Raw genomic sequence first — 57671 nt, 5'->3', positions numbered from 1 at the left:
TTCATCGACAGGCTCAACGGGTCGAGGTTGCTGGAGCCGACGGTGCTCCAGTCTTCGTCCACCAGCGCGACTTTGCCGTGCAGCGGACGGTCGCAGTATTCGTAGATTTTCACCCCGGACTTGAGCAGGTAATCGTAGGTCATGCGCGCAGCGAGCTTGGCCATCAGGACGTCCGGCTGCCCTTGCAGGATCAGGCGCACGTCAACGCCACGGCGAGCCGCGTTGCGGATGTCGCGCAGCAAACGATAGCCAGGGAAAAAGTAGGCGTTGGCAATTACCACGCGACGTTTTGCCGTGCGCAACACCTCGCGGTAAACCTCTTCGATGTCGTTGCGGTGATCACCGTTGTCGCGGTGTACCAGGCGCACCTGACCATCGTGATCGCTGACCGCCAGTTCCGAGCGGCGCTGCCTGCGGCGTTGCCACCAGTACTTGGCGTGCACCGGTCGGCCGCATTGCAGCAGGGCAAAATGGTGAATGTCCGCCACCGCCGGGCCTTGAACTTCCACAGAATAATCCTGCTTGGCTTCAGGACCGAAATCGGCCAGATGGTCAGCGGAAAAATTGATTCCTCCGATGAAGGCAATGGTCCCGTCCACCACCACGATCTTGCGGTGCAGGCGGCGGAACCAATTGGTGCGGATGCCCAGGCGCTTGGGGGCCGGGTCGAACATTTGCAGATGCACGCCAGCGCTGCTCAGGGCAGTGAGATACCCAGTGCTCAGTTCGCCACAACCAAATCCGTCCAGGCTGGCGGTGACACGTACGCCCCGTTGCGCCGCGTCGATGAGCACCTCCTTCAGCTCATCGCCGACCTTGTCTTCAAAGACAATGAAGGTTTCCAGAAGGATTTCGGTTTTCGCCTGGCGCATGGCCTCGAACACCCGGGGGAAATAGGCTTCGCCGTTTTCCAGCAACTCGACGCGGTTATTGCCTTGCCAGCGGTATTCGACATCGACCATTGCGGGCTGGCTAATGGGGGGCGCGGCAATCGGCTGCACAGTGGTTTTTTCCATCGGTGAAATACTCATAGCTCTATCTCCACCGACAAGGGGGCGTGGTCGGAAAGGTGTGACCAGGGGCGAGTGGTGAGCACTTGCGGGTGGCTGGCCTTGAGGTTGCGCACGTAGATGCGATCCAGGCGCAGGGCCGGCAGGCGTGCCGGAAAACTGCGCGCCGGTTTGCCGTGATGCTGGGCGAACACTTCGCGCAGACCACAGGGTTTGAGCAGGGCATCGGCGCGCTGGCGCCAATCGTTGAAATCGCCGGCGACAATCACGGGTGCATCACCTGGCAGTTGCGCCAAACGCTGGGCGAGCAATTTGAGTTGTTCATTGCGGTGGGATTCACGCAGGCCCAGGTGCACGCAAATCGCGTGTACCTCCGGACCTTCACCGGGCAGGCGCAGGGTGCAATGCAGGATGCCGCGATTCTCGTGGCCGCTGATGGACACGTCGAGGTTGTCATGGCGAACGATCTGGAATTTCGACAACAGCGCGTTGCCGTGATCGCCCGCCGGATAAACCGCATTGCGTCCGTAGGCAAACTGCGGCCACAGCGTGTCGGCAAGGAACTCATATTGCGGCATCGCCGGCCAATTGCTGTAGCGTTTGGGATGCTGTTCGTGAGTGCCGTGAACCTCCTGCAAAAACACCACATCGGCGGCTACACTGCGCACCGCTTCGCGCAACTCCGGCAGAATGAACCTGCGATTGAGTGCGGTGAAACCCTTGTGCGTATTGACCGTCAGCACCGTAAACCGGTGCACGCTGGTGTTGACGCTTTCTTGTTCGTCCGTCACGCCGATTGGCTCGGAAATGCTCATGGCAGCACCCCTTCGGCGGCAGGTTCCCCGGGAGCGGTGAGCAGGTGTTTGTTGAGATCGAAACGTTCCAGCAGGCGGCGTGCGTCGTAGGGCGCGTGAACCTTGATGTCATTGTCGAAGTAGCAAAACACTTCGCGGGACTTACGTGCCTTGGGCTTCTGTCTGGGCGCGATCAGATGCGGATCCTCCGGTTGCCGACCGAGATGCCAGGCATCGATCCGGTCCCCCCAGCGCTTGAGCGCCTGCGCGGTATAGCCGCTGGCGTACAGTTCTTCGGCACCGTGCAGGCGCAGGTAGACGAAGTCGCTGGTAATGTCTTCGCGGTAAGGCCACTTACCGGCGGTGTCGGCGATCACCAACGCGGCGTTATAGCGCTTGAGCAGGCGAACGAAGGCCGGGTCGATGAAGCTTTCGTGACGAATTTCCACCGCGTGGCGCAGCGGCTTTTTTCCATGGGCCTTCAAACTGGCCGGGCCGTGCAGGTGCGAGTCGTGCTCGTGGGCGAGGGCGGCTGCTTGCTGGGTATCGTGGGGAAGCTGATCGAGAAAGGTTTCGAACAGTTCGGCATCGAATTTGAAGTTGGGCGGAAATTGCCAGAGGATCGGCCCGAGCTTTTCCTTGAGCTCCAGAACCCCGGAGGCGAAGAAATTGGCCAGGGGCTTGTGGATGTCCCGCAAACGCTTGATGTGGGTAATGAAACGCGGGGCTTTAACGCTGAAGATGAAGTTCAGTGGGGTTTCGGCGTACCACTGGGCGTACCGGTCAGGCCGTTGCAGGGCGTAGAACGATCCATTGATTTCGATGCTGTTGACCGCCCGCGACGCGAACTGCAGTTCACGTTTCTGGGGCAAACCCTTTGGGTAGAAATCGCCCCTCCAGGGCGTGTAGCGCCAACCTGAAATTCCGATGTGAATCGCCGCCATGTCGCCTCCCGTCTGAATGCCCCCGATCTTTTGATGACTGCGGGCAAGCGGCGAAAGTTTCGACGGAACTACCGACGGTGCATTTCTTTAAATTGACCGGTAGGAGCGAGGCTTGCCCGCTAAGGCGTCATAACATTGAACATCAATGTCGCCAGATCCGGCGCCTTCGTGGGTAAGCCTCGCTCCTGCAAGGGGATATCAGTGACTGGGGACGACCCGGGTCGAGCTTTCGGCATACACCGGCCCAAGGCGATCCAGGCGGCCGCTCCACGCCGTCAATGCCAGGGCCACCAGCACCACCAGTCCACCGATCCATGCGGTATGGATCAAGCCCATGTGTGCAACGATCAAACCGCCACCCCAGGCGCCGCCGGCGATGCCGAGGTTGAACGCGGCGATGTTCAGGCCCGATGCGACGTCCACCGCATGGGGGGTGTGATGTTCGGCCTGTCGCACCACGTACACCTGCAAACCCGGCACATTCCCGAAAGCCACGGCGCCCCAGACCAGTACGGTCGCCAGCGCCAACCAGGGATTGCCAGCGGTAAATGTCAGGATGAACAGTACTGCGGCGAGCAAGGCGAAGATGATTTTCAAGGCGCTGATCGGGCCGCGTTTGTCGGCCAGTTTACCGCCCCAGATGTTGCCGACCGCCACCGAGATGCCATACACCAGCAATACCAGGCTGACGGTGCTGGCACTGAAACCTGCGATGTCCTGAAGAATCGGTGCCAGGAACGTGAAGGCAATGAACGAACCGCCGTAACCGACCGCCGTCATCGCGTACACCAACAACAGGCGCGGTTGCTTGAGCACCTGCAATTGCTGCAACAATGAAGCCGGTTTGCTGTGGGCAATGTTTTTCGGCACAAAGAGCAGGCTGCCAATGAACGCGATCACGCCCAGGGCCGAGACGGCGAGAAAGGTTTCACGCCAGCCGAAATGTTGGCCGATGAACGTACCCAGCGGCACGCCGGTGACCAGGGCCACGGTCAGGCCGGTGAACATGATGGCAATGGCGCTGGCGGCTTTTTCCTTGGGCACTAGACTGGTCGCGATGGTCGAACCGATCGAGAAAAACACCCCGTGCGCCAGACCGGTTACGATCCGTGCCAGTATCAGCGACTCGTAACCCGGCGCTTTCCAAGCCAGCAGATTGCCAAGGGTAAACAGTACCATCAGCGACAACAGCAACAATTTGCGCGGGACTTTGCCGGTCAGGGCAGTCAGCACCGGGGCGCCCACGGCGACGCCCAGCGCATACAGGCTGACCAGCAGGCCGGCCGACGGCAGGCTGACGCCGAGGTCGGCGCCGATGGTAGGTAGCAGGCCAACGATGACGAACTCGGTCGTCCCGATGGCGAAGGCGCTGAGGGTCAGCGCGAGCAAGGCAATAGGCATGACTGCAACTCCGGTGGGTTGATTTGATGGAGCGCAGTGTCGGGGTTTGGGTTGTGCGGAAAAATACAGGGATGAGCATTTGATATTTGTCTTCAACGCAAAGATCGCCGAGCCGATGGGGGCCAGCGCCGAACTAGTCCGTCATTTGTCGATCAGTTCCTTACAGTCTTATCCAAAGGAGCGGATGCCTTGATCAAGCTCAAGACCGCGATGTTACTGGGGGCGTTGCTGTTTGTGGGCAGCGAGGAACTGGAGGCGGCGGCCGTTGCGGGTCTGCCCGCAAGTGCCACTGCAGCGACACCGCCGGCCCACCCTCAACCGCTGGTTCAGGGCGGCTTGCTGGGCGCCATCAGTTCCAGCATCGACGAGGTGCAGACCAGGCTCGACCTCAATGAAAACCTGGTCGACGCCTGGCGTCTGCGCGCCGATCGCGCCGCGGACGAGGTCGATCAGCTGGTCAATCATCCATCCGCTCGTTCGAGCTGGAGCGTGACTGGGGATTTCCTGTTGCTGACCTTGGTCTGGGCCGCAGTTTTTGGCTCATTCTGGTTGCTCGGCAAATGGTCGGCGCAACGCCTGTGTGAACATCGGTTACTGCTCAGCCGTGAGCGTGGACAAGCGTTGCTGGGCTACGTGCTGCCCTACGGCATCGCCGCGCTGGTGAGCCTGCCGCTGACCATTTATGCCAGTCAGTTTCTACCAGTGTCGGCGGGGCGGGCGCTGGCGTTGTGCTTTGCCTATGCCACCAGTAGCGGCGTGTTCGCCGCGTCGTTGGTGATGTCACTGGTGGTGCTGTTCAACACCGGTCACAAACGTCGCGCAGTACAGATCATTCGCCAGCACAGTCCGCGTCCGCTGTTCGGGATCGGTTTTCTCGTCGCACTGAGTGACGCGCTGACCAGTCCGCAGATCGCTCATCAGTTGGGCAATAATCTCACCAGCAGCATCGCAGTGTTTACCGGTCTGGCGGCTTCGATTTCCTTTGGTCTGCTAGTGGTCCGCATGCGTCGACCGGTCGCTCAGCTGATTCGCATCCTGCCGCTGGCCCAACGCCGCAAACAGCCGGCGTTACGTGAAACCCTGCGGATTTTTTCCGGGCTCTGGTATTGGCCGATTCTGTTGATGGTGCTGGTTTCGATCATCAACCTGATCAGCGTCAGTGCAGACAATCAGCAGGTCCTGCGCAGTGCACTGTTCACTACGATACTGCTGATTGCCACGGTGTTCCTGAGTACCACGCTGCATCACCTTTTCAAGTCGCGCAGTGAAACGGACGTGCGCCGCAGCAGTGCCTACAAACAGCGTTTTCTGAGCCTTTCCCACGCCTTGCTGCGCATCGCCATGGCCATCGTCTTCATCGATATTCTCGGGCGCATCTGGGGCGTATCGCTGTTCGATTTTGCGGTGAGCAATGCGGTCGGTCGGGCGATCAGTGATTCGCTGAGCCATATCGGCCTGATCTTCCTGATCACCTGGATGGTGTGGGTGGTGCTCGATACGGCGATCCAGGAAGCGCTGAAACCACCGGCCAATAAGCGCTCTGCACGCCAGCCCAGTACTCGGATAAAAACCATCCTGCCTTTGCTGCGCAACGCGATCAAAATCATTCTGGTGGTGATCTGCGCGATCACCACCATGGCCAACCTGGGGATCAACGTCGCGCCGTTCCTGGCCGGTGCCGGGGTGATCGGCCTGGCCATCGGTTTCGGTTCCCAGCAACTGGTGCAGGATGTGATCACCGGATTGTTCATCATCATTGAAGACACACTGTCCATCGGCGACTGGGTGGTACTCGATTCCGGCCACGCCGGCACGGTCGAAGGTTTGACCATCCGCACCTTGCGCTTGCGCGATGGCAAGGGGTTCGTGCACTCGGTGCCGTTCGGCCAGATCAAGGCAGTGACCAACCAATCGCGGCAATTTGCCTACGCGTTCTTCTCGGTGCAGTTCACCTACGACACCGATGTCGACAAGGCCATTGAACTGATTCGCGAGGCCGGGCATTCCATCAGCGATGACCCGTTCCTCAGGTACAACCTGCAAGGGCCACTGGACGTATTTGGTGTCGACAAAATGGACCTCAACGGCGTGGTGCTGACGGCGCAGTTCCGCACCGTGTCGGGCGGTCAGTACGCGGTGAGTCGAGCGTTCAACCAGCGTTTGAAAAAACTTGTGGATAACAGCCCATGGGTACACTTCGCGCAGACTTATCCACAGCAGGTTATGTTGCCCAAGCGCCGGCAGGAGGATGAGGAGATATCGGATCAGGTTCGGATTCCATAACTGCGCCCCAACAAATCTTTTGTGGCGAGGGAGCTTGCTCCCGCTGGGCTGCGCAGCAGTCAATGATCGTTCCCACGCTCCGTGTGGGAATGCCTCACCGGACGCTCCGCGTCCGCTTCCGGGACGCAGAGCGTCCTTGGCTGGGTTCCCACGCGGAGCATGGGAACGATCAGCGTCTTATCAGTTTATTGCGAACCTCTGCACCCGCCTGCTGATCCAGCTCCCGCCAAAAAACCTGCTTGCCGGCAATCTCCGCAGCCACCGGCAATCCATCCCGATACACCAGCCGATTACTTGCCAGCGCCGGCACTTTCGCCCCTGGCAGCAGCGTGCCGGCAAGGTTCAGCGGATCGACCCCGCACACCGCGATCAAGCTGCCGTCATGGGGCCGGCGGCGCACCTCGCGCAACAGAGGAATCGCCTCGGGCAGCGCAAATTGCTCGCCCGCCAGGCCACTGACAAAGCGTCCGCCGCGAATCTCACCGCGTGCTTCCAGGCGATGGAAAGTGCGCAACAATTCCCGCCAGCTCGGCAACCAATCCGCTTCCCGTTCGAGCAACCGCCAGAACACTACGCCGTAGCGACGCAACAAGGTCATGGCGATGTGTTCCAGCGTGTCGGCGGGTGTTGGCGCCGGGCGCAGGTTATCCACAACCGCGGCGCCGGCACCCCGCCTGAGCAACGCCCAGCGCCCGGCGTCGTCCATGCCCCCGACGAAGGCCCCGCGGCCGCGTCGGCTGCTGCGGCTCTGCCGCTTGCTGGCCGGGGTGATCAATGCGCGCAGACCGGCAAAGCTGTCGGCGTTTACCAGTCCGGCGCCTACCAATTCCTGCAAGGCAATTTCCAGTTCCGCGCGCAGCAAGTGCGCTTCATGAGTCAGCTCATCAAAAAACAGTGCGCCGTGCTGGCTGAGGGCGGCGTGAACCTTTTGCGTTTTCGGCGACAGTTCGTCAATCGGTGTCTGTTCGGCCAATTCGCTCCAGAGCCCGACCCGGTTGCGTGGCAATAACACAATCGGTGTGCTGCGCAGGGCGGCGCTGGCGTTTTTGTTGTGCGCGGTGAGACGAGTCCACACCAGTTTGCCGCTGCGGCACAGTTCATCGAGCCAGGTCGGCGAATAGTCCTTGATGCGCGCCGGGAGGAGGTCGCTGTCCCAGGCTGAAGCGGCGGCGGGGTAGCCTTCGAATTGCGCGGCGATTGCCGGCAATACCGCATTGCCCTGACCTTGGGTAGCGCTGGACAGATGCTGCCAGTCGAACAGAAACCGCATGAAGTCCTGCAACGCCACCGGTTCGATTTCCCGGCGCAGACGCTTGACCGTGTAGCGGTGAATCCTCGCGAGCAGATGCCGTTCGCACCATTCGTCTTCGGCGCCACCCGGGGTAAAACGGCCACGCAGTACGTAGCCTTCGCGCTCCAGTTGCGCCAAGGCCTGCGTGACTCGATCAGGCGGTAAACCGAGCGGTTCGGCAATCGCCTCCAGCGGCACCGGGCCAAAAGCGCTAAGCCGCGCACGAAGCACTTCCAGCAGGGCGGCATCCGCTTCCCAGGGTTCATCAAAGCCCGGCAACGCTTGCAGGACCGGCCAGCATTCGGCCTGTGGATAAATCGCCCGCAGGCAAGTGAGGCGTTCCCGCGCCAGCCACAGAGACTGATTGATTTGGCAGGCGCGGCCGCTGTCGGCCAGGGTTCTCAGCCAGTCGAGCCAATTCGGATTGGCCCGGGCCTCGGTGTCGGTGATGCACGCCAGGCTCATCAGCGCCTCGTGCATTTCATCGACGTTCCCGGGGGCTGGCCAGGCTTCATCGCCCACAGCGGCAATCGCCTCGACGTCAAGTGCGCCGAGGTCGTCGGTGGATTGCGGATCGCTCCAGCGGCGGTTGAGCACCGCTTGCGTGCGTCGTTCCTCCAGCGGTGCATCGTCGAGAAAGGTGTAGGGGCGGGCGCTGAGGATTTCTGCGGCCAGCGGCGAGGGTGCCGGCAAGTCGCGGCTGATCAGGCGAACGTCGCCGTGCTCCATGCGCCGCAGCAAGGCCAGCCAGCCTTCACTGTCCATGGCTTCGTGCAGGCAGTCGTCGAGGGTTTGTTCCACCAGCGGATGGTCGGGAATGTCCCGCTCGCCAGCGAGGTTTTCCACGCAGGCGATCTGGTCGGGAAACACGCTGGCGATCAAGTCTTCGCTTTTCATCCGCTGAATCTGTGGCGCGACTTTACGCCCGCCGCTGAAGCGCGGCAGGCCCAGGGCAACCCCGGCATTCCAGCGCCAGCGCACGCCGAACAGCGGCGCGTCGAGCACCGCTTGAATCAGGATGTGCTCGGCGCTGTTGCTGTGCAGGTAACGCCAGACGTCGTCCAGTTCAAAGCTGTGGCTGGTGGACAGCGACAATACGATGGCGTCTTCGCTGGCGGCGGCCTGCAATTCGAAGTTGAAGGTGCGACAGAAACGCTTGCGCAGGGCCAGGCCCCAGGCGCGGTTGATGCGACTGCCGAATGGGCTGTGGATGATCAGTTGCGTGCCGCCGGACTCGTCGAAAAAACGCTCCATCAACAGCGTATCCTGCGACGGCAGGGCGCCGAGGGTCTGGCGCGCCCGGGCCAGGTATTCCACCAGTTGTTCGGCGCTGGCCAGGTTCAGGCCGAGGGTGTTCGTCAGCCACTCGATCGCGGGTTGCAACTGGCCCGGCGTAGCGCCCAGCAACCCATCGAGGTGCGCCTGCAAACGGGCCACCGCCATCGATAATTCGGCGCTGCGTGCTGGCGCTTCGCCGAGCCAGAACGGAATGGTCGGCGGCTGGCCCTGGGCATCTTCGACCCGCACCTTGCCGGTTTCCACGCGCAGGATTCGATAAGACGTATTGCCCAACTGGAAGACATCCCCGGCGATGCTTTCCACTGCAAAGTCTTCGTTGACGCTGCCGATGTTCAGCCCTTGAGGTTCGAGCAACACGCTGTAGTCGGCATTGTCCGGAATGGTCCCGCCGCTGGTCACCGCCGTCAGTTTCGCCCCCCGGCGCCCTCGCAGGCTGCGGGTCACGGCGTCGCGGTGCAGGTAAGCGCTGCGGATGCCCTGGCGTCCGTTGTAGCCTTCGGCAAGCATCCGCAGCAGCGCCTGATAGTGTTTTTCGTCGAGATCGGCATAGGGCGAGGCGCGGCGCAGCAGGTCCAGCAACGCTTGTTCCTGCCATTCCTGGCAACTGACTTCGGCAATGATCTGCTGCGCCAGAACGTCCAGCGGTGCCACGGGGATCAGCAAGGTATCGAGCTCGCCCCGGCGAACGCAGTCGAGCAGCGCGGCGCACTCGATCAAGTCGTCGCGGGTGGTGGCGAACAAGCGGCCCTTGGGCGTGCCACCAACCTGGTGTCCGGAGCGGCCAACCCTTTGCAGAAAGCCGGAGATCGACCGCGGCGAGGCGATCTGGCACACCAGGTCGACATCGCCGATGTCGATACCCAGTTCCAGCGATGCCGTGGCGATCAATACTTGCAAGTCGCCGCGCTTGAGCCGCTGCTCGGCGTCGAGACGGAATTCCTTGGCCAGGCTGCCGTGGTGGGCGGCCACGGCCTCCTTGCCCAGGCGTTCGCTCAGGTGTCGGCTCAAGCGTTCGGCCAGGCGCCGGGTGTTGACGAAAATCAGCGTGGTGCGGTGATCCCGGGCGAGGGCGGCGAGGCGATCATAGACCAGTTCCCAGACATCATTGGCCATCACCGCCGACAACGGCACGGGCGGCACTTCGATATCCAGGTCCCGTGGGCGGGCGTGGCCGATGTCGATGATTTCACAAGGGCGGTCGCGGCCCACCAGAAAGCGCGAAACCGCGTCGATGGGTTTCTGCGTGGCTGACAGGCCGATGCGCACCAGCGGTTCGGCGCACAGCGCCTGCAAGCGTTCCAGGCTCAAGGCCAGGTGACTGCCGCGTTTGCTGGCGGCGATGGCGTGGATTTCGTCGACGATCACCGTGCGCGTGGTGCCGAGCATTTGCCGGCCGGAATCGGAGCCGAGCAACACATAGAGCGATTCCGGCGTGGTCACCAGGATATGCGGCGCGGTTTTGCGCATCGCCGAGCGGTCTTTTTGCGGAGTATCGCCGGTGCGTACGGCGGTGCTGATCGAAAGTTCCGGCAGGCCCATCAGGCGCAACTGTTCGGTGATGCCGGCGAGCGGGTTTTGCAGGTTGATGCGAATGTCGTTCGACAGCGCCTTGAGCGGTGAGACGTAGACCACCAGGGTTTGATCCGGCAGGCCTTCAGGATTGTCCAGGCCCCGGTGCACCAGATCGTCGATGACCGCGAGGAATGCGGTGAGGGTTTTGCCCGAGCCCGTGGGCGCCGCGATCAACGTCGAGCGGCGCTGGCGAATCAACGGCCACGCCCGGGCCTGAGCGGCGGTGACCGCAGCAAAGGTGTGACTGAACCAGGCGCTGACGGCGGGGTGGAAGCCGTTCAGTGCACTGTCTGCGGGGATGGGCAGGTTCATGTACGGATTTATGCGGGCGGGAAGGGGAAGATGCAAGTACCGCTCAAGACCTTTGCCGCCCTTTAGGGCCCCATCGCGGGCAAGCCCGCTCCCACAGGGATCTTCTGTGAACGCAAAATTTGTGAACAACAGATAACATTGTGGGAGCGGGCTTGCCCGCGATGGGGCCCGCAGCAGCACCGCCAATCCCGGACATCTACACTTTACGGATGACGGTTGCGCACTAAACCCGCAAAATGCAACGATTCCGGCAACCATCAATGGCATCGCCCGCGGGCGTTGTCCATTCAGCCATTGTTTTTACCAGACTGGGCCTGCTGACTTTATGCGAATGCGCCTTATGTTACTGGGCGGCGGAAATGCCCTTGGGCAGGCGCTGATTCGCCTCGGTGCAGAGGAAGACATCGGTTTCCTCGCCCCCCGCCCGCCGCAAGACGGCTGGGATGCCGCGAGCCTGACGCAACTGCTCGACGACACCCGTCCGGACGCGTTGATCAACCTCGCCTATTACTTCGACTGGTTCCAGGCGGAGGCGGTCAGCGAACAACGTCTGGCCGGGCAAGAGCGCGCAGTCGAACGCCTGGCCGAACTGTGCCAGCACCACAACATCGTGCTGCTGCAGCCTTCGAGCTATCGCGTGTTCGATGGCTCCCGCGCCACCGCCTACAGCGAAAAAGACGAACCGGTGCCGCTGGGCCTGCGTGGTCAGGCGTTGTGGCGAATCGAGCAGAGCGTTCGCGCTACCTGCCCGCAGCACGTGCTGCTGCGCTTCGGCTGGCTGCTCGATGACAGCCCTGACGGCAGCCTCGGCCGTTTCCTCGAGCGGGCCGAGCAGCCGGATGAATTGCTGCTGGCCGACGACCGTCGGGGTAATCCGACGCCGGTTGACGACGCCGCCCGGGTGATCATTTCGGTGCTCAAGCAACTCGACTGCGCAGCGCCGTTGTGGGGGACTTACCACTACGCCGGGCATGAGGCGACCACGCCGCTGGCGCTGGGGCAGGCGATCCTCACCGAAGCGCGGGCGTTGCATCCGCTGGCCCTCGAAGCACCGACCGCCCAGGCCCATGCCGCGCGGCCGGACGCCGCCGAAGAACCGCAACATGCGGTGCTGGCCTGCAAGAAAATTCTGCACACCTTCGGCATCAAGCCACGCGCCTGGCGTGCGGCACTTCCCGGACTACTGGACAGGTTCTATCGCCATGGCTGACGGCCCCGTTTTAATCACCGGCGGCGCCGGTTTCATTGGCTCGCACCTGACCGATGCCTTGCTCGCCAAGGGCTATTCGGTGCGCATCCTCGATGACTTGTCGACGGGCAAGCGCAGCAATCTGCCATTGGATAATCCGAAGGTCGAACTGATTGTCGGCGACGTCGCCGATGCCGCGCTGGTGGCACGGACCATGGCCGGTTGCAGCGCCGTGGCGCACCTGGCGGCAGTGGCATCGGTGCAGGCTTCGGTGGACGATCCGGTGAAGACCCACCAAAGCAATTTCATCGGTTCGCTGAATGTCTGCGAAGCCATGCGCCAGTCCGCGGTCAAACGGGTTGTGTTTGCCTCCAGTGCGGCGGTGTACGGCAACAACGGCGAAGGTGAGTCGATCGATGAAGACACAGCAAAATCACCGTTGACGCCCTACGCGTCAGACAAACTGGCGAGCGAGCACTACTTCGATTTCTACCGGCGCGAGCATGGTCTTGAACCGGTGATCTTTCGTTTCTTCAACATCTTCGGTCCGCGTCAGGATCCGTCCTCGCCGTACTCCGGTGTGATCAGCATTTTCAGCGAGCGCGCGCAGAAAGGCCTGCCGATCACCGTGTTTGGCGACGGCGAGCAGACCCGGGATTTTCTCTACGTCGAGGACCTGGTGAAGTTGCTGGTGCAAGCCATCGAAAAGCCTCAGGTTGAGCTCGGTGCGGTCAACGTTGGCTGGAATCAGGCGACCAGTCTCAAGCAATTGCTGACCGCACTTGAAAGCGTGGTCGGCGAGTTGCCTGCCGTGAGTTACGCCCCGGCACGTTCCGGTGACATCCGCCATTCACGGGCGAACAATCGGCAATTGCTGGAACGTTTCAAAGCCCCCGCGCAAACGCCGTTGAGCGTTGGCCTGGCGCGGCTGCTGGGGCAATAGAAAAAGGCGCCTGTCAAAGCGCCTTTTGCGTATCGTTCCCACGCTCTGCGTGGGAATGCCTCAATGGACGCTCTGCGTCTGCTCTTGGGACGCGGAGCATCCCTGGCCGCATTCCCAAGCGGAGCGTGGGAACGATCTTCACCACCACGTGAATCCTTAGAATTTATAACCCAGACCGACCATGTAGATGAACGGATCGACATCCACGTTCACCCGTGCCCGGGTGCCCGGTGCAACGGCGTTGTTCTCCACGGTCGCGCGGGTGTCGATGTCGATGTAGCGCACCTGGGCGTTGATCATCACGTTGTCGGTCAGCATGTAGTCGGCACCAACCTGCCAGGCCATGCCCCAGGAATTGCTCGCCTTGAAGTTGCTGAAACCGGCGGCACTGGCCTGGCTGCCAACGTGCTCGTCGTAGATCCAGGTGTAGTTGATGCCGGCGCCCACATACGGCTGGAAAGCGGACTTCCCGTCGAGTGGGTAATACACCACGCTCAGCGTCGGCGGCAGGTGTTTGAGCGTACCGAGTTTGCCGTTGGCGGCGCTCAGCGCGGTGTTCTTGAGTTTCACGTCATGCTCGAACGGTGTGGCCGCGAGCAGTTCGATACCCCAGTTGCTGGTCAGCATGTAGGCAACGTTGAGGCCCAATTGCGTGTCGCTGCTCATGGTCGCCTTGCCGCCCAGGTCGGCGCCGCTAAGCGGGCCTTGATCGACCTTCACGGTGGAGCTGTCGGCTTCCGGGTTGACGGTGATCGCGCCGGCGCGAAGGATGATGTCACCCGCCTGATGGGCGTGGGCGAGCGGGGCTGCGAGCGCGAGGGCGACCAGCGATGCGCCGAGCAAAGACTTGTTCATGGGGGCTCCAAAGGACGTTAAAAATGTTCGATGTCCAATGGTAAGTTGCCTAACGATTCGGTCTTTTGATGCAGCTCAATGAAACAGTGGAAGGTCTGGCTTTTGTGGAATGTCTGAGGACCTCTTCGCGGGCAAGCCTCGCTCCTACAGGTTCAGCGTTGCGCCCGAAGCGCCTGTAATGCAGTGCTCATGAACCACAGAACGCGGTCGCCGCACCCCGCGTGCTATAGGAGCGAGGCTTGCCCGCGAAGGCGTCTTCTGAATCAACAAAACAACTCCGGACTCATTCGGGCAATTCATACAGATAAATTTTCTGCGCTTCCATCTGATACCCGGCATCCGCCAATTCGCTGGTGGAGGGCTTGACCTGCATCGGCCCTTCGATCCAGTACGGCTGATACAGCTCATCGAGCTTCACCCCGACTTCGCTTTTGACATGCACGATCTGATTCGACGGCGGTGGCGGCACGTGAATGCAGGCGCCGAAATACGGCACCAGCAGAAAGTCCGTGGTGCGTCCGTCTTCACTCACTTCCAGCGGCACGATGTAGCCCGGCAGGCGAATGTTCTGCCCGTCGAGCGCTTTGACCACCGGCGCATTGGGCATGTCCTGCTTCGCTGCTGGCGCTGACTCGGCAGACAATGCATCGCTCATCTTCGACAGGTCGTGCAGCGGCGTCATGTTCGGCACTTCCGGTGCGGCATCCGGCGGGATCATTTCCGACCAGGTCAGCTCTTTCGGCTCGGCCGCCCATAGCGGCAGGGCGACCAGCATCAACAGCGCAAAGACAGCGCGGGGCATTTTCAAAGTCCTCATAAACGGATCGACAGGCCATCAGCCAGGGATTGGCGATAAGCACGCCAGGCCGGCACGCTGCCCATCAGCAGCGCGGCGATCAGGATGCCACCGAGCAGCGTCCATTCATATTCGCTGGGCCAGGCCAATGGCAAAAACAGCCCGTAATTGGCTTGCACGTAACCTTGGGCCGCGGCGATGCACACGTACAGCAGTGCCACTCCCGCCACTACGCCGGACAGCGCAAGGGCAAAAGCCTCAAGCACCAGCAAGGTCGCAACATGCCACGGCCGTGCGCCCACCGAACGCAGAATCGCCATCTCGCGGCGGCGTTCGTTGAGGCTGGTGAGAATCGCTGTGAGCATGCCGATCAACCCGGTCAGCACCACGAACAAGGACACCACGAACAAGGCTTTTTCGGCGGTGCTCATCAAGCTCCACAGCTCCTGCAGCGCCACCCCCGGGAGGATCGCCAGCATCGGTTCACCACGGAATTCGTTGATCTCGCGTTGCACGGCGAAGGTCGAAATCTTGCTGTTGAGGCCGAGCATGAACGCGGTGATCGCTTGCGGCTTCAGGTCCATGTTGCGTGCCTGATCGGCGCTGATTCGCCCGTTGCCCCGGGCCGGCACACCGTTGTGCCAGTCGATGTGAATCGCTTCCATACCGCCGAGGCTGATGTGCAGCGTTCGGTCCACCGGTGTGCCGGTGCGCTTGAGAATGCCGACCACAGTGAACGGTTTGTCATCGTGCTTGACCAGACTGATCGCCGCCACGCCGTGGGCCAGCACCAGTTTTTCGCCGAGCTTGTATTGCAGCGCATCGGCCACTTCGGCGCCGAGCACCACTTCAAACGGATCAGTGGCGAAGGCGCGGCCAGCGGCCAGTTCCAGGTGTTGTTGACGGCCGTACTGGTAATGCTCGAAGTAGGCCTCGGTGGTGCCCATTACCCGATAGCCGCGATGGGAATCGCCGAGGGACATCGGGATCGCCCATTTCACTTTCGGGTTGTTGGCGAAGTGTTCGAAGCTGTCCCAGCGGATGTTGTTGGTGGCGTTGCCGATGCGGAACACCGAGTACAGCAACAGATTCACCGAGCCGGAGCGCGCGCCGACGATCAGGTCGGTGCCGCTGATGGTGCTGGCGAAACTGGCCTTGGCCTCGGTCCGCACGCGCTCGACGGCCAGCAGCAGGCACACCGACAGGGCAATGGCGAACGCGGTCAAAATCGCGGTGAAGCGACGGTTAGCCAGGCTGGCCATGGCTAGACGGAACAAATACATCTCAGACCTCGGACGGGCTGGCGGCGCGATTGAGCTCGGCCAGCGACAGGTTGCGATCGAACAGCGGCGCCAGGCTCTGGTCATGGCTGACGAACAACAGGCTCGACCCGGCTTCGCGGCATTCGGCGAACAGCAGGCGAATGAAGTTTTCCCGGGCGTCGTAATCGAGCGCCGAAGTCGGTTCGTCGGCGATCACCAACTCCGGCTGACCGATCAACGCGCGTGCGGCGGCCACTCGTTGCTGTTGGCCGATGGACAGCGAATCGGCACGCCGACCGAGGATGTTTTCATCCTTTAAACCCAGGTGGGCGAGCAGGGTGGCGGCGGCTTTATCGACGCTGCCGTGACGCTGCCTGGCCCGTTCGGCGCGCAGTTTGGAGAAGTGGCAGGGCAGTTCGACGTTTTCTCGCACCGACAGAAACGGCAGCAGGTTGAACTGTTGGAAGATGTAGCCGGTGTGATCGACGCGAAAGTGATCGCGGGCACCGGCCGACAGTTCGGTGAGCTCCTGGCCGAGCAGGCGAATGCTGCCGCGATCAGGCTTCTGCACGCCGCCCAGCAAGCCGAGCAGGGTGGTCTTGCCGCTGCCGCTGGGGCCTTTGAGGAACAGGGTTTCACCAGGTGAAAGGCGAAACGCCGGGATGTCCAGCAGCGGCGGATGACCGGGCCAGCTGAAGCCCAGGTCGGACAGTTCGATGAGTGTTTGGGTCATGGCGCCGATTTCAAGAATGTTGATGATCCGTAGGAGCAAAGCTTGCTCGCGATGGCTACACCGCGGTTTAACAGGAGCTCCGCGCTATCGTTCATCGCGGGCAAGCCTTGCTCCTACAGGATCCGGATAGATTCAGAATTTCAGGGCCGCGGCCTGGGCCGTCACTTCAACCCCTTGCTGGCCGCTCGGGCCGATCAGTTGTACCTGAATTGTCCGGGTCGCCGGGAAAGTGTTGAAAATGTTCGCCAGATCCAGGGTCTTCAACGCCGCCGGTGTGGCGCAGGTGAATTGGTAGTGGGCGTGGATTTCGCTGTGGTCGTGATGATGCTCGTCCTTGGCGTCGCCATCGTGGTCATCATCGACGTCTGGTTTATCGCCAAACAGCGGGCTTTCCAGGGTCTGGTTTTGCACCACGCAGCCTGCAGCTTTCGCCAGGTTGAACAGCGTCAGTGGTTTCTCCAGCTGAGTACGAACCGCTGCGACTTTGGCTTTGTCGGCGTCGGTGGTCGCGGCATGTTCGAAGCCCACCAGGTTCATCGCCGGGCTTTCCAGCTCCAGCTCGAGGGTCTGGCCGTCCAGCGCCGCGTTGAGCCGGCCGACACCGTGCTCATGGGCACCCAGGCTGCCGTGTTCATGATCGTGATCATGGTCATGCTCGTCAGCCGCATGGGCGACAGCCAGGGGCAACAAGGCAAACGGCAAAGCGAGCAACAGACGACGCATGGCGAGTCTCCGGAAAGTAAAGTGAACAATCTGTTATGTAATCTTATAACGTAAGTGCGGAGAGTTTGACTGGCTGCTTGGCGTTGCACAAGTCCCATGGGAGCATGCAAGTCAGAAATGTGCAGGAGCAGACTTATGTTGCGAATTCGCGGAAGCATCGGCGACTGGCCGGTGGATTTGACGCTGGAAATGGATGACGCCGACTGGGCCAGGCTGGGCGCGCAGTTGCAGGTCGATAAAGTCGACGTCAGCGCGCCAGCGGCGAAACCGATGAGCCAGGATGATTCGCTGTGGCAGGTCGCCAGGGATTTGCTGCGCAAGGCCGGACAGTTGAGCGGGCCGGATCTGCTCGATCAACTTGAAGCTCTGACCGGCAGCGCCGCAGCGGGCAAGCGCTTGTTGGTGCGCCTGCGCCACAGCCCGGATGTGAAGGTGGAAAGCGGCGGCGATACGCCGATTTATCGCTGGCTGTAGGAGCCGGCTTGCTGGCGATGCGGACGCTGCGTTTCAGCAGGTGAACCGCGTCATCGTGCATTGCCAGCAAGCCGGCTCCTACGGGGCGTGATCAGTACAGTGCAGCAAACAACTTGCGACGGTAGGTGCTCACCAGCGGGTGGTCATTGCCCAGCAGCTCGAACACTTGCAGCAAGGTCTTGTGCGGCAGGCCTTCGTTGTAGCTGCGATTGCGGATGAACAACTTGAGCAGGGCATCCAGCGCGGCGTCGTATTGCTGGCGGGCCAATTGCTGAATCGCCAGTTGATAGACCGCTTCGTCGTCCTGGGGGTCTTTCGCCAGTCGCGCCTTCAGGTCAGCGGCATCTGGCAGATCCCGGGCCAGGCCGAGAAACTTGATCTGCGCCTTGGCACCGGCGAGGGCAGCCTTGTGTTCGTCGCTCTTGACCGCATCGAGCACAACTTGCGCCTCGCCCAGCTCACCGCGCTCAGTGAGGCAGCGTGCGTAGAGAATCAGGGCCTTGGCGTTGGTGTTGTCTTCGCCCAGGATGACTTTGAGCAGCGCTTCGGCATCGGCGAATCGGCTGTCGTCGAACAAGGCTTGGGCCTGTTCGAACGGATCGGCCGCTGCAGGTGGCGGCATCTGCACATGAGGTTCAAGCAAGGCGCGCACTGCGGATTCCGGTTGCGCACCGGCAAACCCGTCCACCGGTTGACCGTCCTTGAACAGCACCACGGTCGGCAGGCTGCGAATACCGAAGCGGGCGACGATGTCTTGTTCGATGTCGCAGTTGACCTTGGCCAGCAGCAATTCGCCCTGATAGCTCTCGGCGATGGTCTGCAGCATCGGCATCAGCACTTTGCACGGCGCACACCATTCGGCCCAGAAATCCACCAGCACCGGTTTGTGGAAAGAGTTCTCGATCACCGACTGGTCAAAATCGGCAGTCGTGGCGTCGAAGATGTACGGCGTTTGCTGACTCATGGGCAATCTCGTAAAAGCGTGAATGGGGCCACTATACGGCCTGGTGGGGGGCGGCCGGAAGTCGGAACATTGATCGTTCCCACGCTCTGCGTTGGAACGCCTCAAGGGACGCTCTGCGTCTGCTTTTGAGACGCGGAGCGTCTTGGGCTGCATTCCCACGCGGAGCGTGGGAACGTTCATGTCCGGGCGGCGTGATACAGGCTCACATGCCGAAACTCTTCCGGCTCGGCCAGATCCGGCAAGGTCATGGCTTCGAGCATTTCGATACGCCGGTACAGCGGATGGCGAAAATCCCGTACCCGCGAATCCGCCACCAGCGCCTCCCGGCCACGACTCAAGAACTCATCGAGCAATGGCAGGTTGGCCCGGTCGTACAGCACGTCCGCCACCAGAATCAGATCGAAGCGATCGGCCTCGGCAAAAAAATCCGTCGAGTAGTCGAGCTGTACGCCATTGAGTTCGGCATTCGCCCGACAGGCGGCAATCGCCAGCGGATCAAGGTCACAGGCCACTACTTCCAGTGCGCCGGCCTTCACCGCGGCAATGCCCGCCACACCGGACCCTGCGCCAAAATCCAGCACACGTTTGCCTTCGACCCAATGCCGGTTGTTGGCCAGATAACGGGCCACGGCCAACCCGCTGGCCCAGCAGAAACTCCAGTAAGGCGGCTCGTGCAGGATGCGTCGGGTTTCTTCAGGGCTGAAGGCACGGTCCATGTTGTCGCCGTCGATCAGCCACAACTTCAGATCGGTCTGCGGTAGCTCACAGGCGACCAAGCGCGCATCACCGAGCAGTTCACCCAACGCCTGTTGCAGGTCGAGCGGTGCACTCATGGGGCTTTGACGAATTGCAGCTGGCCCAGCGCCTGGGTCGTCGGCTGGGTAATCACTTGCGACGGCAGATGCAGGATCAACTGGCCGGACTGGCTGGCGCGGCCTCGCAGTTCGACACGGGCACCGGCGGGGAAGGATTCTGGATTGAAACGCAGGTGGAACGGCAAAATCTGGTTGTTGCCGATCAGGCTGGAACTGGCGAGCAATTGTTGCGGGCGGTCCTTGTCATCGATTACCAGCAAGGCCAGTTCGACTTCGGCACCGGTCGGCACGCCTTGCAGAGTGCCGCTCAATTCCCGTTGATGGGCGGGCAACGGGCCGAGTTTGGCGGCCTCTTTGGCTTTTTTCTGCGCTTGTTGCGGCGCAGGGCCGGGCGTTGGCGGCTGGGGCTGGGGTGCATCGCTGCTGCAGGCCACCAACAGGCTGAAAAGGCTGAGCAAAACGAGCGGACGTAACGACATTGGCAGCTCCGGAAAGATGAAATCCATGGATCAATTGATCATCCCGTCTGTATACCGCAAACCCTATGGCTTGTCTTGCCACCGGGATGCGCTACCATGGCCCTCCCTTTTTTTGTTGCCTGCCACCATGCACTGTCCCTTCTGCGGTGCCAACGACACCAAGGTCATCGACTCGCGTCTGGTCGCCGAGGGCGAACAGGTGCGCCGCCGGCGTGAATGCCTGGCCTGCGGCGAACGTTTCACGACGTTCGAGACCGCCGAACTGGTGTTGCCGCGCCTGATCAAAACCGACGGCAGTCGCCAGCCGTTCGACGAAGAAAAACTCCGTGCCGGCATGCAGCGGGCGCTGGAAAAGCGCCCGGTGAGTGTCGAACGCCTCGAATCGTCGCTGGTGCACATCAAACACAAACTGCGCGCCACCGGCGAACGCGAGGTCAAGTCCCTGGTGGTCGGTGAACTGGTGATGGCCGAGCTGCAAAAGCTCGACGAAGTCGCCTATATCCGTTTCGCTTCGGTGTATCGCCGCTTCCAGGACCTCAACGAGTTCCGCGAAGAGATCGATCGCCTGGCCCGTGAGCCGGTGAAAGAATGACCACGTCCGCCGAACAGGCCATCCTCGACGCGCATTACATGGCGCGCGCCCTCGAGCTGGCGCGCAAGGGGCACTACACGACGCATCCCAATCCACGGGTTGGCTGCGTGATCGTCCAGGCCGGGCAAATTGTCGGCGAAGGCTGGCATGAGCGCGCCGGTGAACCCCACGCCGAAGTCCATGCCTTGCGCGCCGCCGGTGAACTGGCCCGGGGCGCGACCGCTTACGTCACCCTCGAGCCTTGCAGCCACCACGGCCGCACACCGCCCTGCGCCGATGCGCTGGTGAATGCCGGTGTGGCGCGGGTCGTCGCGGCCATGCAGGACCCGAACCCGGAGGTTGCCGGCCGTGGCCTGCAACGTCTGGAGCAGGCGGGCATCGCCACCGAAAGCGGTGTGCTGGAAAGCGAAGCGCGCAAGCTCAATCAAGGTTTCCTGAAACGCATGGAACACGGCCTGCCGTTCGTGCGGGTCAAACTGGCCATGAGCCTTGACGGTCGCACGGCGATGGAAAACGGCGAGAGCCAATGGATCACCGGCCCGGCGGCGCGTTCGGCGGTGCAACGCCTGCGAGCCCAGGCCAGCGTGGTATTGACTGGCGCCGACACGGTGCTGGCGGACAATGCCCGTTTGACCGTACGCGCCGATGAGCTGGGCCTGGACGGGGAGCAAACCGCACTGGCCATGAGCCGGCCACCCTTGCGGGTGCTGGTCGACGGGCGTCTGCGGGTGCCGCTGGATGCGCCGTTCTTCAAGGCTGGCCCAGCGCTGGTGGCGACCTGCGTGGCGGTGGAAGAACAATATGCCAATGGCCCGGAATGCCTGATCGTGCCGGGCTACGATGGGCAGGTCGATCTTCGTCAGTTGCTGGTCGAGCTCGCCAGGCGTGACGTCAATGAAGTATTGGTCGAGGCCGGCCCACGGCTGGCGGGTGCCTTCGCCCAACTCGGTCTGGTGGACGAGTTCCAGATTTTCATCGCCGGCAAGTTCATGGGCTCTTCGGCGCGGCCGTTGCTGGATTGGCCGCTCGCGCACATGAAGGATGCGCCCGAGCTGAAAATCACCGAAATTCGCGCGGTTGGCGATGACTGGCGGGTCACTGCCATTCCTTCGCCAGCCGCCAGCGTATAATTCCCGGCCATCGCGTAGGCGCTGGCTTTGTTCTCGAGGAGAACCTCATGTTTACCGGCATCATCGAATCCATCGGCAGTATTCGTGCATTGACCCCAAAGGGCGGTGATGTGCGGGTTCACGTCGAAACCGGCAAGCTCGACCTGAGCGACGTCAAACTGGGCGACAGCATCGCGGTCAATGGCGTGTGCCTGACTGCCGTTGAATTGCCGGGCAATGGCTTTGCGGCGGATGTCAGCCGTGAAACCCTCGACTGCACCGCCATGAACGACCTGAAAAGCGGCAGCCCAGTCAATCTGGAAAAAGCCCTGACCCCGACCACGCGCCTCGGCGGGCATCTGGTCAGCGGTCACGTCGATGGCGTCGGCGAAGTGGTTGCCCGCACCGAGAACGCCCGCGCCGTGGAATTCCGTATCCGCGCGCCAAAAGACCTGGCCAAGTACATCGCGCATAAAGGCTCGATTACTGTCGACGGCACCAGCCTGACCGTGAACGCGGTCGATGGCGCGGAATTCCTGCTGACCATCATTCCGCACACCCTGAGTGAAACCATCATGGCGTCCTACCAGCCAGGTCGCCGGGTGAACCTGGAAGTGGACTTGCTGGCCCGTTATCTGGAACGTCTGCTGTTGGGCGACAAGGCTGCAGAACCAGCCTCCGGCAACATCACCGAAAGCTTTCTGGCCGCCAACGGCTACCTCAAATCCTGAAGCTCAAATTTCAAAAGAAGGGGGTGCCTTGTGGCGCTCAATAGCATCGAAGAGCTGGTTGAAGATATCCGCCAAGGCAAGATGGTCATCCTCATGGATGACGAAGACCGCGAGAACGAAGGCGACCTGATCATGGCCGCCGAGTGCTGCAAGCCCGAGCACATCAATTTCATGGCCAAGCACGCCCGTGGCCTGATTTGCATGCCGATGAGCCGCGAGCGCTGTGAATTGCTCAAGCTGCCATTGATGGCGCCGCGCAACGGTTCCGGTTTCGGCACCAAGTTCACTGTATCGATCGAAGCGGCCACCGGTGTCACCACCGGCATCTCCGCCGCCGACCGTGCGCGCACCGTGCAAGCGGCTGCGGCCCGTGATGCCAAGGCCGAAGACATCGTCAGCCCGGGCCATATTTTCCCGCTGATGGCCCAGGCCGGCGGTACGCTGGCTCGTGCCGGCCACACCGAAGCGGCGTGCGACCTGGCGCGCATGGCCGGTTTCGAGCCAAGCGGCGTGATCTGCGAAGTGATGAACGACGATGGCACCATGTCCCGTCGCGCCGAGCTGGAAGCGTTTGCCGCCGAACACGACATCAAGATCGGCACCATTGCCGACCTGATTCACTATCGGATGATCCACGAACGTACCGTTCAGCGGATTGCCGAGCAGCCGCTGGACAGCGAACTGGGCCAATTCAACCTGGTGACCTATCGTGATTCGGTGGAAGGCGACGTGCACATGGCGCTCACTCTGGGCAACGTTTGCGCAGAAGAGCCGACCCTGGTTCGGGTGCACAACATGGACCCGCTGCGCGACCTGTTGATGGTCAAGCAACCAGGGCGCTGGAGCCTGCGTGCCGCCATGGCTGCGGTTGCCGAGGCCGGCAGTGGCGTGGTGTTGTTGCTCGGTCACCCGCTCGATGGCGACGTGTTGCTGGCGCATATCCGCGAAACCGCCGACCACGCCACCCCGAAAAAACCGACCACCTACAGCATTGTCGGTGCCGGTTCGCAGATTCTGCGAGACCTGGGCGTGCGCAAAATGCGCTTGATGAGCGCACCGATGAAATTTAATGCGATATCCGGTTTCGATCTGGAAGTTGTAGAATACGTGCCCTCCGAATAAGACGCCGGTTTTTGGCCTCGTTGTTCGCTCAAGGCATATTTGATTTATTGTGGCGAGGGAGCTTGCTCCCGCCTGGGTGCGCAGCACCCACAATAGGGGCCGCTTCGCAGCCCAGCGGGAGCAAGCTCCCTCGCCACATAGATGTGCAAGTGAACACCGATGTGCGATTTCCGGCGCTGTATTCGCGGTTCAAATATCACTGAGGGATGCGTACGAGACGCGTCCCGGCTCTTTAAGAGATCTAACGAATGACCCTGAAGACCATCGAAGGTACCTTCATCGCCCCTAAAGGCCGCTACGCTTTGGTAGTGGGCCGTTTCAACAGCTTCGTCGTTGAAAGCCTGGTCAGCGGTGCAGTTGATGCCCTGGTTCGCCACGGCGTGAGCGAAAGCGACATCACCATCATCCGCGCGCCTGGCGCCTTCGAAATCCCGCTGGTTGCGCAGAAAGTCGCTCAGAAAGGCGAGTTCGCAGCAATCATCGCCCTGGGCGCGGTCATTCGTGGCGGTACTCCGCACTTCGAATACGTGGCTGGCGAGTGCACCAAGGGCCTGGCCCAGGTGTCCATGGAATTCGGCGTACCGGTCGCTTTCGGCGTCCTGACCGTTGATTCCATCGAGCAAGCCATCGAACGTTCCGGCACCAAGGCCGGCAACAAAGGTGCTGAAGCTGCCCTGTCCGCTCTGGAAATGGTCAGCCTGCTGGCGCAGTTGGAGGCCAAGTGATTAGCGACGAAAGCGATCGTTTCAACCCGCGCGATCCAAAGCCTGCGGATGCCGGCAAGCCATCGAAAAGCGTCAAGCGCCGCGAAGCCCGTCAGCTCGCGACCCAGGCGCTGTACCAATGGCACATGGCCAAGCAGTCGCTGAACGAGATCGAAGCGCAGTTCCGGGTCGATAACGATTTCACCGATGTCGATGGCGCCTATTTCCGCGAAATCCTGCACGGGGTTCCGCAGTTCAAGACCGAAATCGACACTGCACTCACGCCGTGCCTCGACCTGACCATCGAAGAACTGGACCCGGTTGAGCTGGCGGTTTTGCGTCTGTCCACCTGGGAACTGCTCAAGCGCGTCGACGTGCCGTACCGCGTTGTGATCAACGAAGGTATCGAACTGGCCAAGGTTTTCGGTTCCACCGACGGCCACAAGTTCGTCAATGGTGTGCTCGACAAGCTGGCTCCGCGTCTGCGTGAAGCTGAAGTGAAGGCGTTCAAGCGCTGATCCGCGCTTGAACCTCTTGACTGCGCCATGGGCGAGTTTGAGCTGATCCGCAATTACTTTGCCGCCGCGCCTTGTGCGCAGGGCGGCGAAGGCGTTGCCCTCGGGATCGGCGATGATTGCGCCTTGCTGGCTGTTCCTCCCGGGGAACAGTTGGCCATTTCTACCGATACGCTGGTGGCCGGCGTTCATTTCGCCGCCCCCTGCGATCCTTTTCTGCTCGGCCAGCGCTCGCTGGCCGTGGCCGTCAGCGACCTCGCCGCCATGGGCGCCACTCCGGTCGCCTTTACCCTTGCCCTGACCTTGCCGACGGTAACCACCGATTGGTTGCAAGCCTATGCCCGTGGTTTGAACCAGATGGCGCAAAGTTGCGGCGTGGCGTTGGTCGGTGGCGATACGACTCGGGGGCCGTTGAGCCTGACCATGACCGTGTTTGGCCGCGTGCCGTCCGGCAAGGCGTTGACCCGCAGCGGCGCACAAGCGGGCGATCTGTTGTGTGTCGGCGGTGAGTTGGGCAATGCCGCCGGCGCGTTGCCGCTGGTGCTCGGTCAGCGCACGGCAGATGCCGCCATCGCCGAGCCGTTGCTGGCGCACTACTGGTCACCGCGACCACAACTCGGGCTGGGCCAGGCTTTGCGCGGCAAGGCTACTTCGGCGCTGGACATTTCCGATGGCCTGCTCGCGGATTGCGGGCATATCGCTCTCGCGTCGAAGGTCGGCCTGCAAGTCGAGCGTGACCGTTTGCCACTGTCGCAGGCGCTGGTGGCCTTCCTGGGCCAGCCCGATGCGCAAAGCGCAGCCCTGAGCGGTGGCGATGACTACGTACTGGCGTTCACTTTACCGTCCGTCGAGTTGCCGGCGTTGCTGGCCAACGGTTGGCCGATTCATGTGATCGGCCGCGTGGTGAGCGGGCAGGGCGTGACGCTGCTGGATGCCGACGGACAGGACATCACCCCGCAAACCCGGGGTTACCAACATTTTCGGGAGTCACCGTGACAGATCACCCCAAGCAGGTCCCGGCGGAATTCGTGCCGCCGTCGGTCTGGCGTAATCCGTGGCATTTTTTGGCGTTCGGCTTCGGCTCGGGCACCTTGCCAAAGGCTCCGGGGACTTGGGGGTCGTTAGTTGCGCTACCCTTTGTTCCGCTGTGGCAGATGCTGCCCGATTGGGGCTACTGGTTGATGCTCGGCATCACCATGCTGTTCGGGTTCTGGCTGTGCGGCAAAGTGGCCGATGATTTGCGCGTACACGACCATGAAGGCATCGTCTGGGACGAAATGGTCGGAATGTGGATTACCTTGTGGCTGGTGCCCGAAGGATGGCAGTGGCTGTTGGCAGGGTTCTTGATGTTCCGCCTCTTCGATATTCTCAAACCTTGGCCGATTCACTGGATCGATCGGCACGTCCACGGCGGTGTCGGGATCATGCTCGATGACGTATTGGCCGGGGTGTTTGCCTGGCTGGCGATGCAAGGATTGGTGTGGATTTTCGCCTGAGGGGTTAAGTGGGAGAACCAGGATGGCTCGGCGCAATTAATCAACCCTCTTGAGGCGCTGCCGAAACCTGTAATCTTTTGATTTTTGCTTTACAAGATCAAGAGATCGCAGCCTGCGGCGACTCCTGCAGAAACAGATCGGGCCGGATATCAAACTTTTTGATAGTTATCGCCGATAATTCAGCCTAAGCGTCGCCCGGAACGTGCTGTTACAATGCCGACCTGCGAATCTTCAGACTCTTTAGATCAGGAGCACACCGGTGCCTGTCGTTTTTGTCGCCGCTTCCAAGCTGCCAACGCCTTTTGCGCAATTCACCATGCACGGTTTTCTCGACGAAGCCACCGGCCGCGAGCACGTCGTGCTGAGCCTGGGTGAGATCGCCGACGGTGCCCCGGTACTCGGCCGGCTGCATTCCGAATGCCTGACTGGCGATGCCTTGTTCAGCCAGCGCTGCGATTGCGGTTCGCAACTGGAGGCCGCGCTGCAAGCCATTGCCCGTGAAGGCCGTGGCGTGCTGTTGTACTTGCGGCAGGAAGGTCGTGGCATCGGCCTGCTGAACAAGATCCGCGCCTACGAATTGCAAGATGGCGGTGCCGACACCGTTGAAGCCAACGAGCGCCTGGGCTTTGCCGCGGACCAGCGGGATTACGCCATGTGCCTGCCGATGCTCGAGCACCTGGGCGTCAAGTCCCTGCGTCTGATGACCAACAACCCACGCAAGGTCAAAGCCTTGACCGACATGGGCATCGTGGTTGCCGAGCGCGTGCCGCTGCACACCGGCCATAATCCGCACAACAAACTCTATCTGGCCACCAAAGCCAGCAAGCTCGACCACATGATGGGTAATGAGCATCAGGGCGAGGTAGACCGGGCGTGACCCGCGGTCAGGTGCGGCGGCGACTGTCCGTCAACTGGTGGCAATACCTGGCGCTGGCCTTGTTGCCGCTGTTCGTGATCAACGGTGTGTTCGGCCAGACCGAAGCGATTCTGCCAGTGCTGGCGATGCCATTGTTCATCGCTGGCGTCGCCTCGATGTTCGTCAGCCTGAAGTTTTTCGGTCGATACAAACACGCGCTGATCGCCACCCAGAAAGCCCTCGACACCCCAGAAGAACCCGCTGCGTGGATCAGCCTGGCAGCCAAGCGCCGTGCGGCATTGCTCGTCGCTGGCCTGCCGGCCTGGATTGGTGCGTTGGCGGTGTTCGTCGGCCTCGAGGCAGTACCGCTGATGTTGCTGGCACTGTCGACCGCGGTGCTGTTCTATCTCTACCGTATTCCGCGTCAACTCGGTTGATGCGCGCGGTCTGGCTGACGGTTCTGCTGTTGGCCTTCAGTGGTTCGACAAGCGCGGTCGAGCGAGTCGTCAGCCTCGCGCCTTCTCTTTCCGAAATCGTTGTTGAACTGGGTTCGGCCGACCTGTTGGTGGGTGTGCTGGATGCCGGTGAGCGTCCCGCCGAACTCAAGCATCTGCCTTCCGTTGGCCGCTACGGTCAGTTGGACATCGAGCGCTTGCTCAGCCTGCAGCCCGACTTGCTGTTGCTTTGGCCCGGCAGCGTCAGCCCGGCCCAGCGTGATCAGCTCCAGCGCCTGAACATCCCGACTTTCGTCGCCGAGCCACACACACTCGATCAACTGACCCAGCAGATCGAGGCGATCGCCTCGCAACTCGGCCGCCGCGAACGCGGGGCTGCACTGACTGCCGATCTACGCCAGCGGCTGACGCAATTGCGTCAACGCTATCGACGGGATCAACCAGTGCGGGTGTTCTATCAGGTCTGGGATCGGCCGCTTTACACCGTCGGTGGCGGGCAGATCATCAGCGATGCGCTGGAGGTTTGCGGCGCCCGTAACGCATTTGCCGACCTGACGTTGCCGGCGCCGCAAGTCAGTGTGGAGGCAGTGTTGCAGCGTAATCCCGAGCTGATTCTGGCGAGCGATCAGGCGCAGCTTGATGCGTGGAAGGCGTGGCCGCAGGTCACGGCCGTGGCGCAAGGTCAGTTGCGATTGGTCACGGACAAAGGCCTGGAACGGCCCAGTGGGCAGATGATCGAGGCAACCGCCAAGTTGTGCCAGTTGATTGCGCCGGATCGCTAAAAAGCTTTGAATGATCGTTCCCACGCAGAGCGTGGGAACGATCGTGGGTCAGAGTTCCGGGGTCCAGGTCACACCGAACATCCACGCCCGACCTTCCTCGCGATACCCATACTGATTGCCTTCATGGCTGTACAGCACTCGGCTGTAACCCTTGTCCAGCAGGTTATCGACCTTCAGCTCGAGATTGATCTGGCGATTGAGCGCCCAGCTACTGCGTAAGCCCAGCAACGCATAACCGCCCAATGGCTGCTGATTGTTCAAGTCGTCATAGCTGTTGCTGACCGCCTGCCAACTGGCACCGAGGCCCAATCGATCAAACTGCCGGTCGAGGTCCAGGCTCACAGTGCGGCGTGCGCGGCGGGCCAGGGTGTGGCCGGTTTCGCGGTCCCGTGGGTCGATGATCGCCACGCCGAGGTTGCTCTGCCAACCGAACAGGTCTTGCTTCAACGCCGCTTCAAAGCCGTTGATCCGTGCCGAAGCAACGTTTTCCGGGCGTGAGTTGCTGCCAAAGATGATCGCGTCTTCAAGGTCAGTACGGTACAGCGATGCTTCCAGTCGACTGGTCTCGGTCAACTGACTGCGCCATTGCAACTCGTAGCTTTTCGAGGTTTCCGGTTTCAGGTCGGGGTTGCTGAAGTCTGGGTAATACAAGTCATTGAAGGTTGGTGCGCGGAAACCTTCGCTGTAGGTCAGCAGCACATCGTTGTCAGGGTTCAGCGGCAGGGTCAGGGTGCCGCTCCAGCTGTTCTGGCCGCCGAATTGCTGGTTCTGGTCACGGCGCAAACCCAGCTCGGTGGAGAAGTGGTCGGCCTGAAAGCGATGCTGGATAAATGCTGCGCGGTTCCAGCGACTGTCTTCCTCGAATGCGGTGCTGCTGTTGAGCCGGTCTTCATGCCAGTCACCGCCAAGAATCAGGCTGTTGCGCTCGTTGAGTGTCAGGTCGTTCTGCCAGTTCACCGAGTCGCGGTAGGTGTTAAACACGCTGCGTTCATCACTGAGTTTGTCGAAGGTTTTCTCGCGGTTTTCGCTGTGACCGAATTCGATGCGGGTTTTCCACAGATCGTTGACCCGCGCGTCGACGTAGCTGCTGACGCTGCTCACGTCGAACTCGTTGTAGGGCTGCTCCTGGACTGACTCGAAGGTATTCAGGTCGAAGCGACCGAACGGGTTGTCGTATTCAGTTTTGCCACGGTTATCCAGCACATTGGCGCCGATTTCAATGTCATCGGTCAGGGCATGGCTGAGGCTCAGGCTGAACGATTTATTGCGGTATGCATCGTGATCGCCATCGCTGGGATACGACTCGTGAGTGCGATTTATTCCGGCGGTTTCATTGAGGCTGGCACCCAGATTGAAGCGTGTCTGCTCATCGCCGCCAGACAAGCCGAGGCTGCGTTCCCAGGTCTGGTTGCTGCCGAAACCGACATGCATTTGTGGACGCAATCCCGGTTCGCTGCCACGCCGGGTGAAAATCTGGATCACCCCGCCAATCGCATCGCTGCCATAAATCGCCGAACGGGAGCCGCGCAACACTTCTACGCGCTCGACCTGTTCAATGTTGATGTGTTGCAGATTGCTGTCGCCCGAGGATGAATTGCCGATGCGTTGACCGTCCACCAGCACCAGGCTTTGCGCCGACTGTGTGCCGCGAATGTAAATCCCCGGCAGACTGCCGCGACCACCGGTTTGCGCTACCTGCACCCCCGGCACCCGGCGCAGCAGTTCGGTGACGCTGTCTGGTTGCAGGCGGTCGATGTCTTCGCGGGTGAACACGGTGTTGGCGGCGCTGCTGTCGTTGCGCGCTTCGACCTGACGGTTGGCGCTGATCAGCACGTCGGGCAGCTTCAGGGCTTGATCGCGTTCGAAGGTGTCGGCCAGCAGTGGGCCGGCCGGCAGGAGGGTCAGCGACAGGGCGAGAGGGGAGAGTTTCATGGCAGTCCGTTAATACGTTGGAGCGAACCAAATCTTAAGATCGCAAAAAACCAATGTAGGAGCGAGCCTGCTCGCGATGACGGTATGTCAGTCAGAGAATCGGTTGACTGTCAGTCCGCTATCGCGAGCAGGCTCGCTCCTACAGGGTTTTGCGTAAGTCTTATATTGAGGTGTTCAGCAGTTGCAGGCGCGTGCGGATCGAAGCTTCGATTCCGGCCTCATCCAGCCCGCACTCAGCCAGCATTTGCGCAGGCTTGGCGTGTTCGACGTAGATGTCTGGCAAGCCCAGGTGCAGCATCGACTTGAGGATGTTCTCGCGGGCGAGGAACTCGCTGACTGCGCCACCGGCGCCGCCCATGATCGCGTTCTCTTCGATGGTCACCAACAGCTCATGGCTGGCCGCGATCTGGCGAACGAGTTCTTCGTCCAGCGGTTTGACGAAACGCATGTCGACCACGGTTGCATCCAGCTTCTCTGCGACTTTCAGCGCCTCGGCCAGTTGCACGCCGAACACCAGCAGGGCGACTTTGCTGCCCTGGCGGCGAACCACGCCTTTGCCGATCTCGATGGGCTCGAGGTCTTTTTCGATAGTCGCATTCGGGCCATTGCCGCGCGGGTAACGCACCGCCGCCGGGCCTTCGTAAAGGTGACCGGTGGTGAGCATTTTGCGCAGTTCGTTCTCATCGCTCGGGGTCATCACCAGCATGCCGGGGATGCAGCGCAGGAAAGACAGATCGAAGCTGCCAGCGTGGGTCGGGCCGTCTTCGCCAACCAGCCCGGCGCGATCGATGGCGAACAGCACGTCGAGGTTCTGCACCGCCACGTCATGTATCAACTGGTCGTAACCGCGTTGCAGGAAGGTCGAATAGATCGCCACGACCGGTTTGGCGCCTTCACAGGCCATGCCGGCTGCGAGGGTCACCGCGTGTTGCTCGGCAATCGCCACGTCGAAGTAGCGCAGCGGAAAACGCTCGCTGAAGGCCACCAGGTCGGAGCCTTCCTTCATCGCCGGCGTGATGCCGACCAGGCGAGGGTCAGCAGCGGCCATGTCGCACAGCCATTCGCCGAACACACCGGAATACTTCGGCCCGCTGGCTTTTTTCGGCGCAGCGGCCGGGGCGTCCAGCGGCTCGAGCTTGGTGATGGCGTGGTAACCGATCGGGTCGACTTCCGCCGGAGCGAAGCCTTTGCCTTTTTTGGTGACGACGTGCAGGAATTGCGGACCTTTCAGATCGCGCATGTTGCGCAGGGTGGCGATCAGGGTCGGCAAGTCGTGGCCATCGATCGGACCGATGTAGTTCCAGCCCAGCTCTTCGAACAGCGTGCCGGGGACCAGCATGCCTTTGGCGTACTCTTCGGTACGACGGGCGATTTCCCAGGCGCCGGGCAGCCGCGACAGCACTTTTTTGCTGCCTTCGCGCATGCTCGCGTAAGTGCGGCTGGAAAGAATCTTCGCCAGGTAGTTCGACAAACCCCCGACATTGCGCGAGATCGACATGTCGTTGTCGTTGAGGATCACCAGCATATTGGCGTCCACTTCCGGCGCATGGTTCAGCGCTTCGAACGCCATGCCGGCCGTCAGTGCGCCGTCACCGATCACGGCGATGGCCTTGCGATCACTGTTTTGCAGGCGGGCGGCAATCGCCATGCCCAGCGCGGCACTGATCGAGGTGCTGGAGTGGCCGACGCCAAAGGTGTCGTACTCGCTCTCGGAGCGGCGCGGGAAAGCGGCAACGCCGTCCTTCTGGCGCAGGGTGCCCATGCGCTCGCGGCGACCGGTGAGGATCTTGTGCGGATAAGCCTGATGACCCACGTCCCACACCAACCGGTCGTCCGGGGTGTCGAAAACGTAATGCAACGCGATGGTCAGCTCGATCACGCCCAGGCCGGCACCAAAATGCCCACCGGTCTGGCCGACCGTGTAGAGCAATTCCAGGCGCAACTCATCGGCCAGGGTTTCCAGCTCGGCTTCGCCTAACCGGCGCAGGCCGTCCGGCGTGTTCGCGCGGTCGAGCAGGGGCGTGGTCGGGCGCTTGCGGGGAATCTCATGAAACGTCGTGGGCATCAGGCGAATCGTTATAGGTATAAAAGATGCGGCAGTTTACCTGATGCATCGGCCCCTGCCCACGCGTTGGTATTTTTTGGCGCAAACGCCGTCAGCTGCGGCGCTCGACGATATACCGGGCCAGGTCACGCAATGGCTCGGCCCCCGCGTCAAACGGTCGCAGCGCATGCAGGGCCTGATCGCGCAGTTCCAGGGCGTAGGCCTTGGCCGCGTCGAGGCCGAGCAGGGCCGGGTAGGTCGGCTTGTCGCGGGCAATGTCCGCACCCTGGCGTTTGCCGAGGGTTTCGGTATCGCTTTCGACGTCGAGAATGTCGTCCTGAACCTGAAACGCCAGGCCGATAGCCCTTGCATAAGTCTGCAGGGATTTCAGTTCGTCCTTCTCGGCACGGCCACTGGCCAGGGCGCCGAGTTTGACGCTGACTTCGATCAAGGCACCGGTCTTGTGCCGATGCATGTATTCGAGGGCTTTTTGATCGAGCTTCAGGCCGACCGAGCCCAGGTCGATGGCTTGACCGCCGACCATGCCGGCCGGGCCTGCAGCCTGGGCCAGTGCGGTGACCATTTGCAGGCGGATGTCGGCTTCTGCATGGCTCAGGCGCGGGTCGAGCAGGGCGCTGAACGCCAGGCTCTGCAAACCGTCACCGGCGAGAATCGCGCAGGCTTCATCGAATTTCTTGTGGGTGGTGGGCTGGCCGCGACGCAGGTCATCATCGTCCATGGCCGGCAAATCGTCATGCACCAGCGAATAGGCGTGGATCAATTCCACTGCGCAGGCCGCGCCGTTGGCTTGCTCGGCCTTTCCGCCAAGCGCTTCGCAGGCGGCATAGGCCAACAATGGACGCACGCGCTTGCCGCCGTTCATCACGCTGTAGCGCATTGCTTCGTAGAGCCGCGCGAGCTCAGGGCTCGGGGCGATGAACAGGGTTTCGAGAGCCGCATTGACCCGGGCCTGGCTGGTCGCCGAATACGCTGCAATCATTCTGGCTGGTCCGCGTCGAAGGGTTCCTCGGCCAGCTCGCCATCACGCTCGAGCAGCACCTGAACCTTCTGCTCAGCCTGCGCCAGCGCCGCCTGGCAATCACGGGTCAGACCGATGCCTTGCTCGAAAGCGGTCAACGAATCTTCCAGCGACAATTCGCCATTCTCCAGACGTTCCACCAGCGTTTGCAGGTCGGCGAGGGATTGTTCGAAATCCAGTGCAGCTTTTTTGCGGGCCATGGCGGCGATTTCCGGTTGACGTTAAACCGGCGCGACACTAGCAGATAGGGGGGGTATGGGCAAATTCACAGATGATACAAACCCCTGTAGACGCAGCCTGCGGCAGCGCTTAGAGGGGGGAGTGATCAGGATAGTGAATTTGGTAGCGAGTACTGCGACCGCCGCCGGGCAGTCGTTCCAGGCAACCCTTTTCCAGCAGTTCAGCCAAATGACGGGTTGCGGTGGCTTTGGAAACCTTCGCTACGGCTTGATACTGAGCCGCGCTGATTCCGCCCTCGAAACCACGTTCGCCGCCATCGAGTAAACGATTCAGTACTTTGGTCTGCTCGCTGGAGAGTTCTGATTCCCGATGCGCCTGCCAGAAACGCGCCTTGCCCAGCACCGACTCGATTCGCACCATCGCCTGCTGCAAGCTGCGCAGCAAGGTTTGCAGAAACCACTCGAGCCAATGGGTGATGTCCAACGTGGCCTTCTGGCTGGTTTCCAATACGCGGTAATAGCCGGAGCGGTCCTCGAGAATGCTCGCCGACATGGCGTAGAAACGAATGGCCTGAGCCTCGCCTTGCGCCAGGGCAAGGTCGGTGAGGGTTCGCGTCAGGCGACCATTGCCGTCGTCGAAAGGGTGCAGCGTGACAAACCAGAAGTGCGCGATACCGGCGCGCAACAGTGGATCGAGCCCGACCTCATGGCGGCTGCTTTCAAACCACTCGAGGAAAGTCTCGAGTTGCCGTTCCAGGCCCCTGCGGGGCGGCGCTTCGAAGTGGACGATGGGCTTGTCGAGTCGCCCGGACACCACTTGCATCGGGTCATCGCCGCGCAATGCGCCGACGCGGATACTTTGAGCGGTGAATGAGCTGTCCTGATCGGGGAACAGCCACTCATGCCAATCAAGCAGCCGTTCAAGGGTCAGCGGTTCGGCAAAATGCTGCGTGGCATCGAGCATCAACTGCGCCAGACCTTCGCTGCGTTGGCTGATGGGGTCGCCCTCGTGCATCTGTAGACCGAGACGCCGCGCCAGAGAAGATCGTACCGAGCCGACATTCAACTGCTCACCTTCAATCGCTGAAGAGGTAACGATGTTTTGCAGCAATGCATCGAGCTCACTCTGTGCACTGAGCGAGTTGCCTACGGAGCTGATCATTCCGGTCAATCGACCTTGCGCCTGAACGCACTCGCGCAGCAACGATGCCAAACGCTCGGCATGCCAGGTGAAACTTGGCCAATCGGGCTGTTGCCAGATCCAGTGGGGAACCATGCATTCAACTTCCATAAAGAGTGAGCCGATTAGAAATGCTATTCGGCTCATATAGTGAGCCGAATATGATCTTTATTCGGCTCACCGTCCACCCACCCGCATGATGCTGCTGCAATTTCAGATGTATCCGATTGTTAGAAAGCGACCGAGCGATTAACCTTCGCGCCATCGACGACCGGTTATTCACGGGTCTTTCAGACGAAACGCAGTACCCCTATCTGTAACGCGCCGAGGATCTGGCGCAAGGTTTCGTCATGCATGGCAGGAGGCATCACATGCGTTCATTTCTTTCGCTGCTGATCGGGTTGGCTTGCGCTTCGGCGCTGGCCGCGCCGAGTGCCGAGCTTTCGGAGCCGGTGGGTGGCTGGCGTTTCAACGGTTTGCTCGACCGTAGTGAAAACCCGCAGGTCGCCTATCCCACACCGCCCATCGACCGGGGTGTGCAGCGTAATCGCACGATGATCCAGGGCCAGCTCAAGGCGATCGGTGCGCAACGCGGGCCGCACACGCTGGCGGTCAACGGCAATCCCTTGAACCTGTACACCGACGACCAGGGCCGTTTTGCCCGGCCGTATGCGTTCGGTGCCGGCTCCAACAGCGTCGAAGTGCGCAGTGCCGAGGGCCAGTCGCTCAAGCGCGTTCAATTCTATGAAGCCAATAACCTGCGCACGCCCGCACGGATTCGTGTGGTGCTGGGTTGGGATGATCCGAAGGCCGAACTCGATCTGCACATCATCACGCCTGACGGCCAGCATGCGTTCTGGGCGCACTCGGCGCTGACCAACGGCGGCGGCCTCGACCCCGATGGTGTCGACGGTCCCGGCCCGGAAATGTTCACCATGACCGCACCGCTGCATGGCACCTATCTGGTTTACGTCAACTACTGGGGCAACTTCGGCAGCGGCGGCTATAACTTCGATGAGGCCGGCAACCAGAACGAGGTGATCACTTCGCAGATCAACCTGGTGCTCAACGAAAACACCGTCGACGAAAAACGCGAGACCTTCATCGTGCCCCTGCGGGCCATCGGTGACCTGCTGCTGGTCAAGACTTTCAACTATTAAACATCCCGCACCACGGATGACATCGGGTTTTGTGAAATGAGCGATAACACTGTTTCTCCGGCTGCCGATACACCGAGCGCCAAACCGTCCCGTCGTTGGCCGGTCATTGTGCTCGGGCTGTGCCTGGTCGCCGCTGTGGCTGCCGGCATGGGCTGGCTGCTGAAAAAAAGCACAGCCCCGGCACCGCAACTGGCGGCGGAAAAACTTGGCATGAGCCGCCCCGATGGCTTGCTCGAAACCCACTCCTTGAGCCAATTGCCCAAGGATTTGCTGGCCGTGCCGTTCCTCAAGGAAACCCTGACTGAAGACTTCGTCTTCTATTACCAAACCCACGCCGATCGTCTTGGCCTGATCGGCAGCCTGCGGCGGATCATTTATGAACACGATTTGAAACTGCAGGACTCCTTGATCGAGCAACTGTTCGACCAGCCGGCAGATGTCGCGCTGTGGCGCGGGGCGGATGGGCGGCTGAGGGATTTCCTGCTGGTGATGGATCGCGGCGGCCTGGCCAAGGTGCTGGAACCGCTGGCGAAAGTGGCGCTGGATGATTCGCAACTGAGCAAAATCGCAGAGGTGAAAGTCGGCGCCGATAACGTCGAGCTGTATCAGCTCACCTACAACGCCAGCAAGGCGCTGGTGTTCGCTTCCCATGGCGACAAACTCGTGGTGCTGTCGAATCCGACCAAGCTTTATGACCCGCAAAGTGGCATGGCACAGGAAGCCGGCAGCGTTTCGACCCAGTCCATCGCCGCTTTGCTCAATGGCGAAAAACTGTTTCCCGAAGCTTTCGGTCTGCCACCCCGTGCGCCCGAGGTAAAGCAACGGCTGTCGGTCAACGCCAGCGTGTTGGCCATGGGTTATCAGCGCTTCATCCCGAATTTCGCCGGTCTGCGTTTCGACATGGACGATAAAGGCTGGCACAGCTTCCTCGCCATGGATGAGCTGGAGAATCAGCCAGACTTTGATTTCAAACCGGTCTGGAAAGCCATGCCGATGGGCGCGAGCGCGTGCGTCGCCCTGCCGCTGGCGGCCGAACAACAAAAACCGTTGCTGGTAAAACTCGGTGCCGAAGAGCGCGCGGCTCAAGCACTGACCGAACACATGGCCGGTGCGGCAGGGCTTTGCTGGTATGCCGATTCGCGACTGTACACACCGCTGCTGGTGGCCGGGCTCAAGGATCAAGACAGCGCCAGCATGGATGGCGATCTGGGCAAGTTGTTCGGTTCGATGGTCGGCGCCCATGAAAGCAAGGTCGATGAGCATGTGTTCCCGGTGGTGGAGAAACAGCAAGGCCAGAGCCATCAATGGCAGCGTCAGGTCAGCTCCAGTTTCGGTCCCTACGCGGCCAAGGATGCAGAACATCCGGACGCCATCAGCGGTAAGGCGTTCATGCGTGTAAGCCTTGCGCGACATGGTTCAACGCTGCTGTTTTCCCTCGACGACAAATTGGTGGACAAGGCCCTCGGCACCCTCGACAAGCGCTTCCCACCGATGGCCGACGTGTTGCCCAAAGACCTGCTGATGCCGATCTACTTCGGCCCTGACTCCATGGCGCAGCTGATCCAGCAGGAAACCCTCGACAGCCTGCCGCAGGACATGGAACCGGTGTTCTACAACGCCGCGCAAACCTACCTGATCCCCAAACTGCGCACGCTCGGCGGCTACGGCAAATATGCCCTGACCTTGCCCGAAGGCAGCGAGCCGGACGGTCACTGGCAATGGTTGCCGCTGGAGTGGAAAGCGCTGTGAATGGGTGGATCCGCAGTCTCGGCTTGCTTGCCTTGCTGTTGAGCGCGAGTGCCCGGGCGCTCGATGCACCGGCGCTGGATGCGCAGCAATCCCAGGTGTTCCGTGCATGGTTCGTGCGCATCGCCCAGGAACAACTGAGCCAAGGCCCGAGCCCGCGCTGGTATCAACAGGACTGCGCCGGGTTGGTGCGCTTTGCCGCCAACGAAGCGCTGAAAGTCCACGACGACAAATGGCTGCGCAGCAATGGTCTGTCCAATCGCTACCTGCCGCCGGAGCTGCAGCTGAGCGACGCCCAGCGCAGCCTCGCCCAGCAATGGCAACAGGGCGGCGGCAAGGTCGGGCCGTACGTCAACGCGATCAAGTTGATCCAGTTCAACAGTCATCTGGTCGGCCGCGATGTGTCCCAGGCGCGCCCCGGCGACCTGATGTTCTTCGATCAGGGCGACGACCAGCACCTGATGATCTGGATGGGGCGCTTCATCGCCTATCACACCGGCACCACCACTCCCACCGATAACGGCATGCGTTCGGCAAGCCTGCAACAACTCATGACATGGAAGGACACCCGATGGATACCCGATGCAGCCAACCCCAACTTCATCGGCGTCTATCGACTGAATTTTCTCTCCCAATGACCGGTGCCCGCATGCTGCGTTTTCTGTCTCTGTTGTTGGTCATGGTGTTGCCGTTCTCGGCAGTCAACGCCCAAGACACCGTCGAGCCCAGCGGCTACACGCCGGTATCCGGTGAAAGCTTTTTCCTGTTGGCCGACAGCAGTTTTGCCAGTGATGAACAGGCGATGGTGCGCCTCGAAGCGCCGGGCCGCGACTACCGCCGCTTCCGCATGGAGCCCTATGGCGGTGCCGACATTCGCGTGTATCGCATCGACAAGCCGCTGGACTTTCTCAAGCGCCAGAAGAACCTGCACCGCGTGGTCAGCGACGGCCAGTTCAAGGGCGAAGGGCTGTCCAACACGCTCGCCTATCTGTGGGATAACTGGTACCGCAAGTCGCGGCGGGTGATGCAGCGGGCGTTCTCCTACGAGTCGCGCAAACAAGTCACCGAGGAAGTGCCGGAACTGAAAATGGGCGCTGCCATGGCCGCGCCGACACCCTACGACGCGCAACCGCAATTTGCCTTGATTCCGGGCCTGCCGGTGGTCAGCCAGTTCCGTTATCCGCTGTGGCAGGCCAAGCCGATCCAGCCACCGGAAGGGGTGAATCTGGCCGGCTCTTCCAGTGAGTTCGTCAGCGTCGCACCGGGCAACGTCTACATCCCGTTGGGCAACTTGAAGCCGGGTCTGTACCTGGTGGAGGCGCTGATCGGCAAGTACCGCGCGACCACCATGGTCTTCGTCTCCAACACCGTGGCGGTGAGCAAGATTGCCGGTGATGAATTACTGGTGTGGGCTGCGCGCAAACACCAAGGCAGTTCGGTGCCCAAGGTCAATGTGCTGTGGACTGACGGTTTGGGCGTGATGAGCAGCGGTGCTACCGATGTCGATGGTTTGCTGCGTTTGAAACACGTCAGCCCCGAGCGTTCGTTCGTGATTGGCGAGGACGAAGAGGGCGGGGTTTTTGTCTCGGAAAACTTCTATTACGACAGCGAAATCTACGACACCAAACTCTATGCCTTCACTGACCGGCCGCTGTATCGGCCGGGGGATTGGGTGTCGCTGAAAATCGTCGGCCGTGAATTCAAGAACGCCCGGGATTCGGTGCAGCCAAGCGCTGCCGACGTCAACGTAACGGTGCTGGATGCGACCGGTACGGCCCTGCAAACCCTGGACTTGAAACTCGATTCGAAGGCCGGCACCCAGGGCCGTTTCCAGCTGCCGGACAACGCCGTGGCCGGTGGATACGAGTTGCGCTTCAGCTACAAGGATCAGGCTTACAGCAGTGCCTTCCGCGTGGCTGAATACATCAAGCCGCACTTCGAAATTTCCCTCAATCTGGCCAAGCAGGATTACCGCACCGGCGAGCCGGTCAAGGGCAGTCTGGTGTTGCTCTACCCCGACGGCAAACCGGTGGCCAATGCCAAGTTGACCCTGAGCCTGCGTGCCCAGCAACTGTCGATGGTCGACAACGAACTGCAATACCTCGGGCAATTCCCGGTGGAACTGACCAGCGCCGAATTGACCACTGACGCCCAGGGCAACGCGACCCTGGACCTGCCGGCCGCCGACAAACCGAGCCGCTACATGCTCACCGTGTTCGCCAGTGATGGCGCGGCGTATCGGGTCAAGACCACCAAGGAAATCCTCATCGACCGAGGCGCCGCGAATTTCCGCTTGAGCGCACCGCAGCGCTTCAGTGCGGTGGGCGACAAGGTTGCGTTCAGCTACGTCATCGAAAGCGAGCAGAAGGCAGCGGTTACCCCGAGCAGCTATGGCTGGGTTCGTCTGGAAGACCAGAGCAGCGGCGAAGGTAAGCTCGCGGCCACCGACAAAGGTTTCACCCTGGCCTTCGATCGTCCCGGCACCTACAACCTGACGCTCAGGGACGACCACGGCCGAACCCTCGGCGCCACCGGTCATTCAGTCACCGGCGACGGAGTCAAGGCTGTGCCGGGAACCGTCGAAATCGTCCTCGACAAACCCGAGTACAAGGCCGGCGATGAAGCACTGGCGTTGATCACTTTCCCCGAGCCGATCAACGATGCGCTGCTGTCGCTGGAGCGCGACAAGGTCGAAGCCACCGCGCTGCTGTCCAAGGGCGGCGACTGGCTAAAGATGGAGAAACTCAGCGACACCCAGTACCGCGCGCGCATCCCGGTGAAGGACGGTTTCGCCCCGAACCTGACGTTCTCGGTGCTTTACACCAAGGGCGGGCAGTACAGCTTCCAGAACGCAGGCATCAAAGTGATTACGCCGCAGATCGACGTGGCGATCACCACCGACAAAGACACCTACCAGCCGGGTGAAACGGTATCGGTGGACCTGACGACGCAGTTCGCCGGCAAGCCAATCCCCGCGCATCTGACGGTCAGTGTGGTCGACGAAATGGTCTATGCCCTGCAACCGGAAGTGGCACCGAGCATCGACCAGTTCTTTTATCACCCACGCCGCAACAATGTGCGCACCAGTGCCAGCTTGTCGTTCATCAGCTATGACGTCGCGCTGCCGGGCAGCCCCGGTGCGCCGGGTAAAGCCAATCGCAGTGAACGCGGGGTGAAAGTGCTGGAACGGCCGCGGCGCGAAGACGTCGACACCGCCGCGTGGCAACCGGAACTGCTCACCGATGCCAACGGCAAAACCCGCTTCACCTTCAAGATGCCGGACTCGTTGACCCGCTGGCGCATCACCGCCCGGGCCATCGCCGACGACGGTGCGGTGGGGCAGAAGAAGCAATTCGTGCGCTCGGAAAAACCGCTGTACCTGAAGTGGAGCGGACCCGGCAAATTCCGCACTGGGGACAAACCCGATCTCGGTGTGTTTGCTTTCAGTCAGTCGCAAGATCCGGTCAAGGCTGAGCTGGTGACACATTACGCGGGCGCCGAGCAGCGCATCGCCGTCACGCTCAACAGCGGCATCAACTACATCCCGTTACCGACGTTTGCCTTGGGCACGGGCGAGTGGGCCGCGGAACTGGTGCAGGACGGCAAAACCGTCGATGCCTTGGCTGTGCACTTGAGCGCGACCGGCGAAGGTTGGCAAGTGACACAAAGCCAAAGCCTGGATGTCGCCAGTGGTGATACACCGCTGGCGTTGCCGGCAGATGCAACGGACATTCGCCTGCGTCTGGACGACAGTCCGCAAGCGCTGTTCCGCTCGGCGCTCGATGATCTGCTGAGTTATCCCTACGGCGGCGTCGAGCAGACCGCCAGTCGCTTGCTGCCGCTGAGCATCGCGTATCCGACGCTGTCGTCGAATCCGCAGATCCGCGATCGCTTGCGCCTGATCATGCAGAACAGCCGTTTGCGCCTGGTGCAAATGGCCGGGCCTTCGGCGAGTTTCACCTGGTGGGGCATGGACGGTGAGCCGGATGCGTTCCTGACTGCCTACGCCTATTTCGCCGACTGGCACGCCAGCCAGGTGCTGCAATTGAGCCTGCCACCGGAGCATTGGCAGCGGGTGCTGGAGGTGTATGCCAAGCAGGCGAACAACACGCCGCTGTTGCAGCGGGCGTTGATTGTTGCGTTCGCCAAACAGATGCAGTTGCCGATCAACACCTTGCTCAGCGGTTTGGTGGACGATCTGGCGAAAGCGGGCGAGGGCAATGCCGCGAACTTGATGGAGGGCGGTGAAGACAGCCTGGTCATGAGCGATCCGGATTCGGCCTTGGGGCTGGCGGCGGCGCGGGTGTTGACCGCGTCGCTGGCCAGGCAATCGAAGGTCGCGCTGCCGGAGGCCTTCAATCGGCATTTGGCCGATGCGCAGCAACGCTTGGCTGTGAGCTCGCAGCCGTTTGCCGAAGCGCTGAATCTGTCTCTGCAGCCGTTCGATCAGCTCCGTGCGCAGGCGCTGCTGCAACGGCTGTTGCCGCAGCAATCGACCCTCGAACGGGCACTGGCGCTGAGCTGGCTGCAGCGCAGTATCGAGCAGGCTTCGCCGACCATCGCACTGGCGCCGGGAGAGGGCTGGAAGAAACAACACAGTGTCACCGGGGAAATGTACTGGACGTGGCAGGGCGCGACGCCGGTGCCGAGTGTGTTGTCGCTGTCCGGTGTTCAGGAACGTCCGCTGCGTGCGGCATTGAGCTTCCAGACCCGGCAACCGGCCGTCGAGCCGATGGCCGTGTCCATCACTCGTCGCCTGTCGCGATTGGTGCCGGGTGACGCTGCATTCACTTTCAAGCTCGAAGCGGTGGGCAGCAAGCCGCTGTCCAGCGACAGCCTGTATCTGGACGAAATCATCATCACCAGCAAAGCCGCCAGGCCGCTGCGATACGGGATGATCGAAGTGCCGCTGCCGCCGGGCGCGGATGTAGAGCGCACCACGTGGGGCATCAAGTTGATGGGTAAGGCCGGCACCGAACCGACGGCGCTGGAGAAGGCGCGCTTCGAGCCGGGTCAGATGGCTTACGCGATTCCAGTGGATGCCTTGAATGGCGAGCTGCGGCTGCGCCATCTGGTGCGCTTCTCGCAAAAAGGCCAATTCCATCTACCGCCGGTGCGTTTCACGCAAGTCTATGCACCGCAGCATCAGGCCCATGAACAGAAACCGGCGCTTGGTCAGATCACGGTCAACTGACATGACCCGACGTTTGCTCTGGTGGCTGCTGTGTTTGATCCCTGCGCTGGCGACAGCGCAGGAAGCCCCGCTGCGACTGGGATTCGAAGGCGAACTGTTGTCGTTGAGCGGGAACCGGGTGATCGCCCGTGAGCCGTTGCCCGACTCATTGCAGGCGCCTTTGGGTAGTTTGTGGAAGTTGTTTGTCTACGGCTGGCTGGTCGATACCGGTGCCCGAGAACCTGCGTATGAATGTCGCGGGCAGTCCAAAGAAGAGGTTTATTGCTGTACTGCGGGTGGCAGGATCGAACGCGATCAGGCGTTGGTGAAGTCCTGCGGGTTGTACTTCGAGCCTGCGCGATTGGGCATTTCCGCCGCGGATTGGCGCCAGTATTGGCAAGCGCGCAAAGCGCCGCAGTGGCTGCTTGATTTGCCTGCGATGCAACCGTCCACACGTGTTTCGGTAGTGGAGTTGCTGCAAATGCTGGCCGTGCTGCCCGCACAGGATCAGGCGCGGCGGGTGTTGCTTGACGTGGTGTTGAACGCCGCCGACGGCAACGTCGTGGGCGAACTCGGTGGCCGCTTGCGGGTGAAAACCTGGAGTTGGTTGGATGAACATGATCCTTCGTCGCGTCAGGGCGGGTTCGCCGGTTGGACGACGAAGGGCACGCCGATCTGGGCGGGTGGACGGGGGACCAGTCAGAGGGTTCTGCGCAATTACGCTCAAGCCTTGGCTTCGGTGTTGCCGGTTGATTGGCCGGTGGATCCTGGGCGATGTGTCGAGGTGGAGCTGTTTTCACGCTATCCGATCGGGCGCGTTCTGGCGGGAGATCGTGTTGTTGCTTCCGGGCCGATGCAAGGCGACTTTCGCGTCGAATTCAGCAACGGCAACCAGCTCGATATCCACAGCAACGGTGAACTGTTTTTGTTGAAGGACAAGATCGTCGCGCGTCTGGACCGCGAGGAATACGTCGCCCGCGTGCTACAGCGTGAAGCCGCTGCCGAACCTGTCGAGGCCGCCAAGGCCCTGGCGGTCGCCATCCGTACCTACCTGCTGCAAAACGCCACGCGTAACGGTGAATGCCTGAGCATCGACGACAGCAGCCAACGGCAACGAGTCGCCCCACGTCCGGCCACCACCGCGGCGCGCAACATCGCCGCATGGACCAACGACCTCGTGCTTGCCGGCACCGGCGTCACCTACCACGCCGACCAACCCGGCCCGGACAAACTCTCCTGGCAACAAGCCGTGGAACAAGCCAACGCCGGCCAGCGCTACGACGCCATCCTGCTGCACGCCTATCCGCGTGCCAGCCTCAGTCGCTGGGACAACCCCGTTGCCTCCTGCGAAACCTTGCCCGCGGCGCAGGACTGGCTGCAGAAACAACGGCGTGGTTGGCGTATGCGGTTGGAAAGCGAGGCCGGTTACAGCGAAGTCAGCACCTTTGCAGTCTGCCGCCTGGGATTCGGCCGACCCTATGTCGACCGCGAACGCCAGCGCATCTACGTGCGCGGCGCACTGTCCTTGCAGGATCGCCTCGACCTGACCCACGAATACCTGCACCTGGCCTTTGAAGCTCACCCCAACGGCCAGGATGAAACCTACATCGAAGGGCTCGCCCGCCACCTTTTGCTGGAATAGACCATGACACTTCGTTATCCACAGGTCTTGCTGTTGCTTTGTTCGCTGACGGCACTGCCGTTGGCAATGGCGCAAGGCATCAAACTCGACACGCCAAACGGTGGCTGGCGAACCGGTGCGCCTGAAGGTGAAGGCGAGAGTTTCCGCCAGACCGTCAATTACCCGGCCTCTTCGGTCAACACCCCGGCAGGGCAGGCCAACACCGCACGCATCAGCGGTCAGATCAGCGCAACGCCCAAATCCGCTGAGCCCGGTCGCCTGGTCGTGAATGGCGTGAGCATGCCCCTGAAGATCGACCCCGCCGGTCGCTTCGATCGCCCGTTCTCCTTTCCCAACGGCAGCAACAGCGTCGAAGTCCGCAGCCCCGACGGCCAACAACGCCAGCGCACGCAATTCCTCAACGCCAGCGGCGGCTCCACCCCGGCCAAACTCCGCGTCCTGCTGGCCTGGGACAGCGACGGCACCGACCTGGACCTGCACCTCATCACCCCCGACGGCGCCCACATCTGGTACGGCGACCGTGCCGTCGCCAACGGCGCCGCCCTCGACGTCGACGTCACCACCGGCTACGGCCCGGAAATCTTCGCCATGCCTGCACCGATCAAGGGGCAGTATCTGGTCTATGTGAACTACTTTGGTGGTGGTTATCGCAGTGATGAAGAAGGACAGGAAGACGCGGTACAACCGCTGACCACGGCGCAGGTTACGGTGATTACGGAGGAGGGGACGCCTAGCGAGAAGATGGAGACTTTTCTGGTGCCGATGAGGGCGGTGGGGGAGTTGACGTTGGTTAAGGGGTTTAGTTATCCGTGAGGGATGACGGCGCTGCTTGTGCTGAATTGTTCAGTTGGCTGTTTTTCAGGCATTAAAAAGCCGGCTTGTGGCCGGCTTCTCGGGGACTGGCTTGGATCATTTTTGGTAAACCGCGCCAGCCTTCAAAACGTACACCCGGATCTTGCGTCCGGCTGCGGGACTCGGCGAGAAAGTCATCTGCCTTGTCGGTGCGATCTGAGCCGCGGGGCGGGTCGATGCGCAAATGTGGGGCGCAGCATACGCAGGTTTGATGGAAATTCCCAGTAGAAGGTGCCGACCAGAGCCTCGCGATGCGACCGACATCCGCGATTGCTGATGTTTTACAGGAACGGCACCTCCGGCCTGCGTTTGTTCAGCGTCGACCACCAGAACACCCAACCCAACACCCTGAAGTTCTGTTCTTCGATCTGTTCGCGCCTGAGGATCTCGTCTGGGTACTCGCCGCTGTTGTGGCTGCGCATCCGCAGGGCGTTGCCGGGGATTCGGTGCAGGTATTTGATGCGCAGCATGCCGTCGTGCTCGACAGCGTAGATCTGGCCGTCGACGATTTGTGTCAGGCCCCGGTCGATGGCGATCGTCGAACCTTCTTCGATTTTCTCGGCCATGCTGTTGCCGACCATACGGGCGCAGATGGCGTCGCAGTGGTTGATTTCCAGGGAGTCGAGGTGGCTGCGGGGAAGGCGTATGGACTCTTCTCGGTCCTCGACGACGTGAGTTTTGTTGGGGTCAGTGGTCGTCGGGACTTCCTTGTAGAACGGCAAGTCGACATCGGTGGGTTCGACCACGGTATAGACGCCGCGGATGGCCTGGGCGTCGAAGACGTTGCCCGACTCGTCGGCCACGCGCAGATGCCGGGCATCTTTCTGGCCTTCACCGGTTTTCAGCCATTCCCTGTTCACGGAGAGCCGCGTGGCGACTTCTTCCAGGCAGTGGGCGGGCACACCTCGGGTGTACCAGTTGTGGACATTTTGTGGTGCCGTGTTCAAAAACTCGGCAAAACCGGATGTCGTGATGTTGGCAAGTCGAAGGAGCGCTCGAAAGCGTGGGCCGCTAGTGTTCTTTTTCATAAACACGAGTCTACGGAGGCGGAATAAGGCTTTGAATAAACGAGCCGTTCAAAATCGAGGGAAATTTAAGACTTGATGTAAGACGTAAACGGCGAAAATTAAACAAGAAAAAACCAAAACAGACCCTATTAAACAAGGCGTTTAAGTGATGCTTTTCAAGCGCCCACAAAAAACCCCGGATCACCGGGGTTTTTCTTGAAGCGGGTCGCCAGAAGCGTACCGCGGCGGCTTAGCCTTTGTAGGCAGCTACCGACTTGGTGATCGCTTCGCGGGCGGCGTCTGCGCCGGCCCAGCCTTCGATCTTCACCCATTTGCCTTTTTCGAGATCTTTGTAGTTCGCGAAGAAGTGCTCGATCTGCTGGATCAGCAGGGCAGGCAGGTCGGTGTATTCCTTCACGTCGACGTACAGTTGCGACAGCTTGTCGTGTGGAACGGCGATGACTTTGGCATCGCCGCCGCCGTCGTCGGTCATGTTCAGGATGCCGACCGGACGGGCGCGGATCACCGAACCTGGTGCAACCGGATAAGGGGTCACGACCAGCACGTCGAGGGGATCACCGTCGTCGGCCAGAGTGTTCGGGATGTAACCGTAGTTGGCCGGGTAGAACATTGGGGTGGCCATGAAACGGTCAACGAACAGGCAATCGCTGTCTTTGTCGATTTCGTATTTGATCGGCGCGTGGTTGGCCGGAATCTCGATCGCGACGTAGATGTCGTTCGGCAGGTCTTTGCCAGCCGGAATCTTGCTGTAGCTCATTGGGCGTTGCCCCCGTTAGTTGACCAAAAACACTTGGCCGGATTGACCAAAAAGTGGCGGCGATTATAGGCATATTCCTACGCCGACGCCATGGACCAGAAGTCGTGTAGACCTTAGTCGTGTGGCTGATAGACCGGATCATGCGCCTGAAGTTGCTTCAATCTTCCGAGCGGATCCTGGCGGTAGAACAGCTGCAACTGCTCATACACCTGTGGATAAGCCTCATGCAGCAAATCCGGGGCGCTGAAGAAGTATTCACTGGTGACGGCGAAGAACTCGGCAGGGTTCTCGGCGGCGTATGGGTCGATGGCAGTCTCGGCGTCAGGGTTGTGTTCCAGCTGCCGGTCGAGGTCATCGTAGGCGTCCTGCATGACTTTGGCCCAGGCGCTGACGCGCATGTCGGCGTGCAGCGGTGGCAGGCCATTGGCGTCGCCGTTGAGCATGTCGAGTTTGTGCGCCAGTTCGTGGATGACCAGGTTGTAGCCTTCCCAGCCACCACTGGCCATCACACCGGGCCAGGCGAGGATGATCGGCCCTTGCTGCCAGGCTTCACCGCTGTGCTCGCCGTCCCATTCGTGTTCGATGCCACTGGCGTCGCGGTGGCGCTGGGGGCTGAGGAAGTCGTCGGGGTAGAGGATGATTTCGTGAAAGCCCTGGTACCAGTTCAGATCACCCAGGTTCATCAGCGGCAGTTGCGCCTGGGCGGCGAGCAACAGGCGTTGCTCCTGATGCAATTCGACGCCGGGCAGGGCAGTCAGGTGTTTGTCTTCGAGGAACAGCACGCAGGCTTCACGCAGCCATTGGTCCTGGGCCGCGGTGATGCCGTCGAGAAAGCTCAGGTGATGGCGCACCCGTTGCCACATATCGTCGGCAATCGGGTGCCTGGCCAGAATGCGCCGGCGACGCCAGGCGCTCAGGGACCACATTGAGGATCAGCGCGTGTGAGCTTTGGACGCTGCGTTGCCGAAGCGACTGCGCACCACGCCGATGATCATCGGAACCAGCGATAGCAGGATGATGCCGACCACCAGCAACGACAGGTTCGACTTGATGAACGGTACGTTGCCGAAGAAGTAACCGAGGGTGACCAGACCGCCGACCCAAAGGATGGTGCCCAGCACGCTGAAGGCGAAGAAGCGCGGGTACGGCATCCGCGCAACGCCCGCGACGAACGGTGCAAAGGTGCGGATGATGGGCAGGAAGCGCGCCAGGGTCACGGTTTTACCGCCGTGCTTTTCATAGAAATCGTGGGTTTGTTGCAGATAATCGCGGCGGAAGATCTTCGAGTTCGGATTGCTGAACAAGCGTTCGCCCGCCGTTCGTCCGATCACATAGTTGGTGCTATCGCCCAATATCGCCGCCAGCATCAGCAGGCCACCCAGCAGCACCGGGTCCATGCCGCCACCTGCGGCAACTGCGCCGGCGATGAACAGCAGCGAATCACCCGGCAGGAACGGCATGACCACCAGGCCGGTTTCACAAAAAATCACCAGAAACAGAATGGCGTAGATCCATGGCCCGTAATTGGTTACCAGCAAATCGAGGTAGACATCGAGATGCAGGACTAGGTCGAGCGGGTTGAAATCCATGGAAAGCACCTGTGATAACGGTCCAGGTCAGCGGGCCTTGTGCGGATGACTTCGCGAAAGCCTACGAACGGACGTAGTTTTTCTTACAAGCCGGAAAGATCGGCATTATACGAGTTGAGTGGTGAAAAGCGCGTCGAGATTGTAGCGGGGCATGTCGGTTGAACGTGCGCAAGTCTGGTGACAATTAATAACTCACACAAACACACCCTGAACCCTTGAGTTTGAGGGGGCGGGAAAATTCCATCGGATGGATTGACGGCCTCAGGGGGTCGATCCTCTGCATGGCAGAGATCGACCCCGCTGCAGCGACCTTACAGCTCGTCGCTGATCGGCAATACGTAGTTCTTGAACTCGGTATCTTCCTTGAATCCGATGGATTCGTAGGTTTTCTGCGCCACTGCGTTGTTGCTGCTGGTAGACACCCGCATGCGCACGGCATTGGTTTCCTTGGCCATTTTTTTCGCGGTACGAATCAGATTGTCGGCGACCAGTTGGCGACGTGCGTCTTCGGCGACGTAGATGTCGTTGAGGATCCACACGCGTTTAAGCGAAAGCGAAGAGAAGCTTGGGTACAACTGACAAAAGCCCAACAGTTTGTTGTTGTCATCATCGGAAAGGGCCAGGTAGATCACCGACTCTTTGCGACGAAGGCGTTTTTCGAGAAACGCCCGGGACGAGTCCGGATACGGCAGGGAGCCATAAAACTCGCGATATTTGACGAACAACGGGGTCAGCAGGTCCAGGTGTTCGAGGGTCGCTTGAATAATCCGCATGGTAGGTCTCGTCTTCAAGTGGCTGTCTTGCGTGCTTGAACGGCAACGGGAAATCCTGGCAGCCGCGAGTCGATCCTGCCTGAAACTGGAACGAAAGTGCAACGCGCAAGCGCTTCAGGCATCCGGCGGGCCTAGTAGGAAATTTCCCTTCATGTCTGCGCCGGCGTCTGACTCCAGGGTCTGGACTTGCGCTTCGTCCTTCAGATTGACCCCGGATAACTGCCGCCGACAGGCCTCGCGCATCAAATACAGCAAACGGTGTGCCGCCATGCCGTAGCTCAAGCCTTCCAGGCGCACATTGGAGATGCAGTTGCGATAGGCGTCTGTCAGGCCGACTTTGGGGTTATAGGTGAAATACAACCCCAGACTGTCTGGCGAGCTCAGGCCTGGGCGCTCGCCGATCAGGATCACGGTCATTTTCGCCCCCAGCAATTCGCCGACTTCATCGGCGACAGCAACGCGGCCCTGTTCCACCAGCACGATCGGGGCGACGGACCAGTTTTCGGCGCGAACCTGTTCCTCCAGTCGCGCCAGAAACGGCAGCGTATGGCGATGAACGGCCAACGCTGACAAACCATCGGCGACCACGATCACCAAGTCGACTCCGCCCGGATTGGCCGAAGCGTGATCACGTAGAACCTGAGCCGACGCATCGCTCAGTTTTCGCCCAAGATCGGGGCGTTGCAAATAGCTGTTGCGGTCAACGGCCGCGCTATGCAGCAAAAGACTTGCATGCCCGCGCTCGCTCAGTTGTGAGCGCAATGCCCCGTGGTCAAACGGCAAGTGCACCGCATCACGGGCCTGAGCGTGGGCATATTGAAAGTCCAGCTGCGCGCGAGTGGGCATGCTGGTGCCCGTACGGCCAAGGGCAATGCGCGCCGGTGTCAGGCGTCGCAGCTCCAGCCATGGGTTGTGCGGGTCGTAAGGCGGCTTTTCCATATCAACACTCATCCCAGTTGCGCCAAGGCCTGGCGGAAGGCCGGTGGCAAGCTGTTGCCGAACAGAACCCGGCCATCCGCCTGGGTGAAGATGCCCATTTTCGCCAGCCACTGTTCGAACTCGGGTGCTGGCTTGAGCCCCAGGGTCTGCCGGGCATAGAGCGCATCGTGGAACGACGTGGTCTGGTAATTGAGCATGATGTCGTCGGAGCCGGGGATGCCCATGATGAAGTTGATCCCGGCCACGCCCAGCAAGGTCAGCAGGGTGTCCATGTCATCCTGGTCGGCCTCGGCGTGGTTGGTGTAACAGATGTCGCAACCCATCGGCACGCCCAGCAGCTTGCCGCAGAAGTGATCTTCGAGACCGGCGCGAATAATCTGTTTGCCGTTATAGAGGTATTCCGGACCGATAAATCCTACGACGGTGTTCACCAAAAACGGTTTGAAGTGTCGCGCGACAGCGTAGGCCCGGGTTTCGCAGGTTTGTTGATCGACGCCATGGTGGGCGTTGGCCGACAGGGCGCTGCCCTGGCCGGTTTCGAAATACATCAGGTTTTGCCCGAGTGTGCCGCGGTTGAGGCTCAATCCGGCGTCATAACCTTCCTTGAGTACATTCAGATTGATACCGAAGCTCGCATTCGCAGCTTCGGTGCCGGCGATCGACTGGAACACCAGGTCCAGCGGCACGCCACGATTGACCGCTTCGATAGACGTGGTGACATGGGTCAGCACGCAGGCCTGGGTCGGAATCTCGTAGCGCTGGATGATCGCGTCGAGCATTTCCAGCATGGCGCAGATTGAGGCGATGCTGTCGGTGGCCGGGTTGATGCCGATCATGGCATCGCCGTTACCGTGCAGCAGACCGTCGAGAATGCTCGCGGCAATACCGGCCGGTTCGTCGGTCGGGTGGTTGGGTTGCAGGCGTGTGGACAGGCGCCCGCGCAAGCCCAGGGTGCCGCGAAACTGGGTGACCACGCGGATTTTTTGCGCCACCAGCACCAGATCCTGCACGCGCATGATCTTTGACACGGCCGCGGCCATTTCCGGGGTCAGGCCGGGGGCGAGGGCGCGCAGGACCTGTTCGTCGGCGGCATCACTGAGCAACCAGTCGCGAAAGCCGCCGACGGTGAGGTGGCTGACGACGGCGAAAGCCTGCTTGTCGTGGGTGTCGATGATCAGGCGGGTGACTTCATCGTCCTCGTAGGGAACCAGCACTTCCTGCAGGAAGTGGCTGAGCGGGATGTCAGCCAGCGCCATTTGCGCGGCGACGCGTTCGCCATCATTGAGCGCGGCGACACCGGCCAGGAAGTCCCCGGACCGCGCCGGGCTGGCCTTGGCCATCACTTCCTTGAGGCTATCGAAGCGATAGGTCTGGGCGCCGACGCAATGGACATAAACGGCCATGCTGTCCTCCTGGTTAATTGATGACCCGTAGAAGCGAGGCTTGCCCGCAAAAAACGATTACACAGTGTTTCAGTCACACCGCATCATGCCCTTCGGGCAAGTCTCGCTCCTACAGGAATCGGGCGCTCACAAATAGGGCGTGCGCCCGGCGTCGGTGCATTCAGATACCTTCGAGCATAGCGTCCGTCGGTGCCTCTGAACGTTGCCGTGCGGTCAGCTGGAAATACAGGTAGCCGGCGGCCATGAAGCCGAGGAACACACACCCGATCAAGGTGTTGAACCACGCCATCGCCACCAGGCACACCACGGCCAGAAACAGCGCGATGCCCGGTACGATCGGGTAGCCCGGTGCACGGAAGGTGCGTTCCAGGTTCGGCTCGGTTTTACGCAGCTTGAACAGGCTCAGCATACTGATGATGTACATCACGATCGCGCCAAATACCGACATGGTGATCATCGCCGCCGTCAGGGTCATGCCCTGCAGGTTGACCAGGCCATCGCTGTAGATGGCGGCGATGCCGATCACGCCACCGGCGAGAATCGCCCGATGCGGGGTCTGGAACCGCGAAAGCTTGGCCAGGCCGCGTGGCAGGTAGCCGGCGCGGGCCAAGGCAAAGAACTGTCGCGAGTAGCCAAGAATGATCCCATGGAAACTAGCCACCAGGCCGAACAGGCCGATCCACACGAGCATGTGCATCCAGGTCGAATCGTTGCCGACCACGGCTTTCATGGCCTGGGGCAGCGGGTCGTTGATGTTCGACAGTTGACGCCAGTCGCCGACACCCCCGGCCATCACCATCACACCGATGGCCAGGAACACCAGGGTCAAAATGCCGCTGACGTAAGCGCGGGGAATCGTGCGTTTCGGGTCCTTGGCTTCTTCGGCCGCCATGGCCGCGCCTTCAATGGCGAGAAAGAACCAGATGGCGAAGGGAATGGCCGCGAAAATGCCGGGAATCGACGCTATCGTGAACTCATTGGAGCCCGACCAGCCGTTGAGTACGAAGTTGCTGAAGCTGAACCCCGGCGCAACCACGCCCATGAACACCAGCAGTTCGGCGACGGCCAATACAGTGACCACCAATTCAAAGGCAGCCGCGATACCGACACCGAGGATATTGAGGGTCATGAAGATGAAGTAGGCGCCGACTGCCGCGAGCTTCGGGTCCAGTTCCGGGTACTGCACGTTGAGGTAGGCGCCGATGGCCATGGCGATGGCCGGGGGCGCAAAGACGAATTCAATCAGGGTGGCGATACCGGCGATCAATCCGCCTTTCTCGCCGAAGGCCCGGCGGCTGTAGGCAAATGGTCCGCCTGCGTGGGGAATCGCCGTCGTCAACTCGGTAAAACTGAAGATGAAGCAGGTGTACATCGTCGCCACCATCAGCGCGGTGACGAGAAAGCCCAGGGTTCCTGCGGTGCCCCAGCCGTAACTCCAGCCGAAGTACTCGCCGGAAATCACCAGGCCGACGGCAATGCCCCATAAATGCAGGGTGCCGAGTGTGGGTTTGAGCTGTGTGGAAGGAATAGTCATAAGTCCTCTCTGGTTTTTTGCTCTTGTGGACTTTCGGGCACTGCGGTTGCGTGTAATGCGGGCAAGCAAAGCCCGTGCCAGGGCGGCAGGGCGATGATTTGCGGTGTGTTTGCGGATGCCATCGCCAGCAAGCCGGCTCCTACAGATTTGCGCGGTCTGTAGGAGCAAGGCTTGCCCGCGATAGCCGTTACGCGGTATCGCGCCGAATCAGAAGAAGCCCAGCGGATTGATGTCGTAGCTCACCAGCAGGTTTTTGGTCTGCTGATAGTGATCGAGCATCATCTTGTGGGTTTCACGGCCGACGCCGGATTTCTTGTAGCCGCCGAACGCGGCGTGCGCCGGGTACAGGTGATAGCAGTTGGTCCAGACACGACCGGCCTTGATGGCGCGGCCCATGCGATAGGCGCGGTTGATGTCGCGGGTCCAGAGGCCGGCGCCGAGGCCGAACTCGGTGTNGAAAGGCTTGTTCCAGTTCGCGCAAGGCTAATCGCGCCGRATCAGAAGAAGCCCAGCGGATTGATGTCGTAGCTCACCAGCAGGTTTTTGGTCTGCTGATAGTGATCGAGCATCATCTTGTGGGTTTCACGGCCGACGCCGGATTTCTTGTAGCCGCCGAACGCGGCGTGCGCCGGGTACAGGTGGTAGCAGTTGGTCCACACACGACCGGCCTTGATGGCGCGGCCCATGCGATAGGCGCGGTTGATGTCGCGGGTCCAGAGGCCGGCGCCGAGGCCGAACTCGGTGTCGTTGGCAATCGCCAGGGCTTCGGCTTCGTCCTTGAAGGTGGTGATGCTCACCACCGGGCCGAAGATTTCTTCCTGGAACACGCGCATCTTGTTGGTGCCCTTGAGCAGYGTCGGCTGGATGTAATACCCGCTCGCCAGGTTGCCCTCGAGTTTTTCCACCTTGCCGCCGGTCAGCAGTTCGGCGCCTTCGCCCTTGGCGATTTCCAGGTACGAAAGGATCTTGTCGAATTGCTGCTCGGACGCCTGGGCGCCGACCATGGTGTCGGTGTCCAGCGGGTCGCCACGTTTGATCTGCAGGACCTTCTTCATCACCACGGCCATGAACTCGTCGTAGATCGACTCTTGCACCAGCGCCCGGGATGGGCAKGTGCAGACTTCGCCCTGGTTGAAGAACGCCAGCACCAGGCCTTCGGCGGCTTTTTCGATGAACGACGGTTCGGCCTGCATGATGTCTTCGAAGAAGATGTTCGGCGACTTGCCACCCAGCTCCACGGTGGACGGAATGATGTTTTCCGCCGCGCATTTCATGATGTGCGAGCCGACCGGGGTCGAGCCRGTGAAGGCRATCTTGGCGATGCGCTTGCTGGTGGCCAGCGCTTCRCCGGCTTCTTTGCCGAAGCCTTGCACGATGTTCAGCACGCCCGGTGGCAGCAGGTCGCCGATCAGTTCGACCAGCACGGTAATGCCCAGCGGYGTTTGCTCGGCAGGCTTGAGCACCACGCAGTTGCCGGCGGCCAGYGCCGGGGCGAGTTTCCAYGCGGCCATCAGGATCGGGAAGTTCCASGGGATGATCTGCCCGACCACGCCCAGCGGTTCATGGATGTGATAGGCCACGGTGTTGCCGTCGATTTCTGCGGCGCTGCCTTCCTGGGCGCGCAGGCATGCTGTTCGATGCGGTCGGCGATTTTCAGCAGCACCAGCGAGCGGGCCTGGGCGGACGTGGCGCCCCAGGCATCGGCGGCCGCGTGGGCAGCGTCCAGGGCCTTGTCGATGTCTTCGGCCGTGGAACGGGGGAATTCGGCAATCGGTTGGCCATTGACTGGCGAAGTATTGGTGAAGTACTGACCTTTGACAGGCGCGACGAACTCGCCGATGTAGTTACCGTATTTGCTCTTGAACGAAACGATAGCGCCTTCAGTACCGGGGNGTCTTCGGCCGTGGAACGGGGGAATTCGGCAATCGGTTGGCCATTGACTGGCGAAGTATTGGTGAAGTACTGACCTTTGACAGGCGCGACGAACTCGCCGCCGATGTAGTTACCGTATTTGCTCTTGAACGAAACGATAGCGCCTTCAGTACCGGGGTGAGCGTAACGCATGGTGGTCTCTCCTTGCTTTTGTGCTTATAGGGAGTCGCGCATGTGCGCTTGCTATAAGCGTAGAGCAAAGGTCGGGCCATTGCCCTGCAGCTCAGGCAAATCAAGGCCTTGGACGATTTTTCCCGGACGGGCGGGTGACGGCTGTGACGCTTTCGGTACAGCCCCTGTGACAGTTTGTACCGCTTATGGCACAGCTTGTGACTGATGGGTCTCGCCAGCATTGCAATGCGCGCCGGGCTGGAGGATGCTCGGCCGCAGGATGCCGCGCGGATAATCCTTTTTGTGGCGAGGGAGCTTGCTCCCGCTGGGCTGCGAAGCGGCTCCAAAATGTCTACCGGTCAGGTTCTGGCGAGCGCTTCGCACTCGAACGGGAGCAAGCTCCCTCGCCACAAGGCGTGTGCCAGGCCTGAAAGGGGCGGCACTGCTCTCGGGGAGAACAATAAGAAATGCACGACAACCATTTGAGTCGCCATGCCCAGCAAGTATTGACCGTCACGCAGGGGAAAACCCACCTGCACGGTCCAGGCAGCGATCCGTCCATCGCCCGTTCCTGGCTGCGTTGTCTTGAGGACTATCACCTTGACCCGGCCCTGAGCATGGCGCCGACGGTGCTTGAGCATGGGCGCGTCCTCGAAAGCCGCGAACGCTTGCAACAAGTGCTGCACATCGCCGGCAACGAAATGACCAGCCTGCATCAGCAACTCTCAGGCGCCGGCCATGCGGTGCTGTTGACCGATGCGCGCGGCGTGATCCTCAACTGCGTGACGGCCCCCGCCGAACGGAAGATTTTCGAGCGTGCCGGCCTCTGGCTCGGCGCCGACTGGAGCGAGGCCTGCGAAGGCACCAACGGTATCGGTACCTGCATGGTAGAGCGCCAGGCGCTGACCATTCACCAGGACGAACACTTCCGTGGCCGTCACACCGGCCTGACCTGTTCGGCGAGCCCGGTGTTCGACCCGCATGGCGAACTGCTGGCGGTGCTCGATGTGTCCTCGGCACGGCACGATGTCTCGCGTCAGAGTCAGTTTCACACCATGGCGCTGGTCAATCTTTCGGCGAAGATGATTGAGAGCTGCTATTTCCTGCGTTGTTTCGACAACCAGTGGCTGCTGCGTTTTCATTTGCAGGCCGAGTCCGTCGGCTTGTTCAGTGAAGGATTGCTGGCGTTTGATGGTGAAGGACGGATCAGTGCGGTCAACCAAAGTGCCCTGAACCTGCTGGGGTTTGTGCGCGGCGGCTTGCTCGGCAAACCGGTTGAAGCGTTTTTCGATTGCTCGCTGGATGAATTGCTCGGCCGCGCCAGCAGCCAGGCCAGTGCGAGTTGGCCACTGCGCACCCGTGATGGGCGCCGGCTGTTTGCCGTGCTGCGTGGCGAGTCGCGGCGCGTACCTGTGCCACTGAAGCCAGCCTCCGTTGTTGAAGATCGGGCTGCGATGCCTGGCATCTGCCTGGGCGATAGCGGCTTGCAGGCGGATTTTCGCAAGGCCTTGCGCGTTTACGAGCGGGACGTGCCGCTGTTGATCAACGGTGAAACCGGCTCGGGCAAAGAGGCCTTCGCCAAAGCGCTGCATCAAGCCAGTCAACGCGCGGAAAAAACCTTCGTTGCCCTCAACTGCGCAGCTATCCCCGAAAGCTTGATCGAGAGCGAATTGTTCGGCTATCGCGCTGGCAGCTTCACCGGCGCGCGCAAGGAGGGCATGCGCGGCAAGTTACAGCAGGCCGATGGCGGTACTTTGTTCCTGGATGAAATCGGCGATATGCCGCTGGCCTTGCAGACACGGTTGTTAAGGGTGCTGGAAGACCGGCAGGTCGTGCCAATCGGAGGAGAGCCGGAATCGGTCAATGTGCGGATCATCAGCGCCACGCACCGCAATCTGCTTGAGCGAGTGCAGGACGGCAGCTTCCGTGAAGACCTGTATTACCGGCTCAATGGGCTGGAAGTCGCACTGCCGCCATTGCGCGAACGCAGTGACAAATCACAGTTGCTCGACTTTTTGCTGGCCGAAGAAGCGCGCGGTGAAACGGTGTTGATTGATGGGCCGGCGCGCCAGGCCTTGCTCGGTTTCGCCTGGCCGGGGAACGTTCGGCAGTTGCGCAATGTGCTGCGTACGTTGGCGGCCTTGTGTGATGGCGGGC

General features: G+C 61.1%; 48 protein-coding genes and 2 pseudogenes (2 of these 50 running past the window's edge). 22 read left to right on the top strand and 28 right to left on the bottom strand.

Features of this window, described 5'->3' with window-relative positions:
* The 4 genes from clsB to ASD60_RS21090 form a co-directional block, all read right to left on the bottom strand.
* Positions 1–1031, bottom strand: partial view of a cardiolipin synthase ClsB gene (gene clsB / locus ASD60_RS21105; protein WP_056855864.1) — the 5' portion only. It extends 262 nt beyond the left edge of the window; only the first 1031 of its 1293 coding nucleotides appear in the window; its start codon is at positions 1029–1031; the stop codon falls past the left edge of the window.
* Positions 1028–1825 (bottom strand): endonuclease/exonuclease/phosphatase family protein, encoded by a 798-nt coding sequence (locus tag ASD60_RS21100; protein ID WP_056855863.1) that lies wholly within the window; start codon positions 1823–1825, stop codon positions 1028–1030. Before ASD60_RS21100 ends, clsB begins: the two co-directional genes overlap by 4 nt.
* A complete protein-coding gene (locus ASD60_RS21095) occupies positions 1822–2748 on the bottom strand; it encodes a DUF72 domain-containing protein (protein WP_056855862.1) in 927 nt (308 codons plus the stop codon). Before ASD60_RS21095 ends, ASD60_RS21100 begins: the two co-directional genes overlap by 4 nt.
* A gap of 198 nt (positions 2749–2946) precedes the next feature.
* On the bottom strand, positions 2947–4149 hold the full coding sequence (locus ASD60_RS21090) for an MFS transporter (RefSeq protein WP_056855861.1): 1203 nt from the start codon (positions 4147–4149) through the stop codon (positions 2947–2949).
* A 189-nt stretch (positions 4150–4338) separates the two neighbouring features.
* Here ASD60_RS21090 and ASD60_RS21085 point away from each other — a divergent pair, with 189 nt between their 5' ends.
* On the top strand, positions 4339–6432 hold the full coding sequence (locus ASD60_RS21085) for a mechanosensitive ion channel family protein (protein WP_056855860.1): 2094 nt from the start codon (positions 4339–4341) through the stop codon (positions 6430–6432).
* Between the two features lie 169 nt (positions 6433–6601).
* Here the strand turns inward: ASD60_RS21085 and ASD60_RS21080 are convergent, their stop codons facing one another.
* Positions 6602–10906: a DEAD/DEAH box helicase gene (locus ASD60_RS21080; protein WP_056855859.1), complete on the bottom strand. Its 4305-nt coding sequence runs from the start codon at positions 10904–10906 to the stop codon at positions 6602–6604.
* A gap of 325 nt (positions 10907–11231) precedes the next feature.
* Here ASD60_RS21080 and ASD60_RS21075 point away from each other — a divergent pair, with 325 nt between their 5' ends.
* Together ASD60_RS21075 and ASD60_RS21070 are read left to right on the top strand one after the other, a co-directional pair.
* Complete coding sequence (locus ASD60_RS21075) at positions 11232–12116, top strand: sugar nucleotide-binding protein (protein ID WP_056855858.1); 885 nt, start codon at positions 11232–11234, stop codon at positions 12114–12116.
* Entirely contained in the window at positions 12109–13038 is a 930-nt protein-coding gene (locus ASD60_RS21070) for an NAD-dependent epimerase/dehydratase family protein (RefSeq protein ID WP_056855857.1), read from the top strand. The genes ASD60_RS21075 and ASD60_RS21070 overlap by 8 nt, the downstream gene beginning before the upstream one ends.
* A gap of 156 nt (positions 13039–13194) precedes the next feature.
* Here the strand turns inward: ASD60_RS21070 and ASD60_RS21065 are convergent, their stop codons facing one another.
* The 5 genes from ASD60_RS21065 to ASD60_RS21045 all read right to left on the bottom strand — a co-directional run bounded on the left by ASD60_RS21065 (position 13195) and on the right by ASD60_RS21045 (position 17407).
* Positions 13195–13893 (bottom strand): OmpW/AlkL family protein, encoded by a 699-nt coding sequence (locus ASD60_RS21065; RefSeq protein ID WP_056855856.1) that lies wholly within the window; start codon positions 13891–13893, stop codon positions 13195–13197.
* 283 nt (positions 13894–14176) lie between these two features.
* Positions 14177–14695, bottom strand: coding sequence for a DUF3299 domain-containing protein (locus ASD60_RS21060; protein ID WP_056855855.1), 519 nt, complete (start codon positions 14693–14695; stop codon positions 14177–14179).
* 11 nt (positions 14696–14706) lie between these two features.
* The gene (locus tag ASD60_RS21055; RefSeq protein WP_056855854.1) at positions 14707–15972 is read right to left on the bottom strand and encodes an ABC transporter permease; all 1266 of its coding nucleotides are present in this window, start codon (positions 15970–15972) and stop codon (positions 14707–14709) included.
* 1 nt (position 15973) lies between these two features.
* A complete protein-coding gene (locus ASD60_RS21050) occupies positions 15974–16684 on the bottom strand; it encodes an ABC transporter ATP-binding protein (RefSeq protein WP_056855853.1) in 711 nt (236 codons plus the stop codon).
* A 132-nt stretch (positions 16685–16816) separates the two neighbouring features.
* A complete protein-coding gene (locus ASD60_RS21045) occupies positions 16817–17407 on the bottom strand; it encodes a DUF2796 domain-containing protein (protein ID WP_056855852.1) in 591 nt (196 codons plus the stop codon).
* A 135-nt stretch (positions 17408–17542) separates the two neighbouring features.
* Between ASD60_RS21045 and ASD60_RS21040 the strand changes: the two genes are divergently transcribed.
* Positions 17543–17881, top strand: coding sequence for a hypothetical protein (locus ASD60_RS21040; RefSeq protein ID WP_056855851.1), 339 nt, complete (start codon positions 17543–17545; stop codon positions 17879–17881).
* Positions 17882–17972: 91 nt separating this feature from the next.
* Here the strand turns inward: ASD60_RS21040 and trxA are convergent, their stop codons facing one another.
* The 3 genes from trxA to ASD60_RS21025 all read right to left on the bottom strand — a co-directional run bounded on the left by trxA (position 17973) and on the right by ASD60_RS21025 (position 20139).
* Positions 17973–18845, bottom strand: a complete 873-nt coding sequence (gene trxA / locus ASD60_RS21035) for a thioredoxin (protein ID WP_056855850.1) — start codon at positions 18843–18845, stop codon at positions 17973–17975.
* 176 nt (positions 18846–19021) lie between these two features.
* Positions 19022–19678 carry a class I SAM-dependent methyltransferase gene (locus tag ASD60_RS21030; protein WP_056855849.1) on the bottom strand — a complete coding sequence of 219 codons (657 nt, stop codon included), beginning with the start codon at positions 19676–19678 and terminating at the stop codon, positions 19022–19024.
* Positions 19675–20139, bottom strand: a complete 465-nt coding sequence (locus ASD60_RS21025; RefSeq protein WP_056855905.1) for a YbaY family lipoprotein — start codon at positions 20137–20139, stop codon at positions 19675–19677. The genes ASD60_RS21030 and ASD60_RS21025 overlap by 4 nt, the downstream gene beginning before the upstream one ends.
* A 127-nt stretch (positions 20140–20266) precedes the next feature.
* Here ASD60_RS21025 and nrdR point away from each other — a divergent pair, with 127 nt between their 5' ends.
* The 11 genes from nrdR (at position 20267) to ASD60_RS20970 (ending at position 28501) form a co-directional block, all read left to right on the top strand.
* Positions 20267–20731 carry a transcriptional regulator NrdR gene (nrdR, locus tag ASD60_RS21020; protein WP_003228656.1) on the top strand — a complete coding sequence of 155 codons (465 nt, stop codon included), beginning with the start codon at positions 20267–20269 and terminating at the stop codon, positions 20729–20731.
* Positions 20728–21861 carry a bifunctional diaminohydroxyphosphoribosylaminopyrimidine deaminase/5-amino-6-(5-phosphoribosylamino)uracil reductase RibD gene (gene ribD / locus ASD60_RS21015; RefSeq protein WP_056855848.1) on the top strand — a complete coding sequence of 378 codons (1134 nt, stop codon included), beginning with the start codon at positions 20728–20730 and terminating at the stop codon, positions 21859–21861. Before nrdR ends, ribD begins: the two co-directional genes overlap by 4 nt.
* A 47-nt stretch (positions 21862–21908) precedes the next feature.
* Complete coding sequence (locus tag ASD60_RS21010) at positions 21909–22571, top strand: riboflavin synthase (RefSeq protein WP_056855847.1); 663 nt, start codon at positions 21909–21911, stop codon at positions 22569–22571.
* Between the two features lie 30 nt (positions 22572–22601).
* The gene (ribBA, locus tag ASD60_RS21005; RefSeq protein ID WP_056855846.1) at positions 22602–23693 is read left to right on the top strand and encodes a bifunctional 3,4-dihydroxy-2-butanone-4-phosphate synthase/GTP cyclohydrolase II; all 1092 of its coding nucleotides are present in this window, start codon (positions 22602–22604) and stop codon (positions 23691–23693) included.
* A 248-nt stretch (positions 23694–23941) separates the two neighbouring features.
* Positions 23942–24418 carry a 6,7-dimethyl-8-ribityllumazine synthase gene (gene ribH / locus ASD60_RS21000; RefSeq protein ID WP_003228649.1) on the top strand — a complete coding sequence of 159 codons (477 nt, stop codon included), beginning with the start codon at positions 23942–23944 and terminating at the stop codon, positions 24416–24418.
* A complete protein-coding gene (nusB, locus tag ASD60_RS20995; protein ID WP_008053839.1) occupies positions 24415–24915 on the top strand; it encodes a transcription antitermination factor NusB in 501 nt (166 codons plus the stop codon). Before ribH ends, nusB begins: the two co-directional genes overlap by 4 nt.
* 27 nt (positions 24916–24942) lie before the next feature.
* On the top strand, positions 24943–25908 hold the full coding sequence (gene thiL / locus ASD60_RS20990; RefSeq protein WP_056855845.1) for a thiamine-phosphate kinase: 966 nt from the start codon (positions 24943–24945) through the stop codon (positions 25906–25908).
* A complete protein-coding gene (locus ASD60_RS20985) occupies positions 25905–26408 on the top strand; it encodes a phosphatidylglycerophosphatase A family protein (RefSeq protein WP_056855844.1) in 504 nt (167 codons plus the stop codon). The genes thiL and ASD60_RS20985 overlap by 4 nt, the downstream gene beginning before the upstream one ends.
* 259 nt (positions 26409–26667) lie before the next feature.
* Complete coding sequence (gene ribA, locus ASD60_RS20980; protein WP_044465292.1) at positions 26668–27285, top strand: GTP cyclohydrolase II; 618 nt, start codon at positions 26668–26670, stop codon at positions 27283–27285.
* Positions 27282–27701, top strand: a complete 420-nt coding sequence (locus ASD60_RS20975) for a hypothetical protein (protein WP_056855843.1) — start codon at positions 27282–27284, stop codon at positions 27699–27701. The genes ribA and ASD60_RS20975 overlap by 4 nt, the downstream gene beginning before the upstream one ends.
* The gene (locus ASD60_RS20970) at positions 27701–28501 is read left to right on the top strand and encodes a cobalamin-binding protein (RefSeq protein ID WP_056855842.1); all 801 of its coding nucleotides are present in this window, start codon (positions 27701–27703) and stop codon (positions 28499–28501) included. Before ASD60_RS20975 ends, ASD60_RS20970 begins: the two co-directional genes overlap by 1 nt.
* A gap of 48 nt (positions 28502–28549) precedes the next feature.
* Here the strand turns inward: ASD60_RS20970 and ASD60_RS20965 are convergent, their stop codons facing one another.
* From ASD60_RS20965 to ASD60_RS20945, 5 genes are all read right to left on the bottom strand, one after another.
* Positions 28550–30433: a TonB-dependent receptor domain-containing protein gene (locus tag ASD60_RS20965; RefSeq protein WP_056855841.1), complete on the bottom strand. Its 1884-nt coding sequence runs from the start codon at positions 30431–30433 to the stop codon at positions 28550–28552.
* A gap of 160 nt (positions 30434–30593) precedes the next feature.
* Entirely contained in the window at positions 30594–32498 is a 1905-nt protein-coding gene (dxs, locus tag ASD60_RS20960) for a 1-deoxy-D-xylulose-5-phosphate synthase (protein WP_056855840.1), read from the bottom strand.
* Between the two features lie 91 nt (positions 32499–32589).
* Positions 32590–33477: a (2E,6E)-farnesyl diphosphate synthase gene (gene ispA / locus ASD60_RS20955; RefSeq protein WP_056855839.1), complete on the bottom strand. Its 888-nt coding sequence runs from the start codon at positions 33475–33477 to the stop codon at positions 32590–32592.
* The gene (locus ASD60_RS20950; protein WP_007894317.1) at positions 33474–33716 is read right to left on the bottom strand and encodes an exodeoxyribonuclease VII small subunit; all 243 of its coding nucleotides are present in this window, start codon (positions 33714–33716) and stop codon (positions 33474–33476) included. The genes ispA and ASD60_RS20950 overlap by 4 nt, the downstream gene beginning before the upstream one ends.
* Before the next feature lie 109 nt (positions 33717–33825).
* Positions 33826–34971, bottom strand: a complete 1146-nt coding sequence (locus tag ASD60_RS20945) for a Fic family protein (protein WP_056855838.1) — start codon at positions 34969–34971, stop codon at positions 33826–33828.
* A 275-nt stretch (positions 34972–35246) separates the two neighbouring features.
* Between ASD60_RS20945 and ASD60_RS20940 the strand changes: the two genes are divergently transcribed.
* The 6 genes from ASD60_RS20940 to ASD60_RS20915 are packed head-to-tail and all read left to right on the top strand — an operon-like array spanning position 35247 to position 45409.
* On the top strand, positions 35247–36035 hold the full coding sequence (locus tag ASD60_RS20940) for a YfaP family protein (protein ID WP_056855837.1): 789 nt from the start codon (positions 35247–35249) through the stop codon (positions 36033–36035).
* A gap of 36 nt (positions 36036–36071) precedes the next feature.
* Complete coding sequence (locus ASD60_RS20935; RefSeq protein ID WP_056855836.1) at positions 36072–37784, top strand: DUF2138 domain-containing protein; 1713 nt, start codon at positions 36072–36074, stop codon at positions 37782–37784.
* Complete coding sequence (locus tag ASD60_RS20930; protein WP_056855835.1) at positions 37754–38419, top strand: DUF1175 domain-containing protein; 666 nt, start codon at positions 37754–37756, stop codon at positions 38417–38419. Before ASD60_RS20935 ends, ASD60_RS20930 begins: the two co-directional genes overlap by 31 nt.
* Complete coding sequence (locus tag ASD60_RS20925; RefSeq protein WP_082557636.1) at positions 38416–42975, top strand: alpha-2-macroglobulin family protein; 4560 nt, start codon at positions 38416–38418, stop codon at positions 42973–42975. The genes ASD60_RS20930 and ASD60_RS20925 overlap by 4 nt, the downstream gene beginning before the upstream one ends.
* 1 nt (position 42976) lies before the next feature.
* Complete coding sequence (locus ASD60_RS20920; protein WP_056855834.1) at positions 42977–44596, top strand: DUF2300 domain-containing protein; 1620 nt, start codon at positions 42977–42979, stop codon at positions 44594–44596.
* 3 nt (positions 44597–44599) lie between these two features.
* Positions 44600–45409: a YfaP family protein gene (locus ASD60_RS20915; RefSeq protein WP_056855833.1), complete on the top strand. Its 810-nt coding sequence runs from the start codon at positions 44600–44602 to the stop codon at positions 45407–45409.
* Between the two features lie 320 nt (positions 45410–45729).
* On the opposite strand, the gene ASD60_RS20910 is transcribed toward ASD60_RS20915, so the two are convergent.
* The 10 genes and pseudogenes from ASD60_RS20910 to ASD60_RS20865 all read right to left on the bottom strand — a co-directional run bounded on the left by ASD60_RS20910 (position 45730) and on the right by ASD60_RS20865 (position 55344).
* Positions 45730–46476, bottom strand: a complete 747-nt coding sequence (locus tag ASD60_RS20910) for a S24 family peptidase (protein ID WP_056855832.1) — start codon at positions 46474–46476, stop codon at positions 45730–45732.
* A 229-nt stretch (positions 46477–46705) separates the two neighbouring features.
* The gene (ppa, locus tag ASD60_RS20905) at positions 46706–47233 is read right to left on the bottom strand and encodes an inorganic diphosphatase (RefSeq protein WP_007990564.1); all 528 of its coding nucleotides are present in this window, start codon (positions 47231–47233) and stop codon (positions 46706–46708) included.
* A 113-nt stretch (positions 47234–47346) separates the two neighbouring features.
* Positions 47347–48159: a zinc-dependent peptidase gene (locus ASD60_RS20900; RefSeq protein ID WP_056855831.1), complete on the bottom strand. Its 813-nt coding sequence runs from the start codon at positions 48157–48159 to the stop codon at positions 47347–47349.
* Positions 48160–48165: 6 nt separating this feature from the next.
* Positions 48166–48822 carry a DedA family protein gene (locus ASD60_RS20895; RefSeq protein WP_056855830.1) on the bottom strand — a complete coding sequence of 219 codons (657 nt, stop codon included), beginning with the start codon at positions 48820–48822 and terminating at the stop codon, positions 48166–48168.
* 311 nt (positions 48823–49133) lie between these two features.
* On the bottom strand, positions 49134–49595 hold the full coding sequence (locus tag ASD60_RS20890) for a GNAT family N-acetyltransferase (protein ID WP_056855829.1): 462 nt from the start codon (positions 49593–49595) through the stop codon (positions 49134–49136).
* A gap of 114 nt (positions 49596–49709) precedes the next feature.
* Entirely contained in the window at positions 49710–50534 is an 825-nt protein-coding gene (eutC, locus tag ASD60_RS20885) for an ethanolamine ammonia-lyase subunit EutC (RefSeq protein ID WP_056855828.1), read from the bottom strand.
* Positions 50535–50542: 8 nt separating this feature from the next.
* Positions 50543–51937: an ethanolamine ammonia-lyase subunit EutB gene (locus tag ASD60_RS20880; RefSeq protein WP_056855827.1), complete on the bottom strand. Its 1395-nt coding sequence runs from the start codon at positions 51935–51937 to the stop codon at positions 50543–50545.
* 160 nt (positions 51938–52097) lie between these two features.
* Positions 52098–53471, bottom strand: a complete 1374-nt coding sequence (gene eat, locus ASD60_RS20875; RefSeq protein ID WP_056855826.1) for an ethanolamine permease — start codon at positions 53469–53471, stop codon at positions 52098–52100.
* Positions 53472–53678: 207 nt separating this feature from the next.
* A pseudogene (locus ASD60_RS20870) lies at positions 53679–53926 on the bottom strand (aldehyde dehydrogenase family protein); the annotation flags it as partial.
* Positions 53927–53968: 42 nt separating this feature from the next.
* A pseudogene (locus ASD60_RS20865) lies at positions 53969–55344 on the bottom strand (aldehyde dehydrogenase family protein).
* Positions 55345–55981: 637 nt separating this feature from the next.
* Between ASD60_RS20865 and ASD60_RS20855 the strand changes: the two are divergent.
* Positions 55982–57671 carry the 5' portion of a sigma-54-dependent Fis family transcriptional regulator gene (locus tag ASD60_RS20855; protein ID WP_056855824.1) on the top strand. 230 nt of this gene lie beyond the right edge of the window, so 1690 of the gene's 1920 nt are visible here — the first part of the coding sequence; the start codon lies at positions 55982–55984; its stop codon lies off the right edge, out of view.

It is taken from the genome of Pseudomonas sp. Root562 (assembly GCF_001427125.1).
Classification (GTDB): domain Bacteria; phylum Pseudomonadota; class Gammaproteobacteria; order Pseudomonadales; family Pseudomonadaceae; genus Aquipseudomonas.
The sequence above is the reverse complement of the archived record's forward strand: the minus strand, read 5'-3'. Positions and strand labels throughout refer to the sequence as shown.

Excerpts from the sequence above, each read along its gene's own strand:
- ispA (WP_056855839.1), bottom strand. The coding sequence starts at position 33,477 with ATGATTGCAGCGTATTCGGCGACCAGCCAGGCCCGGGTCAATGCGGCT.
- ASD60_RS21065 (WP_056855856.1), bottom strand. The coding sequence starts at position 13,893 with ATGAACAAGTCTTTGCTCGGCGCATCGCTGGTCGCCCTCGCGCTCGCA.
- ASD60_RS20965 (WP_056855841.1), bottom strand. The coding sequence starts at position 30,433 with ATGAAACTCTCCCCTCTCGCCCTGTCGCTGACCCTCCTGCCGGCCGGC.
- ASD60_RS20935 (WP_056855836.1), top strand. The coding sequence starts at position 36,072 with ATGAGCGATAACACTGTTTCTCCGGCTGCCGATACACCGAGCGCCAAA.
- ASD60_RS20890 (WP_056855829.1), bottom strand. The coding sequence starts at position 49,595 with ATGCGGATTATTCAAGCGACCCTCGAACACCTGGACCTGCTGACCCCG.
- ASD60_RS20940 (WP_056855837.1), top strand. The coding sequence starts at position 35,247 with ATGCGTTCATTTCTTTCGCTGCTGATCGGGTTGGCTTGCGCTTCGGCG.
- ASD60_RS20880 (WP_056855827.1), bottom strand. The coding sequence starts at position 51,937 with ATGGCCGTTTATGTCCATTGCGTCGGCGCCCAGACCTATCGCTTCGAT.
- nrdR (WP_003228656.1), top strand. The coding sequence starts at position 20,267 with ATGCACTGTCCCTTCTGCGGTGCCAACGACACCAAGGTCATCGACTCG.
- ASD60_RS20910 (WP_056855832.1), bottom strand. The coding sequence starts at position 46,476 with ATGAAAAAGAACACTAGCGGCCCACGCTTTCGAGCGCTCCTTCGACTT.
- ASD60_RS21070 (WP_056855857.1), top strand. The coding sequence starts at position 12,109 with ATGGCTGACGGCCCCGTTTTAATCACCGGCGGCGCCGGTTTCATTGGC.
- ASD60_RS21080 (WP_056855859.1), bottom strand. The coding sequence starts at position 10,906 with ATGAACCTGCCCATCCCCGCAGACAGTGCACTGAACGGCTTCCACCCC.
- ASD60_RS20950 (WP_007894317.1), bottom strand. The coding sequence starts at position 33,716 with ATGGCCCGCAAAAAAGCTGCACTGGATTTCGAACAATCCCTCGCCGAC.
- eat (WP_056855826.1), bottom strand. The coding sequence starts at position 53,471 with ATGACTATTCCTTCCACACAGCTCAAACCCACACTCGGCACCCTGCAT.
- ASD60_RS20945 (WP_056855838.1), bottom strand. The coding sequence starts at position 34,971 with ATGGTTCCCCACTGGATCTGGCAACAGCCCGATTGGCCAAGTTTCACC.
- ASD60_RS20925 (WP_082557636.1), top strand. The coding sequence starts at position 38,416 with ATGACCGGTGCCCGCATGCTGCGTTTTCTGTCTCTGTTGTTGGTCATG.
- ASD60_RS21075 (WP_056855858.1), top strand. The coding sequence starts at position 11,232 with ATGCGAATGCGCCTTATGTTACTGGGCGGCGGAAATGCCCTTGGGCAG.
- eutC (WP_056855828.1), bottom strand. The coding sequence starts at position 50,534 with ATGGAAAAGCCGCCTTACGACCCGCACAACCCATGGCTGGAGCTGCGA.
- dxs (WP_056855840.1), bottom strand. The coding sequence starts at position 32,498 with ATGCCCACGACGTTTCATGAGATTCCCCGCAAGCGCCCGACCACGCCC.
- ASD60_RS20900 (WP_056855831.1), bottom strand. The coding sequence starts at position 48,159 with ATGTGGTCCCTGAGCGCCTGGCGTCGCCGGCGCATTCTGGCCAGGCAC.
- ASD60_RS21030 (WP_056855849.1), bottom strand. The coding sequence starts at position 19,678 with ATGAGTGCACCGCTCGACCTGCAACAGGCGTTGGGTGAACTGCTCGGT.
- ASD60_RS21060 (WP_056855855.1), bottom strand. The coding sequence starts at position 14,695 with ATGCCCCGCGCTGTCTTTGCGCTGTTGATGCTGGTCGCCCTGCCGCTA.
- ppa (WP_007990564.1), bottom strand. The coding sequence starts at position 47,233 with ATGAGCTACAGCAAGATTCCGGCTGGCAAAGACCTGCCGAACGACATC.
- ASD60_RS20895 (WP_056855830.1), bottom strand. The coding sequence starts at position 48,822 with ATGGATTTCAACCCGCTCGACCTAGTCCTGCATCTCGATGTCTACCTC.
- ASD60_RS21010 (WP_056855847.1), top strand. The coding sequence starts at position 21,909 with ATGTTTACCGGCATCATCGAATCCATCGGCAGTATTCGTGCATTGACC.
- thiL (WP_056855845.1), top strand. The coding sequence starts at position 24,943 with ATGGGCGAGTTTGAGCTGATCCGCAATTACTTTGCCGCCGCGCCTTGT.
- ribH (WP_003228649.1), top strand. The coding sequence starts at position 23,942 with ATGACCCTGAAGACCATCGAAGGTACCTTCATCGCCCCTAAAGGCCGC.
- ASD60_RS21025 (WP_056855905.1), bottom strand. The coding sequence starts at position 20,139 with ATGTCGTTACGTCCGCTCGTTTTGCTCAGCCTTTTCAGCCTGTTGGTG.
- ASD60_RS21100 (WP_056855863.1), bottom strand. The coding sequence starts at position 1,825 with ATGAGCATTTCCGAGCCAATCGGCGTGACGGACGAACAAGAAAGCGTC.
- ASD60_RS21040 (WP_056855851.1), top strand. The coding sequence starts at position 17,543 with ATGTTGCGAATTCGCGGAAGCATCGGCGACTGGCCGGTGGATTTGACG.
- ribD (WP_056855848.1), top strand. The coding sequence starts at position 20,728 with ATGACCACGTCCGCCGAACAGGCCATCCTCGACGCGCATTACATGGCG.
- ASD60_RS21090 (WP_056855861.1), bottom strand. The coding sequence starts at position 4,149 with ATGCCTATTGCCTTGCTCGCGCTGACCCTCAGCGCCTTCGCCATCGGG.
- ASD60_RS21050 (WP_056855853.1), bottom strand. The coding sequence starts at position 16,684 with ATGACCCAAACACTCATCGAACTGTCCGACCTGGGCTTCAGCTGGCCC.
- ASD60_RS21095 (WP_056855862.1), bottom strand. The coding sequence starts at position 2,748 with ATGGCGGCGATTCACATCGGAATTTCAGGTTGGCGCTACACGCCCTGG.
- ASD60_RS20915 (WP_056855833.1), top strand. The coding sequence starts at position 44,600 with ATGACACTTCGTTATCCACAGGTCTTGCTGTTGCTTTGTTCGCTGACG.
- trxA (WP_056855850.1), bottom strand. The coding sequence starts at position 18,845 with ATGAGTCAGCAAACGCCGTACATCTTCGACGCCACGACTGCCGATTTT.
- ASD60_RS21045 (WP_056855852.1), bottom strand. The coding sequence starts at position 17,407 with ATGCGTCGTCTGTTGCTCGCTTTGCCGTTTGCCTTGTTGCCCCTGGCT.
- ASD60_RS21055 (WP_056855854.1), bottom strand. The coding sequence starts at position 15,972 with ATGTATTTGTTCCGTCTAGCCATGGCCAGCCTGGCTAACCGTCGCTTC.
- ASD60_RS20930 (WP_056855835.1), top strand. The coding sequence starts at position 37,754 with ATGGTTGCCGCTGGAGTGGAAAGCGCTGTGAATGGGTGGATCCGCAGT.
- ASD60_RS20920 (WP_056855834.1), top strand. The coding sequence starts at position 42,977 with ATGACCCGACGTTTGCTCTGGTGGCTGCTGTGTTTGATCCCTGCGCTG.
- ASD60_RS20970 (WP_056855842.1), top strand. The coding sequence starts at position 27,701 with ATGCGCGCGGTCTGGCTGACGGTTCTGCTGTTGGCCTTCAGTGGTTCG.